The sequence below is a fragment of the Lentzea albidocapillata subsp. violacea genome (assembly GCF_900100275.1).
GTDB lineage: Bacteria > Actinomycetota > Actinomycetes > Mycobacteriales > Pseudonocardiaceae > Lentzea > Lentzea violacea.
In genome coordinates, this window is record NZ_FNET01000004.1 from 169,955 (window position 1) to 227,625 (window position 57,671).

Genomic DNA, 57,671 nt, shown 5'->3' on the forward strand with positions numbered 1-57,671 from the left:
ACATGAGTCAGCTCATGCCGAGGAGCACCAGACGTGCTGATGGCGCATGTGTTGCATCACGGCTGGCTCCTTCCTCCGGTTCGTCGAGATCCACTCTGACGGATGGCGTGGCGCGCTTGCAACGCATTATTCGAGGTTGCAAAAGTTTGCAGACCTGGAGGCTCCTCTCCAGTAATCCTCAAGCCGACTTGCGGAAAACTTTTGCAACGTCTTTCCTGGACCGCTGACACACTCCATCGGAAGGCAGGGACATGTCCCACGACTGGTGGCGCCACGCCGTCATCTACCAGGTCTACGTGCGCAGCTTCGCCGACTCGGACGGCGACGGTGTCGGCGACCTGCCCGGCATCCGCTCGCGCCTGCCCTACCTGCGCGACCTGGGTGTCGACGCGGTCTGGATCACGCCGTTCTACTCGTCGCCGATGGCGGACGGCGGCTACGACGTCGCGGACTACCGCGCGGTCGACCCGCAGTTCGGCGGACTCGACGACGTGCGCGCGTTGGTGGACGACGCGCACACGCTCGGTATCCGGGTGATCGTCGACATCGTGCCGAACCACACCTCCGACCAGCACGCGTGGTTCCAGGAGGCGCTGGCCGGACGTGGCCGTGAGCGCTACATGTTCCGCGAGGGCGCCGGGGACCAGCCGCCCAACGACTGGGAGTCGGTCTTCGGCGGTCCGGCGTGGACGCGGGTGGCCGACGGGTCCTGGTACCTGCACCTGTTCGCGCCGGAGCAGCCGGACCTGAACTGGGAGCTGCCCGAGGTCCGCGCGGAGTTCCTCGACGTGCTGCGGTTCTGGCTCGACCTGGGCGTCGACGGGTTCCGGGTGGACGTGGCGCACGGGATGATCAAGGCGCCGGGGCTGCCCGACATCGGCCACGCCGACCAGCTCAAGCTGCTGGGCACGGAGTCGTTGCCGTTCTTCGACCAGGACGGTGTGCACGAGATCCACCGCGAGTGGCGTGCGGTCGTGGACTCGTATCCAGGCGAGCGCGTGCTCGTCGCGGAGGCGTGGACGCCCTCGGCCGAGCGGACGGCGATGTACCTGCGTCCCGACGAGATGCACCAGGCGTTCAACTTCCACTACCTCTCCGCCGAGTGGACCTTCGACGCGGTGCGGTCGGTCATCGACTCGTCGCTGGCGGCCGTCGAACCCGTTGGGGCGCCCACCACTTGGGTGCTGTCGAACCATGACGTGCAACGGCACGTGACGCGGTACGGCGGCGGTGAGACCGGTCTGCGCCGTGCGCGCGCCGCGCTGGCGTTGATGCTGGCGTTGCCGGGATCGGTGTACTTGTACCAGGGCGAGGAACTCGGGCTGCCCGAGGTGCTGGACCTGCCGGACGAGGTGCTGCAGGACCCGATGTGGGAACGGTCGGGCCACACCGAACGCGGTCGTGACGGGTGCCGCGTCCCGTTGCCGTGGGCGGCTTCCGGGCCGTCGCTCGGGTTCGGCACCGGCGGGTCGTGGTTGCCGCAGCCCGCGGACTGGGCGAAGCTCAGCGTGGAGGCCCAGACGGGCGACCAGGATTCGATGCTGTCCTTCTACCGCAACGCTTTGCGTGTGCGCCGCGAGAACCCGGCGCTGGGTGCCGGACTCACCTGGGTCGACGGCCCGGCCGGCGTGCTGTGGTTCGAACGGGACGGGGTCGCGTGCGCCGTGAACCTGTCCGGAACGGTCGTGGAACTGCCGGATCCGGGCTCGGTCCTGCTGGCCTCGTCGTACTACGGAGTGCGCGACGGGCTGGTGCTCCTCCCGCCGGACACCGCCCTGTGGTGGAAGCTCTGACCAGCGACTTCACTTGATCGACAAAAACTGTCAGACCCCCTGAGTACGTTCCGTGGACATCGGTTCCGGATCGAGCTCAGGGGGTTTTTCAGTGCGCGGGAACGGTTGATCAGCGTCCAACGTCAGAGCGGCTCGGCGCGGTCGGCGCCACCGGCTTCGGATCGGCAGCAGGGAGCAGTCAGTGCGCAGGTGGGAGCTCGTCTCGGGGACCGCGGCGAAGTTCTGGGAGATCAGCCAGGCCGGTGCCGTGGTCACCGTCCGGTTCGGACGACTGGACACGCACGGCCAGACCCAGACCAAGGAGCTGGCGACCGCGGAGGCGGCGCAGGCGCACGTCACGAAACTGGTGGCGGAGAAGGAGAAGAAGGGTTACCGCGCAGTCGCGTCCGCCGAGACGGTGGCACCTGGGCACCGGTCCGCCGACACGGTCGCCGCCACCGTCACGACGCAGCCCGCCGCCGACCAGCCGGAGACCGCCTCTTCCGCCGTGGCTGCCCTTTCCCCTGCCGAGAAGCCCGTCGTCGCCGACGAGGACACCTGGGTGATGCCCAAGGTGTGGCTGCGCGACGTGGTGCGGCAGCGCGGCTTCCACCCCGCCCCGGAGTTCACCGTCGACACCGGCCTGGCCGAGGACGCCAGGCAGCGGATCGGCCAGCAGACGGACACCACGATCGAGCGGGTCCTGTCCGAGCCCGCCTCCGACCCCGATCTCGTCCACGCCGCGCGCGAGCACCTGGCCGGTCGGCCGAATCCGGCCGGGGCAGCGGCGATCGCGGCGATCCTCACCAGCGGTGAGCAGTCCGTGCACGCCTGGATCGCCGATCACGGCCTGGTGTTCGCGACGGAGGCCACCGCCGAGTTCATGCGACTGCTCTGCGGCCGGGAGTGGCTGTCGCAGCAGTACGCCTACGGCAACGAGCGTCTGGCATCGCGCGGTGGGTCCGTCCGCATCACCATCGGCAGTGTCGAATGCAAGATGCTCACGGCGGTCCGGTACGCGCTCGCGATCGCGGAGGACGCCGAGCGCGGCGCCGCGGAAGCCGTGCTGAGCAGGCTGGGTGAGGTCAACGAGCCCAACTCGAAGCTGGTGCGGGCGTTCCTGATGCCGGGCAGGCCCGACTGGTTCCAGCAGGCGTGCCAGACGCCGCACACGGGCACCCGCTGGTGGGTCCTCCACTGCAGTGCCAGCACGTACGCGGAGTTCGAGTCCGCGCCGTCCTCGGTGTCCAGCCACTCGGCCGTCCTGCACACGGCGCTGTACGTGCTGGGTCCGGCGATCGCGCCGTTGCTCGCGAACGCGCTCGACCAGCAGTACCAGCGTGCGGACATCCGCAAGCAGGTGCTGAAGACCCTCTCCGTGCTGCCGACCGACGAGGCGTTCGCCGTGCTGCTCGACCGGTTCGACACGAAGTACGTGCGTCCGGCGGTGCTGTCCATGATGGCGGCGTTCCCGGTACGGGCGGCCCGGCTGCTCGGCGAACGCTCCGCCCGCGACGACGAGTTCCGCCGGTTGCTCAGCGCGCACCTGAAGACGTACCCGTACCTGGAAGCACCCGCCGGCTTCGTCGAGGTCGAAACGGCGGAGGTGCCGGAAGCGCCCGCGGAGGCGTTGCCGCCGGTGCTGGCCTCGCCGCCGTGGCTGCACCGGAAGCCCGCGGTGAAGCCGGCGGTGGTGCCGGACCTCCCGATGCCCAGCGCGTCGATCACGTGGCAGCCGGGTGAGCGGGAGGAGTGGCTGAAGGACGGCCACTGGGACACCAACCTCTACAAGACCTGGCAGCACTGGCTGGCGGAGTACCAGGCGGGCCGGATCGGGTACCGCATGGCCGATCTGCTCATCGGGGCACCCGCGGACGAGGTCCGGCACCTCCTGGCGGACTGGCAGCCGAAACTGGGCTGGAGCGCGGAGTCGGCCGGCAAGCGGCTGGCCGCGAAGTTCGCCTTCGACGCGCTGCCTCCCCTGCTGCGCATCGCGGAGAGGAACTCGGCGGCGGCGGTCATCCTGCTGCCGTTCGCGACGCCCGAGGTGGCCGCGCTGATGGCGGACTGGCTGGTGCGGCTCAAGCAGGTGCGCAAGACCGCGCTGAGCTGGCTCGCCCGGCACCGGGAGCAGGCCGCCCGCCTCCTCGTCCCCGCCGCCCTGGGCAAGCCCGGCGCCGAGCGGCGCAACGCCGAGATCGCGATCCGCCACCTGCACGGACTCGGCGTGGACGTGGTGGCGCTCGCCCCGAGCCCGGCCGCGGCCACCGCCCTCGAGTCCTTCCTGGCCGTCGACCCGGTCGACGTGCTGCCCGCCAGGCTGCCCGTGATCGGCGAGTGGGCGGACACCCGCCTGCTGCCCCAGGTCCTGCTGCGCGACCGAAGGCAGGCCCTGTCCGCCGAAGCCGCGAGCCATCTGCTGATGACGGCCGCGCTGTCCAAGCCGGGCGACATCTACGCCGGCCTGCCGATCGCCCGCGAGGCGCTCGACGAGGACTCGCTGGCGGAGTTCGCGTGGGCGGTCTTCCAGCGCTGGCAGGAGGTCGGCGCGCCGTCGAAGGAAAGCTGGGCGCTGACCGCGCTCGGCTGGTTCGGCAACGACTCGACGGTGCGCGCGCTGTCGCCGTTGATCCGCGTCTGGCCGGGCGAGAGCCAGCACGCCAGGGCGGTCACGGGTCTCGACGTGCTGGCCGACATCGGCACCGAGGTCGCGCTGTCCCACCTCAACAGCATCGCCGAGAAGGTGAAGTTCAAGGGCCTCAAGACGAAGGCCCAGGAGAAGGTCGCCCAGATCGCGGCCGAACTCGGCCTGTCCCGCGACCAGCTCGCAGACCGCCTCGTGCCACGCCTGGGCCTCGACGACGCGGCGAGCCTGGTGATCGACTACGGTCCGCGCCGGTTCACCGTCGGCTTCGACGAACAGCTCAAGCCCTACGTCCTCGACCCGGACGGCAAGCGCCGCAAGGACCTCCCGAAACCCGGCGCGAAGGACGACCAGGACCGGGCCCCGCTGGAGCACAAGCGGTTCGCAGCCTTGAAGAAGGACGTCCGTGCCGTAGCGTCCGACCAGATCCACCGCCTCGAACGAGCAATGGTCGACCAGCGCACCTGGACCGCCGAGGAGTTCCACACGGTCCTAGCCAACCACCCGCTGCTGTGGCACATCGTCCGCCGCCTGGTGTGGATCACCGCCGCCGGCCAGTCCTTCCGCCTGGCCGAAGACCGCACGCTCGCCGACTCCGGCGACGACGAGTTCACACTCCCCGAGAACGCCACCGTCCGTGTGGCCCACCCGGCAGACCTCCAGGCGGAACTGGAGGCATGGGGCGAGGTCTTCGCCGACTACGAGATCCTCCAGCCGTTCCCGCAACTGGGCCGCCCGCTGCACCTGGTACCTGCAGGCGAGGACCTCCTGCCCCACCTGAAGAAGTACTGCGACGTGGACCTCCCCGTCGGCAAGATCCTCAGCCTCACCAAGAAGGGCTGGATCCGCGGCGAACCCCAGGACGGCGGCGTGGAGTGCTGGATCACCCGCCCGCTGCCCTCCGGAGGCGCCTTGGTCGCGTCGCTGGACCCCGGCATCGCGGTGGGCGCGATTGACATCTTCCCCGAGGTCAAGCTCACCGAACTGTGGTTCTCCGCCAACGGGCACGGCTACTGGTCCTCCCAGCGCAACGCGGCGAGCACCTTCACCACCGACGCCGTCACGGCGTCGGAAGTGCTGTCCGAACTGGAGTCACTGCAGTAGTGAGCCCAGGGGGTCTGATCTGCTCTTCAGGCTGACCCGCAAGAACTGTCAGACCCCCTGAGTAACGTCCAGTGCACATCAACTCCCTCGTGTGTCCCCAGGAGGTAAAGCAGTGCGCAGGTGGGAACTCGTCGCGGACGGCTCCGCGAAGTTCTGGGAGATCGGGCAGGACGGCACGACGGTGACCGTCCGGTTCGGACGGCTGGGCACCGCGGGCCAGACCCAGACCAAGGAGCTGGCCTCCGCCGAGGCAGCCGGCGCACACGTCACGAAACTGGTGGCCGAGAAGGAAAAGAAGGGCTACCGCCCGGAAGCCGCCGCCGAGGCCCAGCAGCCGACCGCAGGCCAGCCCACCGCCACCTCAACCGCCGGCAACCCCACAACCGCCGCACCCGCCGCACCCACCAACCCCGCGCCCCCCATCGACGAGAACACCTGGGTAATCCCCAAGGCGTGGCTGCGCGACGTGGTGCGGCAGCGCGGGTTCGCCCCGGCACCGGAGTTCGCGGTCGACACGACAAAAGCCGGCCAAGCACGGCAGCTGATCACCGAGCAGGCGGAGACGATCAAAATCGCCCTCTCGCGCAAGGGCTCGAAGGCAGAACTGGTCAGCGCGGCCCGCGAGTACCTGGCCGGACAGCCGAACCCGGTGGGAGCGGCGGCGATCGCGGCCATCACGAAGCCGGGCGCGCCCGCCGTGCACGCCTGGATCGCCGACCACGGCCTCGCCTTCGCCACCACCGCGGTCGTCGAGCTCACGGGCCTCACGTTCTCCGAGCAGTGGGACCAGAAGCGCGGCAAGTGGACCGGGATCCACCTCCAGTACGACACCGGTGGCTTCCGGACGTCGATCGGCGAACCGGAGGGCCTGATGCTGACGGCCGTCCGGTACGCGATCGCCGTCGCGAGCCCCGAGGAGCGCGCGGCCGCCGAGGGCGTACTGGAGAAGCTCGGCAAGTCGAAGACCGAGAAGGAACTCCGGTGCTACCTGATGCCCGAGCGGGCGGAGTGGTTCACCCAGGTTCGCAAGCAGCAGTACACGCCGAACCGGTGGTGGATGCTGCCGAGCAGCGCCCGCAGCCTCGAAGACTTCAAAAAGGCCGACGAGTCGGTCACGGCATCGGCGTTCGTGCTCTACACGGCGGTGTACGTGCTGGGTCCGGCCGTCGCGCCGTTGCTGGCGGAGGAGCTCGACTCCGACAGCTACCACCAGCGCACGGGAGGCCGCAAACAGGCGTTGAACGTGCTCGCGGCGTTACCGACCGACGAGGCGTTCACGATCCTGCTCGACCGGCTGGACGGCAGGTACGTGTGGCCCGCCGTGGTGTCCGCGATGAGGGCGTTCCCCGTGAGGGCGGCGCGGCTGCTGGCCGAGCGCGCGTCGTCGAGTGATGCCGCGCGCCGGCTGCTGAACGTCCATTTGCGGAGCAACCCGCACCTGACCGTGCCCGCCGAGGTCGCCGCGCTGCTCGCCGAGTCCGCCGAGGCGATCGTGCCGGAGGCGAGCGCGGACCAGCTGCCACCGTTGCTGGCCTCGCCGCCGTGGCTACACCGCCGCAAACCGGTGAAGCCCGTAGTGCTGGCGGATCTCCCGCTGCCGGAACCGGCGATGAGCTGGCTGCCCGGTGAGCACGCCGAGTGGCTGGCGTCCGGCGCGGCCTGGCGGCAGGACCACCACGACTGGCGCAAGCTGCTGAAGAGGTACCTGGCCGGCACGGTCGGCTACAACGACAACGACCTGTTCCTCCTCGCGCCCGCCGACGAGGTGCGGCACCTGCTTGCCGACTGGAAGCCGAACTACAGCTACGGCGTCGAGGAGTGGGGCCGGAACCTGGCCGCCCGGTTCGGTGCCGACGCGGCGCCGGCGCTGATCCGGCACGTCCAGTCCGCACCCGCGGGGACCGGGATGGTGCTGCTGCCGTTTGCGACGGCCGAGGTGGCCACGCAGATGGCCGACTGGCTCGCCCGCACCAGGGCGGCCCGGCGCTGGGGGCTGGAGTGGCTGGCCCGGCACCGTGAGCAGGCCGCTCGTCTGCTCATCCCGGCGGCCGCCGGGAAGGCCGGTGTCCCCCGCCGCAACGCCGAGGCCGCACTGCGCCACCTGAACAACAAACTCGGCGTCGACGTGGCCGCGATCGCCAGGGAGTGCGGCGCCGAGGCCGCGATCGACGTCGTGCTGTCGGTCGACCCGGTCGACGTGCTGCCCGCGAAGCTGCCGGCGATCGGTGAGTGGGCGGACACCCGCCTGCTGCCGCAGGTCCTGCTGGCGGATCGCAGGCACGCGCTGTCCGCGGAGGCCGCCGGTCATCTGCTGATGACGGCCGCACTGTCCAAGCCAGGCGAGCTCTACGCGGGGCTGCCGATCGTCCGCGAGGCACTCGACAGGGACTCGCTCGCGGCGTTCGCGTGGGCCGCGTTCCAGGCGTGGGAGCAGTCAGGCGCGCCGTCGAAGGAGAACTGGGCGCTGACCGCGCTCGGCTGGTTCGGCGACGACTCGACGGTGCGCGCGCTGTCACCGTTGATCCGCAACTGGCCGGGCGAGAGCCAGCACGCCAGGGCGGTCACCGGGCTCGACGTGCTGGCCGACATCGGCACCGAGGTCGCGCTGTCCCACCTGAACGGCATCGCCGAGAAGGTGTCGTTCAAGGGCCTCAAGACCAAGGCCCAGGAGAAGGTCTCCCTGATCGCGGCCGAGCTCGGCCTGTCCCGCGACCAGCTGTCGGACCGGCTGGTCCCGCGCCTGGGTCTCGACGACGCCGCGACCCTGGTGATCGACTACGGTCCGCGCCGGTTCACCGTCGGCTTCGACGAACAGCTCAAGCCGTTCGTGCTGGACCCGGACGGCAAGCGCCGCAAGGACCTCCCGAAACCCGGCGCGAAGGACGACCAGGACCAGGCGCCGCTGGAGCACAAGCGGTTCATGGCGCTGAAGAAGGACGTCCGCACCATCGCGTCCGATCAGATCCAGCGGCTCGAACGCGCCATGGTGAACCAGCGCACGTGGTCCGCCGAGGAGTTCCTGACGGTCCTCGCCGCCCATCCGCTGCTGTGGCACCTGGTCCGCCGCCTGGTGTGGATCACCGGCGAGGGCACCTCCTTCCGCCTCGCCGAGGACCGCACGCTGGCCGACTCGAACGACGACGAGTTCACGCTGCCTGAGAACGCGGTCGTACGCGTGGCGCACGCGGTCGACCTGCGGGACGCGGCGGCTGCCTGGGGTGAGGTCTTCGCCGACTACGAGATCCTCCAGCCGTTCCCGCAGCTGGGCCGTCCGGTCCACCTGGTGGCGTCCGCTGAGGACGTCCTCCCCCGGCTGAAGAAGTCCTGCGACACCCCGTACCCGATCGGCAAGATCCTCGGCCTCACCAAGAAGGGCTGGGTGCGCGGCGCACCGCAGGACGCGGGCGTCGAGTGCTGGATCACCCGGCCGTTCCCGGACGGTGGCGCGCTCGTCGCGTCGCTGGAGCCCGGCATCGCGGTGGGCGCCATGGACGTCTTCCCCGAGGTCGGTTTCAGCGACATGTGGTTCTCTCCCCACGGTCACGGCACGTGGTCGGCGCCGTCGGACGCGCCCGCCACCTACGAGATCGACCCGATCACCCTCTCCGAACTCCTCTCCGAACTGGAGTCCCTGCAGCCATGACCAGCACCCAGACGATGCAGCGTCCTCCCGCCGAGGTCCGCTACGCCGACGAGCTCGCGCGCCTGCGGGACACCGACACCGCGCCCAAACCGCCGGGCTGGGCACTGAGCCTCGATGCCGCGCGCAAGTTCGTGGTGGGCGACGAGAACCGGGGCATCGTCAAGAAGTTCGTGGGCGACCCGTCCCTGGTGGACCGGGCGCTGGTCACGCTCGCGACCAGCCGCGGCCTGATGCTGGTCGGTGAGCCGGGCACGGCGAAGTCGTTGCTGTCGGAGCTGATCGCGGCGGCGGTGTGCGGCGAGTCGACGCTGACGATCCAGGGTGGCGCGGCCACGACCGAGGACCAGATCAAGTACTCGTGGAACTACGCGCTGCTGGTCGCGGAGGGGCCGTCGCCGCGTTCGCTGGCGCCGGCGCCGATGCTGCGGGGCATGGCCGAGGGCAAGATCGTCCGGTTCGAGGAGATCACCCGCTGCCCGCTGGAGGTCCAGGACTGCATGCTGTCGATGCTGTCCGACCGCGTGATGGCGATCGGCGAGCTGAATGGCCCAGACGGCATGGTGTTCGCGCAGGACGGGTTCAACGTGATCGCCACGGCGAACACGCGGGACAGGGGCGTCAACGAGATGAGCGCCGCGCTCAAGCGGCGGTTCAACTTCGAGACGGTCTTCCCGATCGCGGACTTCGACACCGAGCTCGCGCTGGTCGAGCAGGAGGCCGCGAAACTGCTGGAACGCTCCGGTGTGGAGCTCGCGCCGAGACGTGACGTGCTGGAGGTCCTGGTCCGCACGTTCCGCGATCTGCGCGAGGGCGGCGACAGGCTCACGACCGTGATGAGCACGGCCGAGGCGGTCTCGGTGGCGCACGCGGTGGGGCTGCGGGGCTGGTTCCTGCGCGGTGAGGTCGGTTCGGCCGCGGACGTCGTGGAGTGCCTGGCGGGCACGGCGGCGAAGGACAACGCGGAGGACCTGGCGCGGCTGCGGCGGTACCTGGAGCAGCACGCGTCGCGGCGCAAGGGCGCACAGTGGCAGGAGCTGCACCGCGCCCGCCACCTGCTGCCCGGCTGATGGGGGCCGTGTTCGTCGGCGTCCGGCACCACAGTCCCGCCTGTGCCCGGATCGTCGCCGCCACCATCTCCGAACAGCAGCCCGCGTACGTGCTCATCGAGGGGCCCGCCGACTTCAACGAGCGCATCGACGAGCTGCTGCTCGGGCACGAGCTGCCCGTCGCGTTGTTCAGCTACTCGGACCAGCACGCGTCGTGGTCGCCGTTCTGCGACTACTCGCCGGAGTGGGTGGCGATCACCGAGGCACGCCGGTGCGGCGCCGAGGTCAGGTTCATCGACCTGCCCGCGTGGCACGAGGCGTTCCGCGACGTCAGCAACAGGTACGCGGACGCGGAGCTGCGCTACACCGAGGTCGTCGAGCGGTTGTGCCGGGAGTTCTCGGTCGACAACGTCGACGTGCTGTGGGACCACCTCTTCGAGTGCGAGACCGAGCCGAAGGGCATGGCCGAGTACTTCGACCTGTTGCGTGGCACGGCGACGGCGGACGAGGGCGATTCGGCGCGCGAGGAGTACATGGCGCGCTGGGTGCGGGCGGCGGTGCACGACGCGGGCGACCGACCCGTCGTCGTGATCACCGGTGGTTTCCACACGGCCGCGCTCAAGGCACAGCTCGACGGCGGCACCGAGTGGCCAGAGGTGCCCGAACGCGAGCGGGGCGCGAGCTATCTCGTGCCGTATTCACACGCACGGCTGGACGCGTTCACCGGCTACCAGTCGGGCATGCCGTCGCCCGGCTACTACCAGCAGGTCTGGGAGTCCGGGTCGCAGCGGGCGGCGGACTGGCTGGTCGAGTCGGTGGCGACGAGGCTGCGCCGCAGGCAGCAGCCCGTGTCGACGGCCGACCTCATCGCGGCGCGCACCCAGGCCGGCGCCCTCGCGAGGTTGCGCGGGCACGAGAACCTGGCGCGCACGGACGTGCTCGACGGGCTGACCAGCGCGTTGATCTCCGAGGACCTGACTCAGCCGCCACCGTGGACGCGGCGCGGCACACTGCAGCCCGGCGCACACCCGGCGTTGATCGAGATGATCGGAGCCCTGCGGGGAGGCAAGGTCGGCCGGTTGCACCCGAGCACGCCCGCGCCACCGTTGGTCAACGCCGTGCAGGAGTTGCTGCGGACGCACGGGCTCGACCAGGAGGGCAAGATCGCGCTCGACCTCACGGACCCGGAAGCGTTGGAGCGCAGCAGGATTCTCCACCGCCTGCGGGTGCTGCGGATCCCCGGCTTCGAGCGCACGAGTGGACCGTCCGGGGGCGCGCAACCCCAGTTGCAGGAACAGTGGACGCTGCGGCCCGTCGACGAACGGCTGGCCGCGTTGATCGAGGCCGCCGAGAACGGTGCCACGCTGGAGGAAGCGGCCGGGGTGGCGCTGGAACGCCGTTCCCGGCACGCGCAGCTCGAAGAGCTGGCCGTGATCCTGTTCGACGCGGTGCTGTGCGGGATCTCGGCGTTGTCGGGCAGGGTCAAGCACACCCTCAACGAGGGCGTCCGGGAAACGGGTGACCTGGCGGCACTGGGCAGCGTGCTCAGCGGTGTGCTCGGGCTGTGGCGGCACGACAGGTTGTTCGGCACCAAGAAGGACCCGTTGCTGGGCTCCGTGATCGACGCCGGCACCGCGCGGGTGCTGTGGCTGATCGAGGGCCTGCACGGCGGGCCGGCTCCGGCCGATCCGCACCGTCTCAAGGCGATGGCGGCGACCAGGGACGCGGTGCTGCACGCCAAGTCCGCGCTGTCACTGGACACAGTGGACGTCACGGGAGTCGCGACCAGGGTGAGCAACGACGCGCAGGCACCGCCGGACCTGCGCGGCGCGGCACTCGGACTCGCCTGGACGCTGGGCTCCCAGCCGGACGTGCACAAGGTCAGGAACATCGAGGCGCTCGGCGACTGGCTCACCGGGCTGTTCGCGGTCGCACGCGAGGAGGTGCTGGCGAGCCCCGACCTGGTCGGCGTGCTCGACGAACTGGTCAGTGCCATGGACGAGGACGAGTTCCTGGTGGCGTTGCCCGCGTTGCGGCTCGCCTTCAGCTACTTCCCGCCCAGGGAAAGGGAAACGATCGCGGCCACCGTCCTCGCCCATCGCGGCGTCGAGGGCAGCGTGAAGGGCGTCACCCGCCTCACGGCCGACCCGATCACCGTGGCGGAGGCGATGGCGATCGAGAAGCGCGTGGACGCGTTGCTGGTGAAGGGCGGGCTGGCATGACGGACCTGGAACGCTGGCGGCTGATCCTCGGCGAACCGGCGTCACGCTGCACCGGAGGGTTGCAGGGCGACGCGGCCCGCCGGGACACGGCGCTGGAGTGGCTCTACGGGCGTGATCCCGAACTGGCCGAACGCGGTGTGCGCAAGGGTGGCAGCGAGGACTCGGTGCTGCAGACCGTCGACTGGCTGGACGAGGTGCACACGCTGTTCCCGAGGGAGACGATCGAACGCCTGGAACGTGACGCGGTCGAGCGCTACGAGATCACCGACATCGTCACGGATCCCGAAGTGCTGCAACGGATCGAGCCGAACCCGGCGTTGCTGCGCGCGGTGCTGCGGACCAAGCACCTGATGAACCCGGCCGTGCTCGCGATGGCCCGCAAGATCGTCGAGGCGGTCGTGAAGCAGCTGATGGAGAAGCTGAAGACGGAGGTGCGCACGGCGTTCAGCGGCACGAAGTCGCGCAGGCCGAGCATCCACAAGAACTCGCGCAACTTCGACTTCCGCTCGACGATCAGGGCGAACCTCCAGCGCTACCAGCCCGACGAGCGCAAGCTCGCGATCGAGCACCCGAAGTTCGTCTCGCGCACCACCCGGCACCTGGAGCAGTGGCAGGTGATCCTGCTGGTGGACCAGTCGGGGTCGATGACCAGCTCGGTGATCCACTCGGCCGTCACGGCGGCGTGCCTGTGGGGGCTGCCAGGGCTCAGGACGCACCTGGTCGCGTTCGACACGAACGTGGTCGACCTGACCTCGGACGTGACGGACCCGGTGGAGCTGCTGATGAAGGTGCAGCTCGGCGGCGGCACGGACATCGCCAAGGCCGTCGCCTACGGGGCGAGTCTCGTGGACAGCCCTCGCCGGTCGATCGTCGCGCTCATCAGCGACTTCTACGAGGGCGGCAACGAGGAGCGCCTGGTCCGCACGGTCAAGGGTCTGTGCGAACAGGGCACGCACGTGCTGTGCCTGGCGGCGCTGGACGACGAGGCGAACCCGGACTACGACCGGGCACTGGGCCAGCGCCTCGCGAACGCCGGCGCCCACGTCGGCGCGATGACCCCCGGCCAGCTCGCCGAATTCGTTGCGGAGAAACTCAGGTGACCAGACCCGACCTGCTGGCACTGACCCCGGACGCGCTCGCGGCGCTGGCCAACCGCGGTCTGGTGAAACGTGCCGTCAAGGAACTCGACGCGGGCGTCGTCCCGGCCCTCGACACCGATCCCGCCGGTGCCGTCCAGGGCAAGTTCCCGGACGGCACCACGACCACCCTGCCGCCGGGCATCGCGCTCGACGCGGCTCACTGCAGCTGCGGAGCCACGGGCGTCTGCCGGCACCGCATCGCCGTCGTCCTCGCCTACCAACGCACTCAGGAGGCGAGCGCACCCGCCGAGCTGTGGTCGCCGGGCGCGGTGACGGACGCCGATCTGCTGGCGTTGATGGGCGAACGCACACTGCGCCGCGCCCGCAGGGCACACCAGGCCGGCTACCGCGCGAAACTCCGCCGCCCGAGCTCGCAGGACCAGACGGCGCAAGCGGAACTCCCCACCTGCACGGTCACGTTCCTCGTACCCGGAGACCTGTCCTACGTCCACACGGACGCAGTCAACAAGGACGAGGCGACGGCACTAGCGGTATGGGCGTTCCGCGAGGCGGACGAGCAGGGCACCGACACGGTCGACGTGGGCGGATCTCCCACCACGGCAACGGACCTGACCGCCGTCACCGACCTGCTAGACCAGTTGCTGCTAGACGGCGCCACGAATGCGAGCGAGGTGCTCGACGTAGCGTGGCAGCGCCTGCACCGCGACCTGACAACGCAACGCCTGCACTGGCCCGCCGCCGTGATCACCGACCTGCTAGCACAACTGGCCGCCTACCGCGCCCGCAGCGCCGACTACGAGGCAGAGCGGTTCGCCGCCCTGCTGACCGAACTACACGCCCGCACAACCGCCACCGGCCCACGCGCCGAAATCCTCGGCCCGGACGAGCCAGCGGAGACCCCGCTCAAGCGCGTCCGGCTGACCGCGCTAGGTGCCCGCCTCCGAGCGGAGAACACGGTAGACGTCTACTTCGCGTCGGGCGACGTAGTGCTGGTGCAACGCGACACCGCTCTGCGCACCGGCCAGCGCCTGGCAACGTCAAACGTCGTGTCCGAGTCGGCAACCCGCAACGCAAGCCGCGCAGTAACGCTCAAAACCAGCCGAGTAGCCAAAACCTCACTGACACCGGTCGGCACCGCCTGGAACCACCTCCCGCAGGCCCTAGTGATCGACGACTACCACACAGCCGCCACACACCTAGCCGCGCTACCACCCCGCCAGGTCCGCGCAAGGGTAGAGGCAGAACTGGTCCGCGCGATCCGGGTGGCCAAGGTGACCGACCTCGCCTACGACCCAGCCGCACAACGCCTGACCGCAACCCTCCACAGCCCCACAGGAGCAACGTGCATGCTGGAGGCGACCCACCGAGCCGTCGCACCGCAAGCACTGGACGCACTGACCACGGCGTTGCGCACAAACCCGACGACGATCACAGGCACAGTCCGCAGGCACCGCGGCACGCTCGTAGTAGACCCACTGGCCGTCCTCACCCCCACGGGCGTGACCGTCCCCGACCTGGCGACGGACACGACACCACAACCCCTGTCACCAGGCGCCACGGCCTCCGACCCACTGAGCGCGACGGTAGACAGCGCCCTGACGGTGCTGGCCGAGGCCGCCCACCGAGGCCTGGACCACCTGACGGACAGCCTGCTGGCCCGCGTGCGCGAGGTAGCCGCGCACCTGCACAACGCAGGCCTGCGCACGGCCGCAGCCCAAGTCACGACCTTCGCCGACACACCGACCGCAGCCACCTGGCTCGCGGCACACCTGCGATTACTGGTGACGGCCGACGCCCGCTGACACACGAGTCACGGGCGGCCGCCGAACCTCTCGCCGACGAGGAGCCTGTGGACAAAGGACGAGCCTGTGGATAGAGCGGGAACCAAATCCGGGGTTCGCGCGTTGCGTCAGGAGGAATCGCGCGGAGGAGCGGTGGGCATCGCGTCAGCCCACTGTGTAGTCAGCCCGCAGCGCAGCACTCAGCCCACTATGTAGTCAGCTCACGGCGCAGCACTCAGCCCGCTGTGTAACCAGCCCACGGCCCGCTGTGTAACCAGCCCACCGCGCAGCAGCCAGCTCACCGTGTAACCAGCCCACCGCGCAGCACTCAGCTCACGGCGTAGCACTCAGCCCACCTCGCAGTAGCCCGGCGCAGCACTCAGCCCGCGGCGTATGTGGCGCCAGGCAAGGCCCGCTCGACCTGCCCCGCCGCCACCGACGAGGTCGGATCGATCCGCTGCGACAGCACGTAGTCCTCAGCCGCCTCAGCTACCCGCCCAAGCCGTTCCAGCACGAAGGCCCGAAGGTAGGCGGCACGCGCCGCACCCCAGCCACCGAGCGCGACGCCCCGGCCGTAGGCGTCGAGGGCAGCTTCCAGCTGACCACACGCGGCCAGCGCGTCGCCCTGCAATGCCCACGTCCTGTCGTCGCCCGGGCTGAGCTCGGCCAGTTCGGCGGCGTAGCCGGCGGCGCGCTGGCCGAGGCCGACGGTGAGGTGGGTCCGCACGAGAAACGCGTACAGGGCGTAGGCCTCGTCCGCCCACGCCAGCCGGTCCATCTCGGTGGCCGGGGTGATCGAGGTCAGCGATTCCAGTGCCCGGCCCAGGAGCCGGTGGGTCTCGGCGATGTCGCGGCGCACGAACGGGACCGCGGCGAGCGCGCGGTGCAGGCGTGCCCGGTTCACCAAGCCGGTGAAGCCGTTCTGCGGCAGCTCGGACGAGGCTTTGGTCGCCAGCGCGGCGGCGGCCCGGATCGAGGTGGAGTCGGCGCCGCGGGCCGCGTTGCGGAACACCACGAACAACGCCAGGTCGCGCCGCGTCTCGGGCGGAAGCCCGGATCTGGCGCCTCGCAACGCCATCGCCTCCACGGCGGAGGACGGGAGGTGGCAGCGCAGGACGGCGAGTTGTTCGAGGGCCAGGTCGGGCGAGAGCACGTGCTTGCGCGGGTCGATCACGCTCAGGCCGATCACCTCGGCCGCGCGGTGCGAGTATCCCAGGCGCAGCAACAGATCGCAGGCCAGACGGCGATCAGATGTGCGCGACGAGCCGAACGCACGATCAGCCGCACGCGACGAACCAAGCCCGCGATCAGGCGTGCCCGACGAACCAGGCGCGCGATCGGGCGTGCGTGATGAGCCGAACGCGCGGTCAGGCAAGCGTGACGCGCCAAGCGCGCGGTCGGGCAAGCGCGACGAGCCGAGCACCCGTTCATGCACGCGCCACCACAGTTCGGAGGCCAGGTCGACCGGGAACGTAGTCATGTCCGGGCCCGCGCCGTCGAGGCGGTCCCAGCTCGCGGCGGTCAGCAGGCGCAGCTGGGCGGAAGGGGGCGGTTCGAAGCGCGGCACGTCGGCCGATGTGCCTGCCACGAACGCGCGGGCCATGGCGTGGGTGATGCGCGCGTGGAGGGCGGACGTCGGCACCGGAGCGGAAAGTCCGGCGTAGACGCCGCAGGCCACGGGCACGCGGGCGGTGCACAGGGCGCGCAGGCGGGTTGCCAGCGCGCGAGGACTCTGGTCGGTGCGGTACCGCGGCATCGCGGTCATGCCGGCCTCCCTGGTGTCAGTTCAGCAGTTCCCAGCCGCGCCTGGTCAGGCGGTGGCGGACCGACCGGCCGTTGCGGTGGGTGGACACGAATCCCGCGGTGCGCAGGGCCGTCGCGTGCTGCGACGCCGTGGGCAGGCTGATGCCCACGTGCTTGGCGAGTTCGGTGGTGGTGCGTTCGGAGGTGAGGGCGCGCAGCACGAGGGTGCGGGTGCGTCCGAGTGCCAGTTCCAGGCTGGCGCCGCTCGGCTGGGGTGCGGTGACCGGGTAGAAGAGCAGCGGTTGCGGTTCGGCGAACATCGCGACGGCCGGGCGGGTCAGGCCGTTGAGCACCGGCACGATCAGCATCCCCGTGCCGCGCAACGAGATCTCGGTGTCCCAGCCCAGTTCGACGTGCAGGGCCGGTGAGGTCCACGAGATCGACGGGTGCAGGTGGCCGAGCAGGTCCCCCAGCCCGCGCGTCACCGCCTGTGACGACCGCAGCCGTACCTCGGCGTCGAACGCCTGGCGTGTCTGCGACCAGTTGGGTCCGAGCAGGTCGCGGAAGCCGGACCGGAACGCCGATCGCAGGTCCTGGCGCGAGGTCGGGGTGCCGGCCGCGAACGACCGTAGCCACGGCGAGGTGGTGCCCAGCATGCTCGCGATCTGGTCGCGCACCCGGGTGGAGGACACCTCGAGGACCTGGTGCACGGCCTCGTCGAAGTCGGGCCGCGCCGAGTTGAAGAAGTCCGGGATGAACCGGCCGGGCCTGATCAGTTCGGCGAGCGGACGGAGCTGCGGCAGCAGCAGGCGGTCCCAGTTGCCGCTGTGCATCGTGAACACCAGCTCGTACATCGGCAGCGGAGCCGTGGCGAACCGCGTCCGCGCCAAATCTTCCAACTCGAAGAGAATGGTCAGTCCGCGCCCCTTGGGCACGGGTTCGGACATGACGATCGGCATTTGCTTCCCCCCGGAGTGCAACCACTTCCGAAGGTACGCAGATTTTGTTGTCCGGTGTCAGCGTTGTTCCACTTGACAACGTTCGGTGGACAAACTCAAACGAGCGGTCCGGCCTGCTCGGTGAGCTTCAGCAGCAGGTCACGGGTGCGTTCGCGTTCCTCGGCCGTCTCCTGGCCGCGCCACAGCAGGTCTGCCAGCGTCACTCCGTCGAGTGCACGGGAAATGAGGTCCGCGCGTTGTGGGTGCAGGCCGTCGGAATCGGTTTGCTGCCTCCAACGGGTCGCGGCGACGTCCAGGCGCTGTTGAAGTTCCGGAACGCCGAGCAACGCCGTTACGACAGACGGGTGAGACCACAGGTCGTCCGGCACGAAGGTCGCCCTGATGTGCGCGCGGGTCCAGCGGCCGGGTGTGTCCTCCGGTTCGAGCAGGCTTTCGACGGTCGCGTCGTAGTGGTCGAACCACTCCTCGATCAGTCCGACGATCAACGCCTGCTTGCTGCGGAAGTGGTGCAGCAGGCCGCCCTTCGAGACGCCCGCCTCCTTGGCGACGGCGTCGAGGCTGACGTTCGGGCCTTGCTCGATCAACGCGCGCGCGGCGGCTGCGAGCACCTCACGGCGGGTGCGGGGCGCGTTGCGCTGCTCTCCGGGCATGGTGATCAACCTATCGTTTGCTTAGCCGACCGTCTGGACGGTATGTTAGCTTACAGACCAGATGGTCGGCTAAGGGGGTTCGTCATGCGGAAGTGGGCAGCACTGGGCGTGCTCGCGCTCGCGCTGTTGTTGATCGCCGTGGACGGCACGGTGCTGGCTCTCGCGATTCCCGCGTTGCAGCAGGACCTGGGGCCTTCGACCGCGGAGGTGCTGTGGATCGGCGACATCTACTCGTTCGTGCTGGGTGGTCTGCTCGTCACGATGGGCACGCTCGGTGACCGGATCGGCCGCAAGAAGCTGCTGCTCACGGGCGCGCTCGGGTTCGGCCTCGCCTCGCTGCTGGCCGCGTTCGCACCGTCCGCGGGCTGGCTGATCGTCGCCCGCGCCCTGCTCGGCGTGGCGGGCGCGACGATCATGCCGTCGACGTTGTCGATCATCCGCAACCTGTTCACCGACCCCGCCGAGCGCACACGGGCGGTGGCGGTCTGGGCCGCGACGGCCACGGCCGGCGCCACCCTCGGCCCGCTGATCGGCGGGGTGTTACTGGAGCACTTCTGGTGGGGCTCGGTGTTCGTCATCAACCTGCCGGTGATGGCGGCGCTGCTCGTGTTCGGCGCGTGGTGGCTGCCGGAGTCGCGCGACCCGAATCCCGGCCCGTTCGACCTGGTCTCGGCCCTGCTGTCGGCGGTCGGCGTCGTCCCGCTCGTCTACGCGGTCAAGGAGATCGCACTGGTCGGCCCGACCTGGACGGCCCTCGCGGCCGCGCTCGTCGGCACGGCGGGGCTGTGGCTCTTCGTGCGGCGTCAGCAGGCCTCGAAGCACCCGATGATCGACGTGGCGTTGTTCCGCCAACCGGCGTTCAGCGGTGCCGTGGGCTCCAGCATGATCGCGATCTTCGCGTTGACCGGGCTGGTCTTCTTCCTGTCGCAGTACTTCCAGAACGTGCTGGGCTACTCGCCGCTGGAGGCAGGCCTGCGCGAACTACCGCTGGGCGTCGCCGCGGTGCTCGTCGTCGTGGTGATCGGCCCGCTCGTCCGCCTGCTCGGCAGCGGCCGCGCGATCGCGCTGGGCCTGCTGGCAAGCGCCGGCGGCCTGACGATCGTCGGCTTCTCGGCGGGCTACGGCGCCATCGCGGTGGCGCTGGTGATGCTCGGTGCCGGCGTGGGCCTGGCGCTCACGCTCACGACGGACGCCGTGGTGTCCGCGGTGCCGGCGGACAAGGCCGGCGCGGCGTCCGCGGTGTCGGAGACGGCCTACGAACTGGGCGCGGCGCTGGGCATCGCGGTGCTCGGGACCGTGCTGTCGGCGTGGGCGCGCGAGGGCACCTTCACCGAGGCGATGCAGGGGACGGCGCTCGTGGCCGCCGTCCTGCTGGCCGTGGCGTCCTTTGTGGCCTACCGGCTCATTCCGAACGGGGAGCGGACGCCTCGGCCAGCCGTTCGTGCAGACGTTCCCTGATCTGGTCGGGGGTGTAGGCGGCGCGGCGGCGCTGGTTGCGGGCGACGACCACGCCGCTCGCCGCGACACCCGCGAAAGCGGCCATTCCGATCACCTTCCACAGCTTCATGTGCCTAGGCTACTGGTCCATGGCGACAACACTGGACAAAGCCGTGGAGATGACCCGCACCGGTGACGTGTGGGTGTTCCGCGGGCGCAGTGCGGCGGACCGGGCGATCCAGGCCATGACGAACAGCCCGGTCAACCACGTCGGCATGGCGATCGTGATCGACGACATGCCGCCGTTGATGTGGCACGCCGAGCTCGGCAAGTCCTTGAAGGACATGTGGAGCGGCACGCACCAGCGCGGCGCCCAGCTGCACGACCTGCGCGACGCGGTCGTGACGTGGCACGACAAGTACGGGCAGCGGGCCTGGTTGCGGCAGCTCGACCACGAGGTGACGCGCGAGATGGAGGACGCCGCGCTGCGGACGGTGGCGCGGCTCGACGGCACGCCGTTCCCGTCCACCGCCAAGCTCGCCTCGCGGTGGCTGCGCGGGCGGGTTCCGTTGGGGCCCAAGGGCGACGCGAGCATCGAGAGCGCGTTCTGCGCGGAGATCGTGGCCGTGACGTACGAGGAGATGGGGCTGCTGCCCCGGCGCCGGCCCAACTGGTACGACCCCGGCCGCTTCTGGAGCGGCGACGACCTCGAACTGCTGGACGGCGCCAGGCTCCGCAAGGAGGTCGAGATCATCGTGTGAGGGCCGTGCCGACGAGGAGCAGTCGCAGCGTGCGTTCCGTGGCGTCGGTGAGGAGCTCCGCCGTTCTGGCCATCGCGGTGTCCAGGGTGACGGGTGCGGCGATGATGCTGGTGTAGGCGTCGATGCCGGCGTCGTGGTTGGCGCGGGCGTTCTCCCCGATCGTGCCGGCGAGCGCGATGACGGGCTTGCCGTGCTTCTTGGCCCTGCGCGCGACCTCCGCGGGGATCTTGCCGTGCGGGGTCTGGCCGTCGATGGCGCCTTCCGCGGTGATCACCAGGTCGGCCTCCGGCAGGCGGGCGTCGAGGTCGGAGTGCTCCAGGACGACGTCGAAGCGCGGCAGCAGGGTGGCGCCCAGCGCGTGCAGGCCGGCGCCGAGCCCTCCGGACGCGCCGCCGCCCGGCATGGTGCGGACGCCGGCGCCGAGCAGGCCGGCCCAGTTGTCCAGCGCATCGCTGAGCAGTTCGACCTGGGCCGGGGTCGCGCCCTTCTGCGGGCCGAACACCCTTGCCACACCCCGATCTCCGCACAGGACGTTGTGCTGGTTGCAGGCCACGGTGATCTCGGCCTTGTCCAGCCTGGGGTCCACTTCGGACAGATCGAGTACGGCGGCGCCGGCCAGGGCCGCTCCCCCGCGTCCGATCTCACGGCCTCGCGCGTCGGTGATGCGGGCTCCCAGTGCCTGCAACGCACCCGCGCCGCCGTCCGACGTGCCGGAGTCGCCGCACCCGACCAGGATGCGGTCGACGCCGAGGTCCAGCGCGGCACGGATGAGCTGGCCGACGCCGTACGTGGTGGTCGTCGCCGGGTCGCGGTGGTGCTTCGGGACGAGCCGCAACCCTGCCGCCGCGGCCATCTCGACCACGGCCGTGCGCGGACCGGGGCCACCGAGCAACGCGAAGTGGGACGGGATCTCCTCGCCGACCGGTCCGGTGACGAGCGTGGGGACGAGGGTGCCGTTGGTGGCTTCGGCGAGCGCTTGGGCCGAGCCTTCGCCGCCGTCCACGAGCGGTGCCTTGTCCACGATCGCGCCGGGCACCACGCGGTAGATGCCTCGTGCGATCGCGTCGGCGACGGCGCAGGCGTCCAGGGACTCCTTGAAACCGCTGGGAGCTACCAGGAAACGCATCGGTGACCTCATTTCAGTGGCAGGCCGAGGTGCGGCCAGAGGAGAACGGCGCAGGCGAGTACGAGTGCGCCGGTGATCGGTGCCAGGACCGCGGAGAGCTTGAGCAGGTCCCGCGGGCGGTAGGCGCCGGCGAAGAGGGCGACCGGTTTCGCGGACGCCGTGGAGGTGTGGCAGAAGCCGGCGGCCGCGGTGGAGGCGAACGCCAGGGCGGCGGGGTTCATGCCCGCGGCCGCAGCGAGCGGGATGACGATCGGGACCAGGACCGAGGAACGGGCCGAGCGGGACTGGATGACGAGGTGCGCGAGGAGGCTCACCGCGATCACGGTCGGCAGCAGGTGCGACGGGCTGACGAGGGTGGCGATGGTGTGCGCCGCGCCGGAGCTGACCAGGGCCGAGCCGAGCATCGTGGTGGCGGCCATGAAGAGCAGGAGCGACCACGGGATGTCGGCGAACGCGGCTTTGAGCGTCGTGGTGCCGAGGCGTGGCGCGGTGATGGCGACGGCACCGGCGAGGGCGGTGACCTCGGGCGGGACGTGGTGCCAGGTCTCGGTGAGCCATCCCGCCGAGACGATGCCGACGATGACCAGGGAGGTGATCTCGGTCCTGGTGAGCGCCGAAAACTGTCGGTGCTGTCTGGGAGAATTAGAACAGGGGGCCCCTGGGAGGGGACCCTCGCTCCGCGCTGCGAGCACGACCGTGCGCTCGGCCAGCGGCACGGCCGTGGACCCGTCCAGCGGCACGACCCTGGGTCGGTCCAGCGGCACAACCGTGGGCTCGCCGAGCGGCACGACCGTGGGCTGTGCCAGCGGCACAACCGTGGGCTCGTCCAGCGGCTCCACCTGGCCGGCCACCGGCTGCACCCGCTCCGCCACCGGCTCCACCTGCCCCGCCACCGGCTGCACCCGCTCCGCCAGCGGCTCCACCTGGCCGGCCAACGGCTCCGCGCGGTCCGCACGGGTCGTGAACAGCCACAACACCACCTCGGCCGTCACGTGCGCGCTGACCACGGCGAGCGGGAGCCCGAGCAGCATCCACTGCCCGAACCCGATCCCCTGCCCGGTCGCCTGCTCCAGCAACGCGCTGGTGATCAGGTGCGCCCCCGCCCCCACCAGCGTCGCCACCGCGGTCAGCAGGATCACCGACGGGAACAGCACCCCGAGCGCCCGCGACACCCGCGCGTTCACCCGCAGAGCCCGGTGTACCGGCAGGGTCAGGGCGGCCCGGCCCGAGGTGGACGGCACGAAGAACGCCGTGAGCAGCAGGGCGAAGGCCGTCAGGTGCATCAGTCCGCGCACCGAACGGGCACGGCCCACCAGCGAGGTCGCGAGGCGCGCGGGCAGGCCCGACGCCGAGACCCCGCCGGCCAGCACGAAAGCCGCGATGAGCAGCCACGTCGTCGAACCGCCCAGCACCGCCAGGGCCGAGGCGGGCAGGACGCCGAACAGCAGCAGGGCCACGACGGCGGCGAGGGCGACGAACGTGTCGTCCAGCGGTGTGCACGTCCACAGCACCACCGCCACCGCGAAGACCACCAGCGTCAGGATCACGAGAACGATCCTGCGCGGCCACCCTGATCCACAGGTGAGGCCCGGATGAAGGAGCTTTCATCTAGACCAGGCGGTACCCCATGCCGCGCACGGTCTCCAGCCGCTCCGCGCCGATCTTGCGCCGCAACGACCGCACGTACACATCGACCACATTGGACCCGGGGTCGAAGTCGTAACCCCATACGTGGGACAGGATCTGCTCGCGCACCAGCACCTGCCCCGGATGCCGCAGGAACAGTTCCAGCAGGGCGAACTCGCGGGCGGTGAGGTCCACCGAACCGGACGGCAGCACGGCCTGGCGGGTGCGCAGGTCCAGCGACAGCGAGCCGGCGGTGAGCACCGTCGCCTCGGGCACGCCGGGCGGGCGCAGGCGGAGCCGGACGCGGGCCAGCAGTTCCTCGAAGCGGAACGGCTTGGTCATGTAGTCGTCGGCGCCGCCGGACAGCCCCGCCACGGTGTCGTGCACCGAGTCGCGGGCGGTCAGGATGATCACCGGGGTGGCGACGCCCTGGTCGCGCAGCGCTCGCAGGACCGAGAAGCCGTCGAGGTCGGGCAGGCCGAGGTCCAGCACCACCAGGTCGAACGAGGCGGCCCACGACAGGGCGTCCGCTCCGGAGGCCACTACGGACGTGGTGAAGCCGTTGGCGCGCAGGCCTTTCTCCACGAACGAGGCGATGCGCGCCTCGTCCTCGACGATCAGGATCCGGCCGGTCATCGGGGTACCTCCACCACGAACGTCGCGCCCTCGCCCGCCACCGACCGCACCCGCACGGTGCCTCCGTGTGCTTCGGCGATGGCCTTCACGATCGGCAGGCCGAGGCCGGTGGAGCGGGAGAACAGCAACGACTCGTCGCTCACGCCGGGCCCGGAGTCGGCTATCCAGAAGGAGACTGCGGAGTCCACAGAGGATCCGAAGCGGATGGTCGCGCCCGCGGTGGTGTGGCGGACGGCGTTCGAGGCGAGTTGCAGAACGGCCTGGGTGACGCGTTGCGGGTCCAGCACGGCCTCGCCTTCCGCGATCGAGTCGAGCACCCAGCGGCGGTCGCCGAGAGCGCGGAGGTGGGCGTCGATGTCGCTGGTGAGTTCCGGGAGGCTCACGGTGACGGGGCGCAGGAAGTCCGGGCGTTCGGACTTGACCAGCAGCAGCAGGTCCTCGACCAGGCGGGCCATCCGGTCGAGCTCGTCGGTGCACAGCCGCACCACTTCGGCGCGCTCCTGCGGCGAGTCGCCCAGCAGTTCCAGGTGGCCGCGCACGATGGTGATCGGTGTGCGCAGCTCGTGGGAGGCGTCGTCGAGGAACTGGCGTTGCAGGCGGAACGAGCGGTCGAGGCGGTCGAGCATGGAGTTGAACTGCTTCGCCAAAGCCGCCACGTCGTCGTTGCCCGAGACCGGGATCCGGCGGGTGAGGTCGTCCTCGGTGATCTCGGCGGCGGCCTGGCGGACCACGCGGATCGGAGCGAGGATCACGCCCGCCACGAGCCACGCGATCAGCGCGGCGATCAGCAGGCCGGCCAGGGACACCAGCACCAGGACGCGCACCGTCGAGTGCACGGGTGCTCGCATGCCGTCCTCGAAGTAGCCGGTGATGAACCACATCTCCTGCGGCGCGGCCGTGTGGACCTTCGCCCACCGGAGCGGTCCGGCCGGGGTGGACGCCACGCCCCACGGCGCGGTGGAGGACGTGATCGTGGCCAGCACGGCGCGGTCGTGCTCCAGCGCGTAGGTCACCTGGGAACGCTGCACCAGCACGCGGCCGGACAGCACGGCCAGGTGGATCTCGTGCTCGTCGGGGTACTGCAGGCGCAGGTGGGAGTCGGCGACGGCACCGGCGTCACCGGCGTGGTTCTCCGCGTAGGTGCCGAACTCGGTCGTCTCCTGCTCCAGGGCACGGTTGACGCGGTCGTCGACGTCGACGAGCAGCAGGCGCCACACCACGACCACGACGGTCGCGAGGACGAGCGTCATCAGGCCCAGGAGCCAGCACATGATCTTCACGCGTGCGGGCACGTCAGTCGTCCTCGTCGTCATCGCCCGGCGGTGGCGGCGGCAGCACCGACCCCGGGGTGGGCACCACCGAGGAGGTCGTCGGCGGAGCGGAACGTCCTATCTGCACTTCCGGCGTGCGCACGTCAGGTGGCACCGGCCGCACCACGGTCAGCACGAGCAGCAGGGCCGCGAGCGCGCACGCCACGCTGAGCACGGCCACGAGGACCGTGCCGGTGCGGGCGGACGGCAGCATGCGACGGAGCCTGCCGTCTCTCGCGAAGTACCGCATGAGACCAAGATGAAGATCTCTTCATCTGTCCGCAAATCGACTGATAATCATCAGCCCCTTGACCGGGAACGTACCGACCAACACGATGAAAGCGGTCCCACACCCAGGAGCTGACAACGATGTCACGACTGCTCGTACTCGTGCTCGCCCTGCTGTTGCCCGCCGTGCCCGCCACGGCCGCGCCGACCGGCTGGACTGTGGCCGGACCGGGCCAGGTCACCGCGAAACTATCGCTGACCAGTGGAAACCTGACTCTGGACGTGAGCAGGCAGGGCAGAACCGTGCTCAAGCCGGCACCCGTCGGCCTCACCACGACCACCGCGGATCTCACCAAGGACCTGACGTTCACGGGCCGCAGTGACCGCGTTGTCATCGATCACTACACGATGCCGCACGGCAAACGGCTGCAGCGTGCGGCCCGCATGACCGAGGCAAGGTTCGGGTTCCGCAACGCCACCGGCCGCTTCGACCTGGTCGTACGCGCCGCGGCGGACGGTATCGCCTACCGGTACGTGCTGCCCGCGCCGGCGACGGTCACGGCGGAGGCGTCCGCCTTCCGTGTCGCCGCCGACTCGAAGGCGTGGCTGCTGCCCTACAACGCCTGGTACGAGGCCAACCGCGTGCGGACGACCGCGGGTGAGGCCACCGGCGACTTCGGCTACCCGTCGCTCTTCCAGAACGGGCAGGACTTCGCGCTGCTCACCGAGTCCGATGTGGACGGTACGTACGCGGGCAGCAGGTTGCGCAGGAGCGGCGACGGTTTCCAGGTCGTGCTGGCGGACGCGCAGGTCGCCTCGACCGGCACGACGCCGTGGCGCACCGCGATCGTCGGTGACCTGGGCACCGTGAGCACGTCCACGCTCGTGGACGACCTGGCGAGCCCAGCGAAGTTCGCGGACGTGAGCTGGATCAAGCCGGGCAAGGTCGCGTGGTCGTGGCTGAGCGAGCACTCCAGTCCGAGCGACTTCGCGCGGCAGAAGCAGTACGTGGACTTCGCCGCCCGCAACGGCTGGGAGTACACGCTGGTCGACGAGGGCTGGAGTGCCGCGTGGGTGCCGGAGCTCATCCGCTACGCCCGCGCGCAGGGCGTGGAGATCCTGCTGTGGCTGCACTGGAGCGCCCTCGACACGCAGCAGGAACGCGACACCGTGCTGCCCAGGATCCAGCAGTGGGGCGCGAAGGGCGTGAAGCTCGACTTCATGGAGTCCGACTCGCAGGACCGGTACCGCTGGTACGACGCGGTGTTGCAGAAGACGGCCGAGCTGCAGCTGATGGTCAACTTCCACGGTTCCACCATCCCGCACGGCCTCGCGCGCACGTGGCCGCACGTGCTGACGATGGAGGCCGTGCGCGGCGCCGAGAACTACCCGCCCGCCGCCAACAACCCCGTGCAGTTCTTCACCCGCAACGTCGCCGGTTCGATGGACTACACGCCCGTGTCGCTCGAAGTCGGCACGAAGGAGGCGTCGATCGCGCACGAGGTCGCGCTGCCGGTCGTCTACGAGTCGGGCTGGACGCACTTCGCGGACAAACCCGAGGCCTACGAACGGCATCCGCAGGCGTTGCGCTATCTCAACCAGATCCCGACGGTCTGGGACGAGACCCGGCTGCTCGACGGCGCCCCGGACTCGCACGCCGTCGTCGCACGCCGCAACGGGGACAGGTGGTTCGTCGGCGGCATCGCCACCCAGGAACGCACGTTGCAGGCACCGCTCGGGTTCCTCGGCGGCGGGCGGTGGCTGGTCGAGACCGTCCGCGACCCCGCCACCAGGGCCGACGTCGTGCGCGACTCGCAGGTACTGCGCAACACCGACACCCTCACGGTGCCGGCCAGGCGCAACGGCGGCTTCGCGGCGGTCGTCTGCCGCTACCGGCCCGGCCTGCGGACGTGTGACCAGCCGATCCGCCAGGTCCCGAAGACCACACTGACCGTCGGGCCCACCGGCACGACCGACACCCCGCCGGGTTCGGCGATCGACGTCACCGGCACGTTCACCAACGGGGACAAGGTGATCCGCGATGTCAGGCTGACGGCGACCGCCCCCGAGGGCTGGTCCGTCACGGGCGCCGTGGTCCAGCGGCGCACGCTCGCGCCCGGCGAGTCGATCAGCGGGCGCTGGCGGCTCACCGCCGGAACGCGGGTCGGCCCGGTGGACCTGCCGATCGTCGCCACCTTCGGCGACGTGCACGTCGAACAGGCGGTCAAGGCTTTCGTGCCACCTCCGACGCCGGCGAACGGAGCGCAGGTCAGCGATCTGCCGTTCATGAGCGAGACCAACGGCTGGGGCCCGGTCGAACGGGACAGGTCCAACGGCGAGAACACCGGCGGTGACGGCGCGGCGCTGTCCATCGGCGGCGTCACCTACGCCAAGGGCCTCGGCACGCACGCGCCGTCCGAGGTCTCGGTCTACCTGGGCCGCGGCTGCGAGCGCCTCGCGGCGAAGATCGGCCTCGACGACGAGACCGAACAGCCGGGCTCGGTGGCGTTCCAGGTGTTCGGCGACGACAAACCCTTGTACGACAGCGGAGTCATCCGGGGCAAGGGCGCGGCGGTGCCGATCGACGTCGACGTCAGCAACGTCCGGATGCTCAGCCTCCGCGTCACCGACGGCGGCGACGGCCGCAACTTCGACCACGCCGACTGGGCGGAGGCGGCCCTGACATGCTGATCAACCGCAGAACGTTCCTCTACGCCACCGGTGTGCTGGCCGTCGCGCCGAAAGTCTCGATCGCACAACTGAAGGACACCTACTACGAGGTGCTGCTCAGGCACACGAAGTGGGCCGAGACGCAGTACGACGCCACGGCCGGACGCTACCGGCGCACCGACTTCGGGTTCGCGGTCGTGCTCGGCAACGCCGTCCTGCTCACCAGGGGCAGCTACGACGCGGCACTGGCGGGCGTCGGGAAGGACGTCCTGCGCGACCACACCCTCGCCACGGTCGGGCACTTCGCGGCGAGCAACGTGCTGGCCGGCGGCACCGAGTGGGCAAGACACTGTTCTGGGACACCACCTTCCAGTCCTACTTCGTGCTGGCCGCCCGGCTGCTCTGGCCGGACCTCGACGCGGCCACCCGCGCGAACGTCGAGGCGATCGCGCGCGGCCAGGCCGAGTACACGACGTCACTCGGCACCGGCAACGACCCGCGCTCCGGTGGCTGGACACCGAACGGGCTCACCGGCGGCTACCGGGGAGACGCGAAACTGGAGGAGATGGGCGTCTACGCCCAGGCACTCGCGCCCGGCCTGGCCTGGCACGGCGACGGGCCCGGCTGGCGGGAGGCGTTCTGCCGGTGGAGCCGCAACGAGGCCGGGCTGCCCGCCGCCGACCTCGCCAATCCCTCCACAGTGGACGGTGTGCCGATCTCCGCCAACACGGCGGCGAACCTGCACGACACGTTCATCGTCGAGAACCACGGCTCGTTCGGCCCGCATTACCAGGAAGAGCTCTGGCGCACGTCCGGCCGCAACGCCGTGCACTTCCTGCTCGCCGGACGGCCACTGCCCGAGGTGCTGACCAAGCAACCCAACGGAGAACTGTTGTGGCGCACCATCCTCGCCACGATGAGCGACGCCGGTGAGCCGTTGATGCCGATGGTCAACGACCGGGAGCATCTCTACGGCCGTGACGTCATCCCGCTCGCGTTCCGTTCCACGGTGCTGCGCGACCCGATGGCCGCGCGCGCCGAGGCCGCGCTCGCGTCCCGGTTGCTCGCCTACCAGGCCCATCCACCGATCCATCGGCTGGCGAAGTTCTCCGGTGAGGCCAAGTACGAGCCGGAGGCACGCGCGGAACTCGCGATCTCCTATCTCCTGCACGAACTGCGCCCGGCGGCGACACCCGTGTCCGAGCAGGAGTTCTTCCGCAAAGCCGCCATCACGATCGACCACGGCGCCGACCCCGGACTGCTGACGCACCAGTCGGCGGCGGCCTGGGCGGGCACGGTGACCAAGCCGGGGTTCACGAAGCTCGCGTGGCAGCCGGCGCACGACGACTGGCTGTTCAAGATCAGCGGCTCGACGCCAATGCTGCTGCCGCCCGCGACCGTCACCGGACGTAACACCGTTGCGTACCAACAGGTGCGCGACGGGTTCGACGCGACGGCGAGCCTGCTGCGGTTCGCGGACGGGTTCGCCGGCACCGCCACCCTGCCGACCGGCACGATCGTGTGCGCGCTCCCCCGCCCCGGCCGGGTCGACGTGCACAACCTCGCGATGGCCGGAATGCCCGGCCTCACCGGCTCCCGCACCTACACGGGAGCGGCGGGCCGCGTCACGGTCCCGGCGCGCGAGGGGTTCCGGGTCGACGACCTGACGTTCCCGGCGACGACGGCCCGTCACGTCCGCATGATCGGCGTCACCCCGCATCCCGCCTACGGCTACTCGCTGTTCGAGTTCGAGGCAGGTCAGGGAACGGTGACGGCGTCGTCGTTCGCTCCCGGCTTCGAACCGGCGAAGGCGGTCGACGGCGATCCGGTCACGCGCTGGGCGGTCGCCCGTGCCGAACGCGGCCGCGCGGACAGCTGGATCGCCGTCGACCTCGGCACCGCCACGACCGTGGACCGCGTCCGCCTGCATTGGGAGACAGCGGCCGCGGGCGCCTACCGCATCGAGACGTCGATGGACGGCGCCACGTGGACGACGGTGGCCTCGTACCCGCGGCCGGACCTCGGCACGTCGGGCTGGCTCGACGTGGACGGCCGGGCGGGGTTCGTCGCGCGGTCGGCCGAACCGATCACCGTGCAGGGTGACACGATCACCGTGCCGGCCGGGGTCGTGGAGGGTTACGTCCAGGCGGACCTGCGCGAGATCGCCGCGGAACCGGCGCCGCAGTGTCCTCCAGGCGTGCGCGCGAGCACCGCGGACGGGTTCCTCAGCCTCTTCAACCTTTCCGGCACCGACGTCACCGGAACCGTCCGCCTGCGCGGCACCCGGCTGTACCGGGGCACGCAGGTCACGACCCGTGACGGCACCGAGTACGCGCTCAGCCTGCCCGCCGCCACCGCGCGGGTCGAGGCGCCGTGGTTCACCGCCCGCGGCATCCCGCCGGGCGTCACCGCCGTCGTGCACGACGCGCAGCGGGTCACTTTTCGCGGCGGCCCGGCCATGTTCGTGCTGGTCCACCGCGACGGCCGCAGCCTGCCGGTCGTGCTGGGCCGGGCCGGGCGCACGGTCAGGATGCCGGGCGCCCGGCCGTTCCCGATCAACGACCTCGCGCTCGGGCGTGTCACGTTCCCGAACTCCGTGCTGCCGCCCGGTATGAGCGACCCTGCCGCCGCGGTGGACGGTGAACAGCACACCGCGTGGACGCCGGGCCGTGACGGCCGCATGGTCGTCGACCTCGGCGCCGTGCATGCTATCGGCGACGTCAGTCTGCAATGGACACACGGCGCGTCGCCGCCGCACACCGTCACGTACAGCGTGGACGGCAGGACCTACAGCGAGGTCACCACTGCGCGGTACGTCGCCGTGTCGACCGGCTGGCGGCCAGGACACGCCTCCCTGCGGGCCATCGTGGTGCGAAGATGACGGGTTTAGGCGCCAATCGGTCGGCAACCCACAGTCATGTTCGACGGATTGCGACCCGCCGCACGCGAGAGCGTGATCAGGGCGGTGCTGGACGTGCCGAGGCTGCTGCGCCACTCGGTGTGGCGGACTGCAGAACCGCACCAGGGCAACGGACTCGGCGTCGTGCTCGTACCGGGTTTCGGCGCCGGCGGGGCCAGCCTGTCGCCCGCCCGGTCGTGGCTGCGCGCCCGTGGCTACCGCCCGGTCCATTCAGGAGTCGGGTTCACCGTCGGCTGCACCGCACAACTGCTGACGAAGCTCTTGCACAGCACCGAGAGGCACGCCGAGCTCACCGGCCGGCCGGTGGTACTGCTCGGCCAGAGTCGCGGTGGCTGGCTCGCGCGACTCGCCGCCGCCCGGCGGCCCGACCTGGTGCACGGCCTGGTGATGCTGGGCAGCCCCGTGCTCGACCCGCTGGGCGCCCATCCCAGCGTCATGCGCATCGCCCGGTTCCTGGCCCGGCTCGCCGCCGCTGGTGTGCCCGGACTGCTCGATGACGACTGCATGCGCGGGCCGTGCTTCGACGAGCACATGAAGGCGCTCGCCGAACCGTTGCGCGTTCCCGCGATCTCCATCTTCTCGCGGCTGGACGGCATTGTGCCGTGGAGGCTGTGCCAGGACCCGTGCGCCGAGTGCGTCGAGGTTTACAGCTCGCACACCGGCATGGGGTTCGACCCCGACGTCTACGCAGCACTCGCCCCGCGACTCGCGGCCTGGGCACGGCGGGACGTCGAGGTCAACGCGTGACCGGCACGATCCGGGCGTCGAGCAGGATGCCGTCCTCGATCCGCAGCAGCCCGATGGTGCCGTGCGGCTGACGCCGTTTGTCGGTGGGCGAGCCGGGGTTGAACACGCGGAGCCCGTCCTCTTCCTCGTCCCACGGGATGTGCGAGTGCCCGAACACGACGAGCCGGGCGGCGGGGAACCGGCGGCGCATCCTCGCCATCCGGCCGGTCTTCTGGCCGCTGTCGTGGATCATCGCGAACGGCAGGCCCCCGATCTCGGACTCGACCACGTCCGGCGCGCCCCACGCCACCACGTCCGGGCCGTCGTTGTTGCCGCACACGGCGATGACGGGCGCGTACTGCGCCAGCTCGTCCAGCACGGGAGCGACGCAGACGTCCCCGCCGTGCAGGATCAGGTCGGCTGACCGCAAATGTTCGGCCACGGCCGGTGGGCACCGCTTCCAGAACCGCGGCGCGTGGGTGTCGGACAGCACCACGACTCTCACACCCGTGACGGTAGCAAGGTCAGGCTTCGACGAATAACTACGCCGGGTGCGGGTACCTGACCTGCATGGCGAGGGCGATCTGGAGCGGTTCTGTCAGTTTTGGACTCGTGAGCATCCCGGTGGAGCTGTACAGCGCCACCGAGGACCACACCGTGCACTTCAACCAGTTCCAGCGCGGCACGTCCGACCGCATCCGGTACAAGCGCGTCAACGAGCGCACCGGCCGTGAGGTGCCCTACGAGAAGATCGTGAAGGGGCACGAGGTCGAGAACGGCGAGTACGTGGTCGTGGAGCCCGAGGAACTGGACGAGATCGCGCCGGGCCGCAGTCGCACCCTCGACATCGAGGCGTTCGTGGACATCGACGAGATCGACCCGGTGCACTTCCAGAAGACCTACTGGCTCGGGCCGGCCAAGCCCGAGTTCTCCCGCCCGTACCTGCTGCTGGCGCAGGCGATGAAGAAGTCGAACCGGGCGGGCATCGCGATGTTCGTCATGCGCGGCAAGCAGTACCTGACCGCGCTGACCGAGGACAAGGGCATTCTCGCCGTGCACACGCTGTTCTTCGCCGACGAGATCCGCAGGCCGAAGGACGTGCTGGACGTGCCGCCGGAGGGCCGGGCGCCGCGCGGCAAGGAGCTCGACATGGCGGTGTCGCTGGTCGAGTCCATGGCCGACGACTGGCGGCCGAAGGACTACCGCGACACCTACACCGAGCGGGTCAACAAGCTGATCAGGGCAAAGCAGAAGGGCCGCAAGATCAAGGTCGAGGACGAGCCCGCGGAGGCCACCGGCGTCGTCGACCTCATGGAGGCGTTGCAGCGCAGCGTCGAGGCGAGCAAGAAGAAGCGCGGCAAGAAGGTCAGCTGACGACGAGCGCCGTCGCGTTGTCGGTGCCGCGCGCGTACAGGGCCGCACGCACCAAACGCTCCGCCGTGGCGTTCCCGGACATGATCGCCTCGATCCCGTTGTGCCCCAACGGCCCGTAGATGCCGTCGGACACGAGGGCGAGCCGGGGAGCCCGTGTCGCCGCACGGCCGATGTTCTCCGGCGTCGCGTGCCGGACGGTGTTGGTGACGACGTGTTCCAGCCGCGGTTCGGCCTTGATGCCGCGTTCGCGGAAGTACTCGGCGACGGTGTGGTCGGTGGTGAGCTGGACGAGGTCCGAGCCGTCCGAGGCGTACGCGCGGGCGTCGCCTGCCCACGCCACGGCGAAGCCGCCGTCCGGGCGGGCCGTGGCCACGACGATCACAGCGTCGCCCGAGTGCACCTGGAGGGCGTCGCGGGCGGCGAGGATCGCGGCGACCGGGTCCGTCAGCAACGCCGCGGCCCGCGCGGCCGCCCACGCGGCTTCGGCGGCGGACGCGGAGTCGCCCACCCCGTCGGCGACCACGAACGTACGGCGGCCCACGGCGAAAGCGTCCGCGTTGTACCTGCGCGGTCCACGGTCCGACGCGTGGGTCACGGTGAGCGCGGTGCCCAGCGGAACCGTGTCCAGTGGCCTGGTGTGATCGATCAGCATGGCGGACCTCCCTGATCTCCACTAAGCCCTGCGCGCCTAGGAGTCTGCTGTCAGGACCCTGAGAAATCCTCTAGAACTTCGCCGCGCGGCGAAACCGGTCCGCCGCCCGGAGCAACGCGGCGGACAGTTCCGGCGGGGAGACGACCTCGAACTCGACGGTGATGCTCGCGAGCATGAACACCACGTCGTCCATCGTCTCGCCTCCGACCCGCACGTGGCACGAGGTTTCGTCCACAGCCGAAACCTCGCCGTAGCTCCGCCACTCCACGGCCTCCGGCGCGGGCACGCTCAGTCGTACGACGCCCTGCACCGGCCACCGATCGGCCACGCGCGCCGCCACGAACGCCCCCGCGTCGCCGCCCGGAATCTCACGGGGCGTGAAGCGGGCGCCGAACGGGGTCCGCACGCTCATCCGATCGAGTCGAAAAGTCCGCCAGTCCTCCCGCAGCAGGTCCCAGGCGACCAGATACCAGCGGCGGCCCCACGTCACGAGCCGGTGCGGCTCGGCCTCGCGCTGCGACTCCTCCCCCGAGTGCCCGGCGTAGCCGAACCGGATCCGCTGCCGGTCGCGGCAGGCCGTCCCGACCAGCGTCAGTAACCCGGCGTCGACCGCGGGAGGCGCCGAGGTGTGCGGCACCGTCGCGATCTCCAGCGCCGCGACCCGGTGCCGCAGCGCGGAAGGCAGCACCTGCTCGACCTTCAGCAACGCGCGCACGGCCGTCTCACCGATGTTCTCGATGCCGCTCGCGGTCCGCAGCCCGACCGCCACGGCCACGGCTTCGTCGTCGTCCAGCAGCAACGGTGGCAACCGCGCACCCGGACCGAGCCGGTAACCGCCGCCGGACGTGCCCATCGACGCGTGCACGGGGTAGTCCAGCGAACGAAGCCGGTCGACGTCACGCCGGACCGTGCGCGTGGTGACGCCCAGCCTGTCCGCGAGCTCCGCACCGGACCACTCACGGCGCGACTGCAGCAGACCGAGCAATTTCAGCAAACGAGCAGAGGCCACTGTAGGACCATAACTGTCCTACAGCCACCTTAGCGTCGTCGGCATGAAGCCGTTCGAAATCGCCATCCCCCAATCCGACCTCGACGACCTGCACCGCCGCCTCGACCAGACCCGCTGGCCCAGCGAACCGGCGGGCGCCAGTTGGGCGCAGGGCACTCCCCAGCACCGTCTCCGGGAGCTCGTGGCCCGCTGGCGCGACTTCGACTGGCGCGAGCGGGAACGGCGGCTCAACAAGATCCCGCAGTTCGTCACCGAGATCGACGGCACCCCGCTGCACTTCCTGCACGTGCGGAGCCCGAACGCGAACGCCGAACCGCTGCTGCTCACCCACGGCTGGCCGACGACGTGCTTCGCGTTCGAGGAGATGATCGAACCGCTCAGCCGCGACTTCCACCTCGTGATCCCGTCCGTGCCGGGCTTCGGGTTCTCCGGCCCCACCACGGAGCTCGGCTGGACCATCCCCCGCGTGGCCGGCGTGGTCGCCGAGCTGATGCGACGCCTGGGCTACGACCGCTACCTCGCGCACGGCTACGACTTCGGCGCCATGCTCACCCGTCAGCTCGGGATGCGGGACGAGGTGAAGGCCATCCATGTCAACCAGATCTTCTCCGCCGGTGTCACCCAGGAGACGGCGGACATGAACGTCGACGCCGAGCGGCGGTCCGTGGAGAAGGCTTTCCGGTACGAGTTCGAGCAGTGCGGGTACGTGTCGATGCAGAGCACACGGCCGCAGTCGGTCGCCTACGCGCTCACCGACTCGCCGGTCGCGCAGCTCGAGTGGATCGAATGGGCGTTCCACACGTGGAGCGACCCGGAGATCGGGGTACCCCTCGACGCGCTGCTGACGAACGCGTCGATCTTCTGGTTCACCCGGACCGCGGGGTCGTCGGCGCGCTACTACCAGGAGGGGGACGAGACGTGGGGCGAGCTGGAGCCGATGTCCGCGACACCGACGTCGGTCGCGGTGTTCCCGCACGACGTGGGGGTGCCGATCCGGCGGATGGCCGAGCGCAACCACACCATCGTGCGCTGGACCGAAATGCCGCGGGGCGGGCACTTCGCCGCCTTGGAGGTGCCGGAGCTGATGGTCGCGGAACTGCGAGAGGCGTTTCTTTTGTGAGGGTGTCGCCGGAACGACTACGGTGATCACCGTGCGGTACACGCTCTTCGGCACGACCGAGTTCGGTCCGACCCGTGTCGGTGCGCTGCTCGGCGTGCTGCTCGCCGGCGCGGGCCAGGTCGTGACAGCCGAAGAGCTGGTCGAACGGGTGCTGGGCGACGACCCGCCGCCGCGGGCCCGCGCGATGATGCGGACGTGGCTCACGAGGCTGCGGCAGACGTTGCCCGGCCTGATCGAGCGTGACGGCAACGGGTACGTGGTGCGGGTCGACCCGCTGGAGATCGACCTGCACCTGTTCCGGCACCTGGTGCGCACCGGGAAGACGGCCGACGCGCTGGCACTCGTGCGGGACGAGCTGCTGTCCACACTGGACACACCGTGGGCCCGGCAGCTGCGCGCGGACTTCGCGGACGAGCTGCTCGCCGCCCGGCTCGACCACGTCGACGAGCGGCTCGCCCGGGGTGAGCACGCGAAGCTGGTGCCCGAACTGCACACCCTGGCCGCCGGGCGGCCGCTGGACGAGCGGATCGCCGCCCAGCTGATCGAGGCGTTGCACGGCAGCGGACGCGCGGCGGAAGCGTTGCGGCACTTCGAGGTCGTGCGCGCCCGGCTGGCCGGCGAGCTGGGCGCCGAACCGTCGCGGCACCTCGCGACCCTGCATCGGCGCCTGCAGGCGGCCTCGGCACCGCGCCAGTTGCCGGCCGCGCCCAAGCCGTTCACCGGCCGGGCGCTGGAACTCGCGGAACTCGACCAGGCACCGAACGGCGTCGTGGTGATCACCGGCACCGGCGGGGTGGGCAAGACCTCGCTGGCCGTGCACTGGGCGCACCAGGCCATGGACCGGTTCCCCGACGGCCAGCTCTACGTGAACCTGCACGGCTTCGGCCCGAGCGGGGCCGCGGTGAGCCCCGGTGACGCGCTGCTGCGGTTCCTCTCGGCACTCGACGTGCCACGGGCCCAGGTGCCGCACGACCTCGCGGGGCAGTCGGCGCTTTTGCGGGACGCGCTCGCGGACAAACGGGTGCTCATGCTGCTGGACAACGCGACGGACGCCGAGCAGGTCGAACCGCTGCTGCCGCGCTCGCCGAACGCGCACGTGGTGATCACGAGCCGCACCTCGCTCAGGCCGGCCCACGCCAAGGCTCTCCCGCTGGGCCTGCTGCCACCGGAGGACGCCCGCGCACTGCTGGCCGCCCGGATCGGGCACGACCGGGCGCGGGCCGAGCCGGACGCGGTCGACACAGTGGTGCGCCGCTGCGCCCGCCTGCCGCTCGCCCTCGCGGTGGCCGGTGCGCGGGCGGCGACGCAGCCGCAGTTCCCGCTGGCGGCGCTCGCGGACGAACTGGCGGACCTCGACGCGTTCGCCGACGACGATGACGTCACGGCGGACCTGCGTTCGGTGTTCTCGCATTCCTGCAAGGCGTTGAGCCCGGCGGCGCTGCGGCTGTTCCGGTTGCTGGGCCTGATGCCGGGCTCGGACATCAGCCTCGCCGGGGCCGCGTCACTGGCGGCGCTGGACGTGCGGGAGACCGAGGCCCTGCTCGCCGAACTCGCGACGGCGAACCTGATCGACCAGCCGGAGCCGGGCCGGTTCACCTGCCACGACCTGCTGCGCGACTACGCGGCTGAGCTGGCTCTCGCGGGCGAACGCGACGAGGCCCTGCACCGGCTGCTCGACCACCTCGCGCTGACGGGCGTCGAGGCCGGTGTCGCGTACACGCCCAACCGCCACCGCCCGGCCACTCCGCCGCCGGCTCCCGGCGTCGTGGTCCTGCGGTTCGGCACGCACGAGGAAGCGCTCGCGTGGCTGATGGCCGAGCACCCGGCGCTGATGGCGGCGATGCCCCACGGCACGCCGGCGCAGACGTGGCTGATGGGCTGGTCGCTCGCCGACGCCCTGGCCCGCCAGGCCTGCTACCAGGATCTCCTGACGTCGCAACAACTCGCGGTCGCCGCCGTGGAACAGCTCGACGACGCCGACGGCCTGGGCCGCACGCTGATCAACCTCGGCCGCGGGCTGAGCCGCATGCGCCGGCCCGTCGAGGCCACCGCCGCGCTGCACCGGGCGTTCGACGTCTACGAGGGCAATCCGGCCGGTCAGGCCGGGGTGCTGCTGAACATCGCGATGCTGTGCCCGGACGACCGGATCGGCGAGGCGATGGAGCACACGCGGCGCGGGCTCGCGTTGTTCGAGGAGTGCGGCGACTCCTACGGCCAGGCCAACGCGCTGACCGGGCTCGCGTGGGGCCACGGCAAGATCGGCGAGTACGCGCAGGCCGTCGAGTACGCCGAACGCGCGATGCGGATGTGGCGGGAGATGGACCACCTGATCGGCCAGGCCGAGGCGTGGGACAACCTGGGCACCGGCTACCTCGGGCTGGGCGATCACGCGAAGGCCGCCGAGGCGTTCACCCGCTCGTCGGAGATGTTCCGGCTCGGCGGCGACCTGCCGCTCGAAGCCGGTGCGTACGAACAGCTCGGCGACACCCACGCTGCCGCGGGTGCCGCCGAACCGGCGCGGGAGGCCTGGCGGAAAGCGGTCGAGCTGCGTACTCAGGCAGGCCTGCCCACCGATAAGGTGCGAGTGAAGCTACAAACCGAAGGCCAGTAACACGTGGCCGTGCGGGTTCTCGTAGCCCGAGGAGTAACCCGACTGCACGTAGACCATGCCGTCCGACACCACCGCACCGGTACCGGGCCCGGCCAGCGCGCCGCCCCGCCCGGTCAGCCCGTTGACACCACGCACGTCCTGGATGGTGTCGTGGGACCAGATGATCTGACCGGTCCTGGCGTTGTAGGCGCGGAACTTGCCGTCGAGCGCGCCCAGCCACACCACGCCGGGTGAGCTGGACACCGGCACGCCGTGCGCCTGGTAGCAGCCGGGCTGGCCGGCCGCACCGCCCGTGGAACAGCCGTCGGCGGGTGCCGGGGTCTCCCACAGAACGGTGCCGGTGGCCGGATCCACTGCGAACAGCTTGCCGGGATCGGCGTAGTAGGTCGCGATGTAGAGCCGTTTGCCGTCGAAGCTCGACCCCCACTGGATGCCCGAGATGCCACCGCTGGGCAGCGGCACGCCGAGCTGACGACGCCACACGACCTGCCCCGTCGACGCGTCGAACACGTGGTAGACACCGGACTTCTGGCCGACACCGACGAGCCTGCGCCCGTTCACGGTGAACAGGTTCGGCGTGGCACCGATGTCGTAGTCGAGGTTGGTGCCGTCCTTGAGCCCTGGGCAGTAGCCCTCGGCATCGGGCTCGTTGCACGCACCACGCCACGTGTCGGCGTCGGTGACCTGGTTGGTCCACCTCACCGCGCCGGTGCGGGCGTTCAGCGCCAGCAGCGAGTCGAACTCGCCGCCCTTGCCCGTGTAGTTCTGGCCCGTGCCGACGTAGAGCGTGCCGGTCCTGCGGTCGATCACCGGCGAGCTCCACACGCCGACGCCGGACGGTTCGAACCGCTTGGCGCCGTTGGGCCAGGTGCCGACCTCGACCGGTTCCGGCACCGTGTAGTGGCGCCAGACCAACGCGCCGGTGTCGATGTCGTAGGCGTCGATGTGGCCGCGGAACGTGCAGCAGGCGTGCGTGTTCGGCAGCATGTTCTCGCTGCTGGACGTGCCGACGTACACCAGTCCGTTGTGGACGATCGGCGAGCTGGTGGTCATCGACGCGATGCCCGTGTCGAGCTGCACCTGCCACTTCAGGCGCCCGGTGCGCTGGTCGAGCGCGAAGAACCTGCTCGCGCTGTCCCCGAAGAACACCTTGCCGCCGGCCACCGTCGGGCCGTCGGAGTTGAACGCGTACCGGCCGGCCTGCGGGAGCGTGAACTCCCAGCGCGACCGGCCGGTGCGCGCGTCACGGGCGTAGAACTTCCCGTCGGGGCCGCCGAAGTAGATCGTGTTCCCCACAACCGCGGGCTGGCTGCGGACGCCGTTGTAGTCGCCCCTGGGGTAGGCGAACGCCCACTTCAGCTTGAGTTTTCCGGCGTTGCCCGCGTTGATTCGCCATTCCGCGGCCTGGTGCCGCGTACCGTCGAGGTCCTTCGCCCACCCGGTCCAGTCGCCGCCCGCGTGCGCGGTGGCGGGTGACGCGGTCAGGATCACCAGCGCCGCGGTGAGCAGCGCAGTTGTTCTGAGCATGGAATTTTCCCCCTTCCGCCACCCAGCCTGGCAGTGGCGGAAGCGGGAAACGTCCACCCAAAGTCTCGTCGAGGCCTAGCCGATCGGTTGATGCGTCACGACGTCGACGCCCGGAAAGCCCTTGCTCACGATCGGGTTCTTCCGGCCGTTGAGGTACTGCTGGAAGAACGCCGGGATGTAGGTCGTGGCGACCTTCCGCTGTTCTGCCGGCGTGAGCGTCGCCGTGCCGGGGCAGGAGTTGTCGTGGTCGTAGGACCATTCGGTGTTGAAGAAGTTGTGGTTCGCCCGCCGCGGCGTGACGTCGTGGACGGGGACGAGGTTGCGGCCCTGGGCGTTGCGGATGTAACCACCCGCCTGCTCGTCGATGGAGTCGCAGTCTCCGGTCATCACTGCGAACGGGATCTTCGTGATGCGGTAGTCGAGGTTCTCCGGCGCCTCCGGGTCGGGCGCGTAGTAGCCGGCGGGTGCCAGCGGAAGCACCGCCCTGATCCGCACACCCTCCGGCAGCTCGGTCACGTGCTTGTCCGAGGCCTGGTAGACCGCGCCACGGCCGCCACGCGAGTGCCCGAGGGTGCCGACGTTGGTGAGGTCGACGTGCCCGCGGAACCCCGGCAGCTTCCGCGCGAGCGGGCCCTTGCCGGCGTTGAGGTCGCGCCACATCTCCAGGTGCTTGCTCATCAGCGAGGCACGAGCCACGTCAGCGGTCTCGCCGAGCATGCCCGCGTTGATCCCGTTGGCGCTCACCGACACCACCACGAAACCCTGCCGCGCCAGCTCCTCGGCGAGGTAGTCGTACCCGCGGTAGCTCGGGAACGCGTCCCCGGACGGACACGGCCAGACCCACTGGTCGTCCGCGCACGGTTTCCAGTAGCCGTGTGCGAGCAGCACCAGCGGCCGCTTGCCGACGAGCGTGCGCGGCGCGTGCACGACCGCGGTGAGTTCGAGGTCCGCGACGGGGCCGCCCGGTCCGGTGTGAAAGCCGGGCACCTGAAACGCCCGGTCACCGAGCGTGTACTCGACCCTTCTGACGCCGGAGCCGTCGGGGGCGGCAGAGCTCGCCGGTGCGGCCAGCGCCATCGCGATCGCGATGGCGGCCGCGGCTTTTCCGATTGCCATGAGGTGATCCCATCGGGAACTTGTGGGCGTCCGGTGAGGACACCGTCACGGTTGTGCCACAGAGAAGTGGCCGGCGAACCCGGCGAACCGCTCCGCCAGCGGCCCGGTGCCCGAGCTCAGCTCACGCCACAGCGCACGGTGCCGCGTCAGCGACGACGGATCGGGCGCCAGCACCACCACGGCGCCTCGCCGCACCAGCACCGTGGCGGAGACGTCGTGGGTGAGCACCAGCGGGTGCACACCGACGAGGGTGCGCGGCGCGTGCACCACGGCGGCGAGATCTCCGGCCTGGTACGTCATCGTCATGGTCGCGGGGCGGTGGTCGTCCGGCGAGGCCGTCGTGCTCGGCGCCGTCAGCACCAGGGCGCACGCGACGGCCACAAGGACTCTGACGATTGCCATGGTGACGATCTCATCGAGCCCGTGTGCCGTGCACGTCCGGACTTCGTCACGGTTTCGCTACAGCACCCTCGATGCCGTCGAGAAGGACCTTCAACCCGCTGCGGAAGTTCTCCACGGCGTCGTTCTCCAGATACGGCAGTTCCGGATCGACGGGCTCCCTGTCGCTCTCCAGCACGTGCAGCATCGGGAACCTGTGCTCCAGGTCGGGCTCGATCTCCAGCAACACGGCCGACCGCGCGTACCACCACTCCTCGTCGCCCTCACCTGTCGCATTACCCGCGGCACGGGCCTCGGCGACGGTCTGCGCCGCGCCGCGCACGAAGTAGTTGACGGCGCCGACGATGCCGCGCAGTTCACGACCAGGCAGGCCGGTGGACACCAGGATCGCGGCCAGCGCCTCGATCACCGCGAACTCGTGCGGGCCGAGCACCGGACGCGCCTGCGACACCTGCAGCATCCACGGGTGACGGCTGTAGAACTCCCACAGGTCGTGCGCCCAGCACGTGACGGCGGAACGCCAGCCGTCGTCGAGCGGGTAGGACGCCGGCAGTTCGGCCATCGCCCGGTCGTACATGAGGTCGACCAGCTCGTTCTTGCCCGGCACGTACGTGTAGAGCGCCATGGCCGTGCGCCCGAGCCGCTCCCCCACCGCGCGCATCGAGAACGCCATGCCCTGCTCGTCGGCGACCTCGATGGCCGCGTCGACGATCGCGTCCACGCTCAGTCCGGGCTTCGGGCCGGGACGCTGCTCCGCGACCGACGCCCGCCAGAGCAGCTCGATGGACCGGCGCGGGTCGCCCTGACCTGCGTAGACGACCACGGTTGCGACTCCTTACAGCGTAAAGTAACCTTGCCGGTCGATACTTTACGGCATAAACAATCTGTTGGGGGAAGCAGCTGTGAACGCTGTCGCGGACAGCCATGACTGGATCCAGGTGCGGGGAGCCAGGGAGAACAACCTCGCGGACGTGTCGCTCGACGTCCCCAAGCGTCGGCTGACCGTCTTCACCGGCGTGTCCGGCTCCGGCAAGTCCTCGCTGGTCTTCGGCACGATCGCGGCCGAGTCCCAGCGCATGATCAACGAGACCTACACCGCCTTCCTGCAGTCCTTCATGCCCTCGATCGGCCGCCCCGACGTGGACGCGCTGCACAACCTGAGCGCGGCGATCATCGTCGACCAGGAACGCATGGGCGCGAACTCCCGCTCCACCGTCGGCACCGCGACCGACGCGCACACGATGCTCCGGATCGTCTTCAGCCGCCTGGGCGAGCCGCACGCCGGCACGTCCGGCGCGTTCAGCTTCAACCTGCCCGAGGGCATGTGCCCGGCCTGCGAGGGCCTGGGCAAGGTCACCACCATCGACGTGGACGCCATCGTCGACAGCACGAAGTCCCTGAACGACGGCGCGATCGACGCCCCGAACTACGGCGTCGGCACCTGGTACTGGCAGGTCCTCGCGAACTCCGGCCTCTACCCCGCCGACCAGCCGATCTCGGCGTTCACCGAGCAGCAGCTCCACGACTTCCTCTACAAGCCGACGACGAAACTGAACATCGGCGGCACCAACGTCACCTACGACGGCCTGATCTCCAAGCTGCAGCGCACCATCCTGTCCAAGGACCGCGACTCCATGCAGCCGCACGTCCGCGCGTTCGTGGACAAGGCCGTCACCTTCGCGACCTGTCAGAGCTGCAAGGGCGCACGTCTCAACGAGGCCGCGCTCAGCTCGAAGATCCGCGGCGCGAACATCGCGGACTGCTGTGCGATGCAGATCAGCGACCTCGCGAAGTTCGTGCACGCCATCGACGACCCGCCCGTCGCACCGCTGCTCGCCACCCTGCGCGACACGCTCGACTCGCTGGTCGAGATCGGCCTCGGCTACCTCTCGCTCGACCGCGAGTCCGGCACGCTGTCCGGCGGCGAGTCGCAGCGCGTGAAGATGGTGCGGCACCTGGGTTCCTCGCTCACCGACATCACCTACGTGTTCGACGAACCGACCGTCGGCCTGCACCCGCACGACATCCAGCGGATGAACAACCTCCTGCTCCGCCTGCGGGACAAGGGCAACACCGTCCTCGTCGTCGAGCACAAGCCGGAGACCATCAAGATCGCCGACCACGTCGTCGACCTCGGCCCCGGTGCCGGCGTCAACGGCGGTCACCTCTGCTACACCGGCGACGTGGCCGGGCTGCGCAGCTCCGGCACGCTGACCGGCCGCCACCTCGACCACCGGGCCAAGCTGCGGCCGGAATTCCGTTCCCCCCAGGGTTTCCTGACGATCAGCGGCGCCCGCACCAACAACCTCAAGGACGTCTCGGTCGACCTGCCGCTCGGCGTGCTGACCGTCGTCACCGGCGTCGCGGGCTCCGGCAAGTCGTCGCTCATCCACGGCTCGCTGCGCAAGGGCCCGGACGTCGTGACGGTCGACCAGTCGCCGATCCGCGGTTCACGCCGCTCCAACCCCGCCACCTACACCGGCCTGCTCGACTCGGTCAGGACCGCCTTCGCCAAGGCCAACGGCGTGAAGGCCGCGTTGTTCAGCGCGAACTCCGAGGGCGCCTGCGAGAACTGCAAGGGCATCGGGCTCGTCTACACCGACCTCGCGATGATGGCCGGTGTCGCCACGGTCTGCGAGAAGTGCGAGGGCAAGCGGTTCACGCCCGAGGTGCTGCGCTACACGTTGCGGGGCAAGAACATCAGCGAGGTGCTCGGCATGTCCGTCGCCGACGCGCGCGAGTTCTTCCCCTCCGGCCAGGCCCACGCCGTGCTCAGCCGCCTGCACGACGTCGGCCTGTCGTACCTCTCGCTCGGCCAGCCGCTCACGACGCTGTCCGGCGGCGAACGGCAACGGCTCAAGCTCGCCATCCACATGGCGGAGAAGGCCTCGACCTACGTGCTGGACGAACCGACGTCCGGCCTGCACCTCGCGGACGTGGACCAGCTCCTCGCGCTGCTCGACCAGCTGATCGACGCCGGCCACACGGTGATCGTGATCGAGCACCACCTCGCCGTGATGGCGCACGCCGACTGGATCGTCGACATGGGCCCCGGCGCGGGCCACGACGGCGGCCAGGTCGTCTTCTCCGGCACGCCCGGCGACCTCGTGTCCACTTCGGACACCCTCACCGCCCGGCACCTGAAGGAGTACCTGTCGTGAGCCTGCTGACGGTGACCTCCGTCGTACCGCTGACCCCGCGCATGACCCGCGTGACGTTCAGCGGTCCCGGACTCGACGCGCTCGACACCTGGCCGGACCAGCAGCTCAAGCTGCTCTTCCCCCGGCCCGGCGGGTCCGCGCACGTGTCCGACGCCTCCGACGCCGGCACCTGGTACCAGGCGTACCTGGCCGTGCCGGAGCCCGAACGGCCGTGGATGCGCAGCTTCACCGTCCGGTCGCTGAGCGACGGCGTGCTGACGGTCGACTTCGTGCTGCACGGCGACACCGGCCCGGCGTCGAGCTGGGCCGCCAGAGCCCAGGTCGGTGACGTCATCGGCCGGTTCGGACCCTCCCGCGACTACGCCCGCCCGCCCGCTCGGCACCGCGGACCTGCTGGTGTTCGCGGGCGACGAGACGGCGTTGCCGGCGATCGCCTCACTACTCGAACTGCTACCGGAGGCGCAGCAACGGCTCGTGTTCGTCGAGGTCGCGGATCCATTGGAGGAACAGGACGTGCCCGGTGTGCGGTGGGTGCACCGCAGTGCCGGGGAGGACCTGGTCTCGGTGGTGACGGCGGCCGGGGTGCCGTCGTCGGTGTGGGTGTGGCTCGCCGGCGAGGCCTCCTCGGTGCGGGCGCTGCGCAGGCACTTCGTCGGTCTGGGTGTGTCCAAGAAGGACATCGAGTTCGCCGGCTACTGGCGGCGCGCGCTCACCCAGGACGACGCCCCGACCTCCGACGACCTCGCCGAGGCCCAGGAAAGGATCGCCGCGCTCAGCGAGTGAACTCCAGCAGGCTGCGCCCGCCGGTCACCTGGGTCACGGACTCCAGGGTGAGTCCGTGCGCGGACGCCAGCCTCTCGAAGTCGTGGAGCCCTCGGTCCCGCCCGCCGAAATGCACGAGCATGACGAGGTCGAACTCCGTGCTCTCCCCGAGGGACTCCACGACAAGAACCCGTTCGCCCGCCACGGCGCACCGGGCCAGGATCCGGTGCGCCTGCTCGTCGTCCCAGTCGTGCAGGATGTCGAACAGCAGGCAGGCGTCGGCCCCGGCCGGCAACGGGTCGAAGAAGCTGCCCCCGGTCACCTCCGCGCGTTCGCCGAGGCCGTGTTCGCGGAACAACTCCCGCGCGCCCGCGGCGGTCTCCTCCAGGTCGACCAGGTGGCCGCGCATCGCCGGGTGCGCGGCGAGGATCGCGGCGAGCAGCGTCCCGTGCCCGCCACCGACGTCGACGAGCGTGCCGAACCGCGACCAGTCGTAGTTCGCGACGACCTGCGGAATCCAGTCGCGCATTCGGTCGTTCATCTGCCGGTCGAAGGCCTCGCGCAGGTGCGGCTGCGCGGCGAGGTCGGCCCAGAAGTCCTGGCCGTAGCGCAGCGGGTAGGCCGGTTCGCCGGTGCGGACGCTGTGGACCAGGTCGACGAACGCCAGATCGGCGCGCCCGGCGGCGGAGTCGTGGTGCAGCAGGTTGTTCAGGCCGTTGCCCGCACCGGCGCCGAGCAGCGCGCCGAAACCGGTGGTGCGGTAGCCGGCGGCTGTTCGTTCGACCACCCCGAGGGTCGTCAGGTGGGCCAGGAGCAGGTCGAGTGCGAGCGGGTCGGCCTCGAGTCCGGGTGCGAGTTCGCGGGCGGTCGCGGGGTTGTCGCGCAGGCGGTCCGGCAGTCCGAGGGTCACGGCGACTCGGAGCGCCATCGGCGTGATCAACCCGGAAATCTGTCGAAGCCGTTGTATGTCGGTGTCCACGTAGATCCACCCTGCCACCGCTGACAACCTAATTTTTGTCAACACTGAAGCTATAGTGAGAATGACTCACCGGGCTTGGGCGCCTAACGTATGCCTATGAGGACCAACTGGGCGGGCAACGTCACCTTCACCTCGGCTGAGGTCGTAGCCCCAGCCTCGGCCGAAGACCTGCGTGCGCTCGTGCGCGGCTCATCGGCCGTGCACGTCGTCGGCTCGGGACACTCGTTCAGCACGATCGCCGACACGACCGGCACGCTGGTGTCGCTGGCGGCCATGCCCGAGGTCTTCGAGGTGTCCGGTCAGACGGTCCGGGTGAGCGCGGGCATGACGCTCGCCTCGCTGGCCGTCCGGCTGGAGGCGGCAGGCCTGGCCCTGCACACGTTGCCGTCGCTGCCGCACATCACCGTGGCCGGTGCGATCACCACCGCCACCCACGGCTCCGGGTCCCGGTCGCTGGCCGGCGCCGTGCGGTCCGTCGAGGTCATGCGCGGTGACGGCTCGGTCGTCGAGCTGACCTCCGCGGGCGCGCCCGTGTCGATGGGCGGCCTCGGCGTCGTCACCACCGTGACCCTCGACGTGGTGCCGTCCTTCCAGGTCGCGCAGACGGTCTACGAGGAGGTCGCCTGGACGACGCTGCTCGTCCGGCTGGAACAGATCTTCGACGGCGCGTACAGCGTGAGCGCGTTCGTGGACTGGCAGGGCGGTGCGACGCTGTGGGCGAAGCACCGCGTGGGCGACGAGGAGTTCGCCTTCCCGGGGCGGCCGGCGTCCGAGCCGGCGCACCCCGTGGCCGGCCAGCCCGCCTCCCGCTGCACGTTGCAGGGCGGCGTGCCCGGCCCGTGGCACGAGCGGCTGCCCCACTTCCGCGCCGAGTTCACCCCGTCCGTCGGCGAGGAGCTGCAGACCGAGTACTTCGTGCCCCGGACCCGCGCGGTGACGGCGTTGCGGGCACTGGCCGAGATGTCGACGGTGATCTCGCCGCTGGTGCAGGCCTGCGAGATCCGCACGATCGACGCCGAGCCGCAGTGGCTCAGTCCCGCCTTCGACCGCGACAGCGTCGCGATCCACTTCACCTGGGTGCCGGACACCCCGGCCGTGCTGCGGCTGCTGCCCCGCCTGGAGGAGGCGATCGCGCCGCGGCCGCACTGGGGCAAGCTCTTCACCGTGCCGCCCGCCCTGCTGGCGGCCCGCTACCCGCAGTGGGACGCCTTCCGGGCGTTGCTGCGCGAGCACGACCCGAAAGGCGTCTTCCGCAACGAGTTCCTGACCCGCTACTTCGGGTCGGCCACGTCGGCGGGCCCCCTCTGACGCAGCGCCTCCAGCTGGTCGTCGGAGAACCCGTAGGTCGTCACGACGGTCATCTGTGCGCTGGTGACCACCAACCCCGGACCGAACTCCTCGACCACCACACCGCGCTGGTTCGCCGACTCGAAGAACGGCTTGCCGCTCACGCCGAGATCGACCTCGGACGGCCAGAACAGCGTCCGGCGCTTCTCCCCGGGGTGGTACTCGTGCGCGAACTTCAGCTGGTGCAGGAACGTGATCCAGCCTTCGGTGATCTCGTCGTAGTAGGCGTCCCACTCGGGCGAGGTGCCCACGGGCGCGCGGGTGAGCACGACTCGGGTGCCTTCGGGGACCGGGGTGAGCACGAAGGTGTCGTGACCCTGGACGACCAGCGTGGCGCCGTCGCCCTCCTCGGCGTTCTCGAAGTAGATGTTGTCGATCTCGGCGTCGAGGTCCGGGAGGTCCCAGCCGTGCCAGTGGCGCAGCTTCTCCTTGTCGCGGAACGACTGCCACACCTCGTCGACCGGCGCGGCCACGGTGATCTCGATCCGGACGCCTTCGTCACTCATCTGCTACTCCGGGATGGCCCATGGCGACCACCCGGTACGGGCGGCCTGAGTCGGTGTCGTACTTCAACGCGACCTGCCGCACCGCTTCAGCCAGGTCGCTGGTGAACTCGTGGACGTCGCCGGGCGCGCCGAAGCGGACCGTCGTCTCCACGGTGAAGGTGAGCAAGCGCTTTCCCGCGTCGGCCGCGGCGCCGGACATCCGTTCGACGTCGCGCGCCGTGTCCTCGGCTACCGACACCAGATGCGTCGCGGCGAACTGGTCGTGGACGCCGGCCGCGATCTCGCGACCCGGCTTCGCCCGCAGGACGCGTTCCACACAGCCACGCCGCTGGCGTTCTTCGACCAGCTCGACGAGTCCCGCCTGCTCCAGGGCTCGCACGTGGTAGTTGACCCGCTGCCGGGGCAGGTCGAGAGCCACCGCGAGCTGCGTCGCCGAGGCGGGCGACTTCAGCAGCTCCAGCAACGAGAGGCGCAACGGCGACAGTTCCACGTCCAGCACGGTCTCATTTGACAAAATGGACTGTCAATACCGGAACAGGACCGGAAACAGGCAAGTTCGTTGACGGTTGCGACAGATCGCCCCCACCCTGGGGCCGTGAGAACCCCCCTGCTGGTGGCAGCGTTGGCAGCAGCGGCGATCGTTCCTGTGTGGACGGTCGCGGCGCAGGCCGACGTGGTGCCCGGAACCGCCTATCAAGTGACGAACGTCGGCAGCGGAAAGTGCGTGGAGTCGCTGGGAACGGCCAACGGCGCACAGCTCCGCCAACAAGGATGCTCGGGACAGACCTGGACCTTCACGCCCACAAGCGACGGTTACTTCACCGTCGGACAGGGCCAGGTCTGGGACGTCTCGAACGTCTCGGTCGCGGACAACGCGGCTGTCCACATGTGGCAGTCGTTCAACGCGAACAACCAGCAATGGCGCCCCGAACAGATCGGCACGGACACCTACCGGTTCGTGAACCGCAACAGCGCCAAGTGCCTCGACGTGCCCGGTGCGTCCACCGGTGACGTCCAGCTGGTCCAGTACACCTGCAACGGGACCAACGCACAGCTCTTCCGCCTCACCGGCGGCACGCAGCAGCCGGGTCAGCCCGACTTCGGCCCGAACGTGCTCGTCTTCGACCCGTCGATGCCCGCGGCCACCATCCAGGCGCGGCTCGACGACATCTTCCGCCAGCAGGAAGAGGGTCAGTACGACGCGCGCCGGTACGCGATCATGTTCAAGCCCGGCAACTACAACGTCGACGTCAACATCGGCTTCTTCACCCAGGTCCTCGGCCTGGGCATGCTGCCGGACGGTGTGACGATCAACGGCCAGGTGCACGTCGAGGCCGACTGGTTCCAGGGCAACGCGACGCACAACTTCTGGCGTGGCGCGGAGAACCTCGCGATCCGGCCGCCCTCGGGCACCAACACCTGGGCCGTGTCGCAGGCGTCCGCGATGCGCCGCACCAAGACCTACGGCAACATGCAGCTCGACGACAACGGCTGGTCCAGCGGCGGTTTCCTCGCCGACTCCGTGGTCACGGGCCAGGTCCGCTCCGGTTCGCAGCAGCAGTGGCTGTCGCGCAACACCGAGTGGGGCTCGTGGACCGGCGAGAACTGGAACATGGTGTTCGTCGGCGCGCGCAACGCACCGCGGACATCGTTCCCGGAGCCGCCGTACACGAACGTCGCGCAGACCCCGGTCGTGCGGGAGAAGCCGTTCCTGACCGTCGACAGCGGCGGTAACTACACCGTGTTCGTGCCGGCGCTGCGCTCGAACACCAGCGGCACCACCTGGGCCGCGGGCAACCAGCAGGGCACGAACATCCCGCTGTCGCAGTTCTACATCGCGAAGCCGGGCACCTCGGCGGCGACGATCAACGCGCAGCTCGCGGCCGGCAAGCACCTGCTGCTCACGCCGGGCATCCACCAGGTGAGCGAGCCGATCCGCGTCACCCGCCCCGACACCGTCGTGCTGGGCCTCGGTCTCGCGACCGTCATGCCTGCCAACGGCACCATGGCGCTCGACGTGGCCGATGTGGACGGTGTGAAGATCGCCGGCATCCTCATCGACGCGGCCCCGACCAACTCGCCGCTGCTGATGCAGGTCGGCGCGCCCGGCAGCAACGCCAACCACTCCGCCAACCCGACGTCGTTGCACGACGTGTACGTACGCATCGGCGGTTCGGCCGTCGGGCGGGCCACGACCTCGTTGGTGGTCAACAGCCACAACGTGATCGGCGACCACCTGTGGCTGTGGCGCGGTGACCACTCCATCGGCGTCGGCTGGGATCTCAACACGGCCGACACGGGCCTGATCGTCAACGGCGACAACGTGACGATGTACGGCCTGTTCGTCGAGCACTACCAGAAGTACCAGACCATCTGGAACGGCCAGGGCGGCCGGACGTACTTCTACCAGAACGAAATGCCGTACGAGGTGCCCAACCAGGCGGCCTGGATGAACGGCTCGACCCGCGGCTACGCGGCGTACAAGGTCTCCAACAACGTCACGACGCACGAGGCGTGGGGCATGGGCAGCTACATCTTCGCCAACGCCAACCCGAGCGTGGTGGCCGACCGGGCGTTCGAGGTGCCGAACACCCCGGGCGTCAGGCTGCACAGCATGGTGACGATCTCGTTGGGCGGCAAGGGAACCATCGAACGGATCGTCAACAACTCGGGCGGCCGGGTGTCGGCCGGTTCCACCGAGGCCTACTTGGCGAACTACCCGTGATGACGCGCTGACCCGAAGCCCCGGAGTGCGGGGCTTCGGGTCAGCCCAGCCGCTTCGGCCGGTTGACCTTCATCTCGTCCATGTCGGTGACCTTGGCCTTCAGCCCCTTGAAGTCGACGCCGAGCGCGTCGAGCGCGGTCGAGGCCCGCCGCAGTCCCGCGTCGTCCGGCTTCTCGGCGGCGGTGAGGATCACGCGGTAGCTGAAGAAGTCGAGCTTCTCGTCGTAGGTCAGCGCGCCTTCTTCACTGAAGCCGGCGTCGCGCAGGAAGTCGAAGTCCTCGAGGCGGTCGAGCAGCGACGTGCGCTGGCCGGGCGTCAGGTCGGCGAAGCGGCCGCGGACGAGTACGCGGTAGGTGTGTTCAGCCACGAGCGAAGATGGTCCCTGATCGGCCGCCGGTCTGGCGAACGATTTCCCCCGTGCGGAAGAATCTGGACCATGAACGCAAAAGAGCTGGTCGCGCGCATCCGGACGGAGCTGCACCCCGGTGACCACGACAACCTCGTGGTGAAACTGATCGAGACCGGGCAGGCTCCGCGCGGCGTGATCCAGACGTTCGCCGCTGAAGAGAACCACATCGTGTCGTCGGACTGGCGAACATTCCTGGCGCTGGCCTCCAAGGCGAGCGAACCGAACGCGCGGGCGTTCTTCACGCTGCTCGCGGGCGGTGAGGAGCTGGTGCTGCCGATGTTGCCGCCGCTGGCCGAGGCGGCGGGCATGTCCGCCAAGGACTTCCAGAACTACGAACCGTTCCCCGGTTGCCAGGCCTACCCCGCCTACCAGGCGTGGATGGCGCTCAACGGCGAGCCGACGGACGTGATCCTCGCGATCCTGGCGAACTTCACCGCGTGGGGCGGATACTGCGCGCGGATGGCGAAGGGGCTGCGCGAGCACTACGGGTTCAGCGACGAGGCGTGCGCGTTCGTCGACTTCTTCGCCACGCCCGCGCCGCAACTGGAGGACCGTGCGATCGCCGCGATCCAGGCCTCCCTCGACGCGGGCTGGCAGCCGCAGCACGCGTGGCGCTACGGCCGCCTGCTGCAAGCCTACGAACTGCAGTTCTGGTCCACCCTGGCGTAAGGGATGGGGGCGGCGGTGCCGCCCCCACACCGTCATCGGGGCAGATAGGCCCGGTGGGCCTTGGAGAACTCGTAGTTGTTGTACTTGTCCCAGTTGATCGACCACGTCATGAGGCCGCGCAGGTTCGGGTACACGCCCTTCGGTTTGTAGCTGCCGCACCGCGTTCCCTTGGTGAGGCAGTCCAGCGCGGTGTGGACGTCCGCGACGGAGGTGAACCCGTTGCCCGCGTACATCGCGGCGGGCAGGCCGATCGCGACCTGTTCCTGACGCAACGGCGCGAAGAACTTCGACGTGTCACCACGCACCGGGAACCCGGCGAGCACCATGTCGGTCATCGCCACGTGGAAGTCCGCGCCACCCATGTTGTGGTACTGGTTGTCCAGCCCCATCACGGGCCCGGAGTTGTAGTCCTGGACGTGCAGCAACGTCAGGTCGTTGCGCATGGCCTCGATCACCGGCAGGTACGCGCCCGTGCGCGCGTCACCGGTTCCCGTGCCGCCGTAGAACTGGTAGCCGACCTGCACGAAGAACGTCTCCGGCGCCATCGTGAGCACGAAGTTGGCTCCATAGCGGGCCTTCAGCGTCCGCAGTGCCGAGATCAGGTTCACGACCACGGGCGTGGTCGGGTTCCTGAAGTCGAGGTCGCCGGGGTTCAGCGACAGCGAGTGGCCCTCGAAGTCGACGTCGAGCCCGTTCAGGCCGTACTTGTCGATGATGGCGCCGACCGAGCGCACGAACGCGTCGCGCGCCGCCGTGGTCTCCAGCCGGACCTGGCCGTTCTGGCCGCCGATGGAGATGTTGACCTTCTTGCCCTTCTGCTGCTGGGCACGGATGCCGGCGATGAACTCGGCCTCGGACTCGACGTTCGGGCACTCCGCCACCGGGCACTGGCTGAACCGCAGGTCACCGCTCGTCGCGCTGGTGGGTTCGGCGAACGAGAGGTTGATGACGTCCCACTCGTCCGGCACGTCGGACATGCGGATGTAGCCGGAGCCGTTGGCGAAGCTCGCGTGCAGGTAGCCGACGAGCACCTTGCGCGGCAACTGTCCCGTGGGCGGCGGACCGGTCGTGGTGGTCGTAGTAGTTGTAGTGGTGGTCGTGCTCGTGGTCGAAGTGGTCGTCGGAACGGTGCCACCGGTGCACGCGGCACCGTTGATCGTGCAGTTCGACGGGTCGGCGGTGCCGGCGGCGTTGAAGCCGAAGGTCACGCTGGCGCCGGGCGCGACGGAGCCGTTGTACTCCCGGTTGACGAAGGTGTGGTGGTTGCCGCTCTTGGTGAGCAGCGAGTCCCAGTAGGCACCGACGGTGGTCGAGGCCGGGTAGTCGAACTCGACCTTCCAGGAACTGATGGCCGCGCTGGTCTCGTTCTTGATCGTCACCGTCGCGGTGTAGCCGGTAGCCCAGCCGTTCTTGGCGAACGTCGCCGTGACTCCGGCGGCGCTGGCAGGGGCGAGGCTCACGATCACGGTGCCGAGCACCAGTGCGGCCACCGCGGATATTCGAGCGAACAACAGCATGGGTTCCATCCCTCACGCGTTGGCGGCCGGCAGGGGGTCACCCCGAATTGGACTAGACCATCTATCACGAAGTCAAGGTCCTAGACTCCCGGCCGTGCCCCACGCTCGTGCCGCAGACGGAACCAGCCTCTTCTACTCGATCGAGGGCTCCGGGCCTCCCCTGCTGCTGATCGCGGGCCAGTCGAACTCGTCCCGCTGGTGGTCACAGGTCCGCGAGGACTTCTCCGCGCGGTTCACGACGATCGTCACCGACCACCGCGGTACCGGTTCCAGCGACAAGCCGGACGTCCCGTACAGCACGCGGATGTTCGCGTCGGACTGCGTCGCGATCCTGGCCGCCGCGGGAATCGGCAAAGCCCACGTCTACGGCACCTCGATGGGCGGGCGGATCGCGCAGTGGATCGCGGCCTCGTACAGCGAGCGCGTCGACCGGCTGGTGCTGGGCTGCACCTCCCCCGGCGGCGCGCACGGCGTCGAGCGCAGCGCCGAGGTGCGCAAGTCACTGGCACAGGCAGACCCGATGAAAGCGCGCAGGGCGTTGGAAGAACTGATGTACACGCCGGCCTACCGCGGCCCGTACAACACGCTCGGCGACCCGCAGATGCCGCCGTACGCGCGCAAGCGGCACCTCTTTGCGAGCGCCGAGCACGACGCGTGGGCAGTGTTGCCGTCGATCACCGCGCCAACCCTGGTGGTGCACGGCACCGAGGACGTCTTCAACCCGACGGCCAACGCTCCCCTGATCACGTCACGCATCCCAGGCGCTCGCATGCACCTGATCGAAGGCGCACGGCACGGTTACTTCGAGGAGTTCCGCGCCGAAGCGTCGCCTCTGGTGATGGACTTCCTCAGCCCGTGACCCACCGCAGACCGCGCATCAACGCATGCCCCGCGACCCGCACCCCGGTGGCCTCCGTAACCGGCAGGTAGGGCAGCCGCAACGGAATCCGCGCCCACACCGGCAACGTGGCGACCGCCGTGGCGCTCAGGATCGCGTACGGCCCGCGCGCCAGCATCGGCAACGGTGCCTTGAACAGCAGGAACCTCGCCGCTTCGCGCGCCTCGGGCGTGCCCTTCAGCTCGCCCCGGTACGAGTCGAGCTTCGCCTTGAGCGCGGCGGTCGTGCGCGGCGGGTCCGGAATGCCCATGGCGTCGGCGATGACCGCCATGTCGGCGACGTACCCGTCGTAGTCGTCGAGCGGCTTCTCGCCGTAACGCCGGTGGCAGCGCAGGAAGCTGTCGACCTCGGCCACGTGCACCCACCCCAGCAGGTGCGGGTCGTCGGCGCGGTACAGGCGGCCGTCCGGCGCGGTGCCGTGGATGTGCCGATGCACGCGCCCGAGCCGTTCGACGGCCTTGAGCGCGTCCTCGGCGGTGCCGTAGGTGGTGACGCCGACGAACAGGCTCGTGCGCTGCAACCGGCCCCACGGATCGGTCAGGTAGTCGGAGTGCTGCGCCACCGCCGCCATCGCCAGCGGGTGCAACGACTGCAGCAGCAGCGCCCGCAGCCCGCCGATGAACATGGCGTGATCCGCGTGCACGTGCCGGATCGGCCGGTCGTCCGCGAACAGCCGCGGGCCGGGCGTCTCGTGGATCCTGCGCGCGTGTTTCTCCCGCTCGGGACCCACGACCTTCTCGAAGAGTCCTTGGCTCACCTGGCGCCGCAGTGCCTCCAGCATGACTTCATGATGCGCTCCGGTCCCTGAGAAAGGCACCCCGCGCGGGCAGGGTGCCTGTCAGAGACGGAATCAGGCGAGCGCGATCTGGTCCAGATCGGGAGCGCCGGCGGTGTCGTTGCCGAACCTGATGGTGTTGGCACCGGCGTTCAACGTAACCGGGATCTCAGCCACGTAAGGCGTGCTGTTGCCGATCCCGTCGACCTTGACCTCGACCGGCGCACCCCCGTTGACCGTCACGAAGTACGACCGGGGCCCGTTCACCGTGAACCGGACGAACAGCCGGTAGGAACGCGTCTCCGGCACGATCACCTGAGGAAAGGTCACCGAAGCATCCGCGCTGCCGCCGATGTTGCGCACCTTCTCCGCACCGGAGCACGCACCGCAGCCCGTCAACCCGGTGCTGCCGAATCGGTTCGCCGAGTCCTCGGCCTCACGCACGAACACCCGGTCGGCAGGCCTGGTGCGCACCGGCACCGCGCCCGAGACCCTGCGGTCGCTGCCCAGCAACCGGAACGAGGCGGCGACGGGGATGCTCGCCGAGCCCACGTCCTGCCCGGCGGGCGAGGTCGCCGTCCAGGTGCCTTCGAGCAGACCGGCCAGGCGCATCGACGTCCGCACAGCGGGTGCGCCGGTCAGGGTCCAGCCGGCGGGCAGCGACGGTGCCAGCGAGACGTCGTCGATCTGGTCGTCGGCGTCGAGCCGGAGGCGTGCGGTGATCTTCACGGACTGCTGACCGGGTCCGGCCCATTGCACGCCATGGGGTTGCACGGTCAGGGTCGTCTTCGGGGTGTAGGTCGACGGTGGCAGGCCGCCGACCGAGACGCGGTCCAGGCCGAGCCGGCCGGTGCTGAAGACCTTCACGGTGTTGCGGCCCGCGTTCAGCGGCACCGCGATCGACGCCGCGTCCGGCACGTCGGCGCGGTCCCTCGGCACCGCGACGGACGTCGGTGCCGCGCCGTTCACCGAGACGGACACGGTGGACGCCTCGGCGGCCGTCACGTCGAGCCGCAGGGCGTAAATGCCTGCCGTGGCAACGGAAACGTCGCGGTAGGTCACGGCGTTGCGCTCGCCGCCGCCGAGGCCGGTCACCTGCCTCGTGCCGGAGCAGGCCGCGCAGGACTCGGTGCGCGCCGAGCCCGATCGTGCCGCGGCCTCGGCCTCCAGCGCGCCGTCCCGCGAGCCGCGTGGATAGCTGTGGCCGACGCGGATCTCGTCGATCTTGAGTTGCCTGGAGTAGACAGGCGCCTGCGGTCCGCCCCAGGTGCCGAGCACGGTCAGCTTCAGGAACCGGGCCTGCTGCACACCGATGTCGATGAACTGGGTGCCACGGGCGGAAGGCAGTGCGCCGCTGCGGACGTGCCACCACGTGCGGCCGTCGTCGGACCCCGTCACCTGGTAGTCCTTGATACGGCTCGAGTCCTCCGGCCTGCCGAACGACACGCGGGCGTGCGTCGGCGACGACTCGCGCTGGTTGACCGCGAGGAACGCGGCCTTCCTGCGGCGGCCGAGGTCGAGCGAGATCGACACGGGCTGGGCACCGCCGGCGTCCCAGTACGTCTCGTGGCTGCCGTCGGTGAGGTTCGAGGCGGGGAAACCGTTCCCGGACGACGTCGCCGACGCCTTCACGTCCGAATAGAAGCCTTGCTGGCCAAGGGTTTCCACGGCGAACACCGTGTCGTACTCGTCCCACTTCGTGATGCCCTGGATCGTCAGGTGACCGGCCGACTGCGTGAACCGCAGCTGTTCACCGGTCCGCAGATCACGGACGCTGGTGACCCGGTATCCGTTGTCCCGCAGGCGGACGAAGTCGGCGCGCGGCCGGGTGACGACGTGCACGTACTGCTTGCCGGTCCTGGGGTTGATGGTGATCACGCCGTGCGCGCCGTCGTTCCAGAACCCCGGCTGCATGCCGCCGTACAGGTAGCCGGCGCCCTCGACGCCGTGGATCGACTCGCGGATCGGTGGCACCCAGCCGGCCATGAAGTTGTTGTAGGTCTCCTGCTGC

General features: G+C 70.1%; 44 protein-coding genes and 1 pseudogene (1 of these 45 cut by a window edge). 22 read left to right on the plus strand and 23 right to left on the minus strand.

Annotated elements, in window-relative coordinates; translation table 11 throughout:
* Positions 1-251: 251 nt before the first annotated feature.
* From BLR21_RS11315 to BLR21_RS11345, 7 genes are all read left to right on the plus strand, one after another.
* Positions 252-1,793, plus strand: a complete 1,542-nt coding sequence (locus BLR21_RS11315; RefSeq protein WP_090005786.1) for a glycoside hydrolase family 13 protein — start codon at positions 252-254, stop codon at positions 1,791-1,793.
* Between the two features lie 181 nt (positions 1,794-1,974).
* Positions 1,975-5,520, plus strand: a complete 3,546-nt coding sequence (locus BLR21_RS11320) for a WGR and DUF4132 domain-containing protein (protein WP_090005787.1) — start codon at positions 1,975-1,977, stop codon at positions 5,518-5,520.
* Positions 5,521-5,632: 112 nt separating this feature from the next.
* On the plus strand, positions 5,633-9,163 hold the full coding sequence (locus BLR21_RS11325; protein ID WP_176929588.1) for a WGR and DUF4132 domain-containing protein: 3,531 nt from the start codon (positions 5,633-5,635) through the stop codon (positions 9,161-9,163).
* Positions 9,160-10,230, plus strand: coding sequence for an ATP-binding protein (locus tag BLR21_RS11330; protein ID WP_218130844.1), 1,071 nt, complete (start codon positions 9,160-9,162; stop codon positions 10,228-10,230). The genes BLR21_RS11325 and BLR21_RS11330 overlap by 4 nt, the downstream gene beginning before the upstream one ends.
* On the plus strand, positions 10,230-12,431 hold the full coding sequence (locus BLR21_RS11335; protein ID WP_090005789.1) for a DUF5682 family protein: 2,202 nt from the start codon (positions 10,230-10,232) through the stop codon (positions 12,429-12,431). The genes BLR21_RS11330 and BLR21_RS11335 overlap by 1 nt, the downstream gene beginning before the upstream one ends.
* Positions 12,428-13,531 (plus strand): VWA domain-containing protein, encoded by a 1,104-nt coding sequence (locus BLR21_RS11340; RefSeq protein WP_090005790.1) that lies wholly within the window; start codon positions 12,428-12,430, stop codon positions 13,529-13,531. Before BLR21_RS11335 ends, BLR21_RS11340 begins: the two co-directional genes overlap by 4 nt.
* Positions 13,528-15,333, plus strand: a complete 1,806-nt coding sequence (locus BLR21_RS11345; RefSeq protein ID WP_090005791.1) for a hypothetical protein — start codon at positions 13,528-13,530, stop codon at positions 15,331-15,333. Before BLR21_RS11340 ends, BLR21_RS11345 begins: the two co-directional genes overlap by 4 nt.
* A 358-nt stretch (positions 15,334-15,691) precedes the next feature.
* On the opposite strand, the gene BLR21_RS11350 is transcribed toward BLR21_RS11345, so the two are convergent.
* From BLR21_RS11350 to BLR21_RS11360, 3 genes are all read right to left on the minus strand, one after another.
* Positions 15,692-17,077, minus strand: a complete 1,386-nt coding sequence (locus BLR21_RS11350) for a tetratricopeptide repeat protein (RefSeq protein WP_090005792.1) — start codon at positions 17,075-17,077, stop codon at positions 15,692-15,694.
* Between the two features lie 16 nt (positions 17,078-17,093).
* On the minus strand, positions 17,094-18,014 hold the full coding sequence (locus tag BLR21_RS11355) for an ArsR/SmtB family transcription factor (protein ID WP_090005793.1): 921 nt from the start codon (positions 18,012-18,014) through the stop codon (positions 17,094-17,096).
* 95 nt (positions 18,015-18,109) lie between these two features.
* Positions 18,110-18,664, minus strand: coding sequence for a TetR/AcrR family transcriptional regulator (locus tag BLR21_RS11360; protein WP_090005794.1), 555 nt, complete (start codon positions 18,662-18,664; stop codon positions 18,110-18,112).
* Between the two features lie 84 nt (positions 18,665-18,748).
* Between BLR21_RS11360 and BLR21_RS11365 the strand changes: the two genes are divergently transcribed.
* Positions 18,749-20,122, plus strand: a complete 1,374-nt coding sequence (locus BLR21_RS11365) for an MFS transporter (RefSeq protein WP_256334630.1) — start codon at positions 18,749-18,751, stop codon at positions 20,120-20,122.
* Here BLR21_RS11365 and BLR21_RS42400 read toward each other — a convergent pair.
* A complete protein-coding gene (locus BLR21_RS42400; RefSeq protein WP_169745998.1) occupies positions 20,067-20,231 on the minus strand; it encodes a hypothetical protein in 165 nt (54 codons plus the stop codon). The genes BLR21_RS11365 and BLR21_RS42400 overlap by 56 nt on opposite strands.
* Positions 20,232-20,250: 19 nt before the next feature.
* Between BLR21_RS42400 and BLR21_RS11370 the strand changes: the two genes are divergently transcribed.
* Entirely contained in the window at positions 20,251-20,862 is a 612-nt protein-coding gene (locus tag BLR21_RS11370) for a hypothetical protein (protein WP_090005796.1), read from the plus strand.
* Here the strand turns inward: BLR21_RS11370 and BLR21_RS11375 are convergent.
* From BLR21_RS11375 to BLR21_RS11395, 5 genes are all read right to left on the minus strand, one after another.
* Positions 20,852-21,988 (minus strand): glycerate kinase family protein, encoded by a 1,137-nt coding sequence (locus tag BLR21_RS11375; protein WP_090005797.1) that lies wholly within the window; start codon positions 21,986-21,988, stop codon positions 20,852-20,854. The genes BLR21_RS11370 and BLR21_RS11375 overlap by 11 nt on opposite strands.
* Positions 21,989-21,996: 8 nt before the next feature.
* Positions 21,997-23,535 (minus strand): SLC13 family permease, encoded by a 1,539-nt coding sequence (locus BLR21_RS11380; RefSeq protein ID WP_176929589.1) that lies wholly within the window; start codon positions 23,533-23,535, stop codon positions 21,997-21,999.
* Between the two features lie 61 nt (positions 23,536-23,596).
* Complete coding sequence (locus tag BLR21_RS11385; RefSeq protein ID WP_090005799.1) at positions 23,597-24,250, minus strand: response regulator transcription factor; 654 nt, start codon at positions 24,248-24,250, stop codon at positions 23,597-23,599.
* Entirely contained in the window at positions 24,247-25,542 is a 1,296-nt protein-coding gene (locus BLR21_RS11390) for a sensor histidine kinase (protein ID WP_256334631.1), read from the minus strand. Before BLR21_RS11390 ends, BLR21_RS11385 begins: the two co-directional genes overlap by 4 nt.
* A gap of 1 nt (position 25,543) precedes the next feature.
* Complete coding sequence (locus BLR21_RS11395) at positions 25,544-25,810, minus strand: hypothetical protein (RefSeq protein ID WP_090005800.1); 267 nt, start codon at positions 25,808-25,810, stop codon at positions 25,544-25,546.
* 119 nt (positions 25,811-25,929) lie between these two features.
* Here BLR21_RS11395 and BLR21_RS11400 point away from each other — a divergent pair, with 119 nt between their 5' ends.
* From BLR21_RS11400 to BLR21_RS11410, 3 genes are all read left to right on the plus strand, one after another.
* Entirely contained in the window at positions 25,930-28,479 is a 2,550-nt protein-coding gene (locus BLR21_RS11400) for an NPCBM/NEW2 domain-containing protein (RefSeq protein ID WP_090005801.1), read from the plus strand.
* 316 nt (positions 28,480-28,795) lie between these two features.
* On the plus strand, positions 28,796-31,339 hold the full coding sequence (locus BLR21_RS11405; RefSeq protein WP_256334632.1) for a discoidin domain-containing protein: 2,544 nt from the start codon (positions 28,796-28,798) through the stop codon (positions 31,337-31,339).
* Between the two features lie 36 nt (positions 31,340-31,375).
* On the plus strand, positions 31,376-32,125 hold the full coding sequence (locus tag BLR21_RS11410; protein WP_090005802.1) for an alpha/beta fold hydrolase: 750 nt from the start codon (positions 31,376-31,378) through the stop codon (positions 32,123-32,125).
* On the opposite strand, the gene BLR21_RS11415 is transcribed toward BLR21_RS11410, so the two are convergent.
* Positions 32,115-32,609, minus strand: coding sequence for a metallophosphoesterase family protein (locus tag BLR21_RS11415; protein WP_090005803.1), 495 nt, complete (start codon positions 32,607-32,609; stop codon positions 32,115-32,117). The two genes, BLR21_RS11410 and BLR21_RS11415, sit on opposite strands and share 11 nt — an antisense overlap.
* 107 nt (positions 32,610-32,716) lie before the next feature.
* On the opposite strand from BLR21_RS11415, the gene ku reads away from it, so the two are divergent.
* The gene (ku, locus tag BLR21_RS11420) at positions 32,717-33,478 is read left to right on the plus strand and encodes a non-homologous end joining protein Ku (protein ID WP_420843875.1); all 762 of its coding nucleotides are present in this window, start codon (positions 32,717-32,719) and stop codon (positions 33,476-33,478) included.
* On the opposite strand, the gene BLR21_RS11425 is transcribed toward ku, so the two are convergent.
* Positions 33,471-34,130: a PP2C family protein-serine/threonine phosphatase gene (locus BLR21_RS11425; RefSeq protein WP_090005805.1), complete on the minus strand. Its 660-nt coding sequence runs from the start codon at positions 34,128-34,130 to the stop codon at positions 33,471-33,473. The genes ku and BLR21_RS11425 overlap by 8 nt on opposite strands.
* Positions 34,131-34,200: 70 nt before the next feature.
* Complete coding sequence (locus BLR21_RS11430) at positions 34,201-35,139, minus strand: helix-turn-helix transcriptional regulator (RefSeq protein WP_090005806.1); 939 nt, start codon at positions 35,137-35,139, stop codon at positions 34,201-34,203.
* Positions 35,140-35,182: 43 nt separating this feature from the next.
* Here BLR21_RS11430 and BLR21_RS11435 point away from each other — a divergent pair, with 43 nt between their 5' ends.
* Together BLR21_RS11435 and BLR21_RS11440 are read left to right on the plus strand one after the other, a co-directional pair.
* Positions 35,183-36,259 (plus strand): epoxide hydrolase family protein, encoded by a 1,077-nt coding sequence (locus BLR21_RS11435; RefSeq protein WP_090005807.1) that lies wholly within the window; start codon positions 35,183-35,185, stop codon positions 36,257-36,259.
* A gap of 31 nt (positions 36,260-36,290) precedes the next feature.
* Complete coding sequence (locus BLR21_RS11440; RefSeq protein ID WP_176929590.1) at positions 36,291-38,870, plus strand: AfsR/SARP family transcriptional regulator; 2,580 nt, start codon at positions 36,291-36,293, stop codon at positions 38,868-38,870.
* On the opposite strand, the gene BLR21_RS11445 is transcribed toward BLR21_RS11440, so the two are convergent.
* The 4 genes from BLR21_RS11445 to BLR21_RS11460 form a co-directional block, all read right to left on the minus strand.
* Positions 38,850-40,397 carry an outer membrane protein assembly factor BamB family protein gene (locus tag BLR21_RS11445; RefSeq protein ID WP_090005809.1) on the minus strand — a complete coding sequence of 516 codons (1,548 nt, stop codon included), beginning with the start codon at positions 40,395-40,397 and terminating at the stop codon, positions 38,850-38,852. The two genes, BLR21_RS11440 and BLR21_RS11445, sit on opposite strands and share 21 nt — an antisense overlap.
* Positions 40,398-40,472: 75 nt before the next feature.
* A complete protein-coding gene (locus BLR21_RS11450; protein ID WP_090005810.1) occupies positions 40,473-41,513 on the minus strand; it encodes an alpha/beta hydrolase family protein in 1,041 nt (346 codons plus the stop codon).
* A 45-nt stretch (positions 41,514-41,558) separates the two neighbouring features.
* Complete coding sequence (locus tag BLR21_RS11455) at positions 41,559-41,915, minus strand: hypothetical protein (RefSeq protein ID WP_143027685.1); 357 nt, start codon at positions 41,913-41,915, stop codon at positions 41,559-41,561.
* A gap of 46 nt (positions 41,916-41,961) precedes the next feature.
* Positions 41,962-42,735 (minus strand): TetR/AcrR family transcriptional regulator, encoded by a 774-nt coding sequence (locus BLR21_RS11460; RefSeq protein WP_090005812.1) that lies wholly within the window; start codon positions 42,733-42,735, stop codon positions 41,962-41,964.
* Between the two features lie 79 nt (positions 42,736-42,814).
* Here BLR21_RS11460 and BLR21_RS11465 point away from each other — a divergent pair, with 79 nt between their 5' ends.
* The 3 genes and pseudogenes from BLR21_RS11465 to BLR21_RS43705 all read left to right on the plus strand — a co-directional run bounded on the left by BLR21_RS11465 (position 42,815) and on the right by BLR21_RS43705 (position 45,856).
* On the plus strand, positions 42,815-45,073 hold the full coding sequence (locus BLR21_RS11465) for an ATP-binding cassette domain-containing protein (RefSeq protein ID WP_090005813.1): 2,259 nt from the start codon (positions 42,815-42,817) through the stop codon (positions 45,071-45,073).
* 41 nt (positions 45,074-45,114) lie between these two features.
* A pseudogene (locus BLR21_RS43700) lies at positions 45,115-45,369 on the plus strand (siderophore-interacting protein); the annotation flags it as partial.
* A gap of 28 nt (positions 45,370-45,397) precedes the next feature.
* On the plus strand, positions 45,398-45,856 hold the full coding sequence (locus BLR21_RS43705; RefSeq protein ID WP_256334633.1) for a siderophore-interacting protein: 459 nt from the start codon (positions 45,398-45,400) through the stop codon (positions 45,854-45,856).
* On the opposite strand, the gene BLR21_RS11475 is transcribed toward BLR21_RS43705, so the two are convergent.
* Positions 45,846-46,814 carry a methyltransferase gene (locus tag BLR21_RS11475; RefSeq protein WP_256334634.1) on the minus strand — a complete coding sequence of 323 codons (969 nt, stop codon included), beginning with the start codon at positions 46,812-46,814 and terminating at the stop codon, positions 45,846-45,848. The genes BLR21_RS43705 and BLR21_RS11475 overlap by 11 nt on opposite strands.
* Before the next feature lie 96 nt (positions 46,815-46,910).
* Between BLR21_RS11475 and BLR21_RS11480 the strand changes: the two genes are divergently transcribed.
* Entirely contained in the window at positions 46,911-48,122 is a 1,212-nt protein-coding gene (locus BLR21_RS11480; protein ID WP_218130846.1) for an FAD-binding protein, read from the plus strand.
* On the opposite strand, the gene BLR21_RS11485 is transcribed toward BLR21_RS11480, so the two are convergent.
* Positions 48,086-48,667: an SRPBCC family protein gene (locus BLR21_RS11485; RefSeq protein WP_090005816.1), complete on the minus strand. Its 582-nt coding sequence runs from the start codon at positions 48,665-48,667 to the stop codon at positions 48,086-48,088. The two genes, BLR21_RS11480 and BLR21_RS11485, sit on opposite strands and share 37 nt — an antisense overlap.
* On the minus strand, positions 48,660-49,166 hold the full coding sequence (locus tag BLR21_RS11490) for a winged helix-turn-helix domain-containing protein (protein WP_218130847.1): 507 nt from the start codon (positions 49,164-49,166) through the stop codon (positions 48,660-48,662). The genes BLR21_RS11485 and BLR21_RS11490 overlap by 8 nt, the downstream gene beginning before the upstream one ends.
* 96 nt (positions 49,167-49,262) lie before the next feature.
* Here BLR21_RS11490 and BLR21_RS11495 point away from each other — a divergent pair, with 96 nt between their 5' ends.
* Positions 49,263-51,392 (plus strand): RICIN domain-containing protein, encoded by a 2,130-nt coding sequence (locus BLR21_RS11495; RefSeq protein ID WP_256334635.1) that lies wholly within the window; start codon positions 49,263-49,265, stop codon positions 51,390-51,392.
* Positions 51,393-51,432: 40 nt separating this feature from the next.
* Here the strand turns inward: BLR21_RS11495 and BLR21_RS11500 are convergent, their stop codons facing one another.
* On the minus strand, positions 51,433-51,759 hold the full coding sequence (locus BLR21_RS11500; protein WP_090005819.1) for a DUF6204 family protein: 327 nt from the start codon (positions 51,757-51,759) through the stop codon (positions 51,433-51,435).
* Positions 51,760-51,828: 69 nt separating this feature from the next.
* On the opposite strand from BLR21_RS11500, the gene BLR21_RS11505 reads away from it, so the two are divergent.
* Positions 51,829-52,470 (plus strand): thiaminase II/PqqC family protein, encoded by a 642-nt coding sequence (locus BLR21_RS11505; protein ID WP_090005820.1) that lies wholly within the window; start codon positions 51,829-51,831, stop codon positions 52,468-52,470.
* Positions 52,471-52,502: 32 nt separating this feature from the next.
* Here the strand turns inward: BLR21_RS11505 and BLR21_RS11510 are convergent, their stop codons facing one another.
* Positions 52,503-53,987 (minus strand): chitinase, encoded by a 1,485-nt coding sequence (locus BLR21_RS11510; RefSeq protein WP_338061041.1) that lies wholly within the window; start codon positions 53,985-53,987, stop codon positions 52,503-52,505.
* Between the two features lie 94 nt (positions 53,988-54,081).
* Here BLR21_RS11510 and BLR21_RS11515 point away from each other — a divergent pair, with 94 nt between their 5' ends.
* Positions 54,082-54,846, plus strand: a complete 765-nt coding sequence (locus tag BLR21_RS11515; RefSeq protein WP_090005822.1) for an alpha/beta fold hydrolase — start codon at positions 54,082-54,084, stop codon at positions 54,844-54,846.
* On the opposite strand, the gene BLR21_RS11520 is transcribed toward BLR21_RS11515, so the two are convergent.
* Together BLR21_RS11520 and BLR21_RS11525 are read right to left on the minus strand one after the other, a co-directional pair.
* Complete coding sequence (locus BLR21_RS11520) at positions 54,836-55,666, minus strand: oxygenase MpaB family protein (RefSeq protein ID WP_090005823.1); 831 nt, start codon at positions 55,664-55,666, stop codon at positions 54,836-54,838. The genes BLR21_RS11515 and BLR21_RS11520 overlap by 11 nt on opposite strands.
* A gap of 69 nt (positions 55,667-55,735) precedes the next feature.
* A protein-coding gene (locus tag BLR21_RS11525) for an alpha-L-fucosidase (protein ID WP_090005824.1) crosses the window boundary here: on the minus strand, positions 55,736-57,671 show its 3' portion. It continues 944 nt past the right edge of the window; only the last 1,936 of its 2,880 coding nucleotides appear in the window; its start codon lies off the right edge, out of view; the stop codon is at positions 55,736-55,738.

Bases quoted from the DNA above. Each gene is read 5' to 3' on its own strand.
- BLR21_RS11350 (WP_090005792.1), bottom strand. From the start codon at position 17,077: ATGACCGCGATGCCGCGGTACCGCACCGACCAGAGTCCTCGCGCGCTG.
- BLR21_RS11485 (WP_090005816.1), bottom strand. From the start codon at position 48,667: ATGAGTGACGAAGGCGTCCGGATCGAGATCACCGTGGCCGCGCCGGTC.
- BLR21_RS42400 (WP_169745998.1), bottom strand. From the start codon at position 20,231: ATGAAGCTGTGGAAGGTGATCGGAATGGCCGCTTTCGCGGGTGTCGCG.
- BLR21_RS11330 (WP_218130844.1), top strand. From the start codon at position 9,160: ATGACCAGCACCCAGACGATGCAGCGTCCTCCCGCCGAGGTCCGCTAC.
- BLR21_RS11395 (WP_090005800.1), bottom strand. From the start codon at position 25,810: ATGCGGTACTTCGCGAGAGACGGCAGGCTCCGTCGCATGCTGCCGTCC.
- BLR21_RS11400 (WP_090005801.1), top strand. From the start codon at position 25,930: ATGTCACGACTGCTCGTACTCGTGCTCGCCCTGCTGTTGCCCGCCGTG.
- BLR21_RS11370 (WP_090005796.1), top strand. From the start codon at position 20,251: ATGGCGACAACACTGGACAAAGCCGTGGAGATGACCCGCACCGGTGAC.
- BLR21_RS11410 (WP_090005802.1), top strand. From the start codon at position 31,376: ATGTTCGACGGATTGCGACCCGCCGCACGCGAGAGCGTGATCAGGGCG.
- BLR21_RS11425 (WP_090005805.1), bottom strand. From the start codon at position 34,130: ATGCTGATCGATCACACCAGGCCACTGGACACGGTTCCGCTGGGCACC.
- BLR21_RS11365 (WP_256334630.1), top strand. From the start codon at position 18,749: ATGCGGAAGTGGGCAGCACTGGGCGTGCTCGCGCTCGCGCTGTTGTTG.
- BLR21_RS11335 (WP_090005789.1), top strand. From the start codon at position 10,230: ATGGGGGCCGTGTTCGTCGGCGTCCGGCACCACAGTCCCGCCTGTGCC.
- BLR21_RS11340 (WP_090005790.1), top strand. From the start codon at position 12,428: ATGACGGACCTGGAACGCTGGCGGCTGATCCTCGGCGAACCGGCGTCA.
- BLR21_RS11315 (WP_090005786.1), top strand. From the start codon at position 252: ATGTCCCACGACTGGTGGCGCCACGCCGTCATCTACCAGGTCTACGTG.
- BLR21_RS11450 (WP_090005810.1), bottom strand. From the start codon at position 41,513: ATGGCAATCGGAAAAGCCGCGGCCGCCATCGCGATCGCGATGGCGCTG.
- BLR21_RS11355 (WP_090005793.1), bottom strand. From the start codon at position 18,014: ATGCCGATCGTCATGTCCGAACCCGTGCCCAAGGGGCGCGGACTGACC.
- BLR21_RS11510 (WP_338061041.1), bottom strand. From the start codon at position 53,987: ATGCTGTTGTTCGCTCGAATATCCGCGGTGGCCGCACTGGTGCTCGGC.
- BLR21_RS11520 (WP_090005823.1), bottom strand. From the start codon at position 55,666: ATGCTGGAGGCACTGCGGCGCCAGGTGAGCCAAGGACTCTTCGAGAAG.
- BLR21_RS11480 (WP_218130846.1), top strand. From the start codon at position 46,911: ATGAGGACCAACTGGGCGGGCAACGTCACCTTCACCTCGGCTGAGGTC.
- BLR21_RS11455 (WP_143027685.1), bottom strand. From the start codon at position 41,915: ATGGCAATCGTCAGAGTCCTTGTGGCCGTCGCGTGCGCCCTGGTGCTG.
- BLR21_RS11385 (WP_090005799.1), bottom strand. From the start codon at position 24,250: ATGACCGGCCGGATCCTGATCGTCGAGGACGAGGCGCGCATCGCCTCG.
- BLR21_RS11375 (WP_090005797.1), bottom strand. From the start codon at position 21,988: ATGCGTTTCCTGGTAGCTCCCAGCGGTTTCAAGGAGTCCCTGGACGCC.
- BLR21_RS11445 (WP_090005809.1), bottom strand. From the start codon at position 40,397: ATGCTCAGAACAACTGCGCTGCTCACCGCGGCGCTGGTGATCCTGACC.
- BLR21_RS11505 (WP_090005820.1), top strand. From the start codon at position 51,829: ATGAACGCAAAAGAGCTGGTCGCGCGCATCCGGACGGAGCTGCACCCC.
- BLR21_RS11435 (WP_090005807.1), top strand. From the start codon at position 35,183: ATGAAGCCGTTCGAAATCGCCATCCCCCAATCCGACCTCGACGACCTG.
- BLR21_RS11360 (WP_090005794.1), bottom strand. From the start codon at position 18,664: ATGCCCGGAGAGCAGCGCAACGCGCCCCGCACCCGCCGTGAGGTGCTC.